The 56,609-nt window shown below is 71.1% G+C and carries 51 protein-coding genes and 1 pseudogene (1 of these 52 running past the window's edge); 31 read left to right on the plus strand and 21 right to left on the minus strand.

Translation table 11 applies throughout. The features are described from left to right. Positions 1–107: 107 nt before the first annotated feature. The 8 genes from ACFYPJ_RS06840 (at position 108) to ACFYPJ_RS06875 (ending at position 7,038) form a co-directional block, all read left to right on the plus strand. Positions 108–752, plus strand: a complete 645-nt coding sequence (locus tag ACFYPJ_RS06840; protein ID WP_389011650.1) for an HAD family hydrolase — start codon at positions 108–110, stop codon at positions 750–752. Between the two features lie 101 nt (positions 753–853). Then, a complete protein-coding gene (locus tag ACFYPJ_RS06845; protein ID WP_389011653.1) occupies positions 854–2,071 on the plus strand; it encodes an MFS transporter in 1,218 nt (405 codons plus the stop codon). Then, the gene (locus tag ACFYPJ_RS06850) at positions 2,022–3,194 is read left to right on the plus strand and encodes an acetoin utilization protein AcuC (RefSeq protein WP_389011656.1); all 1,173 of its coding nucleotides are present in this window, start codon (positions 2,022–2,024) and stop codon (positions 3,192–3,194) included. The genes ACFYPJ_RS06845 and ACFYPJ_RS06850 overlap by 50 nt, the downstream gene beginning before the upstream one ends. A gap of 144 nt (positions 3,195–3,338) precedes the next feature. Next, complete coding sequence (locus ACFYPJ_RS06855) at positions 3,339–4,154, plus strand: phosphatase (RefSeq protein WP_389011659.1); 816 nt, start codon at positions 3,339–3,341, stop codon at positions 4,152–4,154. 129 nt (positions 4,155–4,283) lie between these two features. After that, positions 4,284–4,493 carry a helix-turn-helix domain-containing protein gene (locus ACFYPJ_RS06860; protein ID WP_067299677.1) on the plus strand — a complete coding sequence of 70 codons (210 nt, stop codon included), beginning with the start codon at positions 4,284–4,286 and terminating at the stop codon, positions 4,491–4,493. Positions 4,494–4,625: 132 nt separating this feature from the next. Then, positions 4,626–4,724 carry a 30S ribosomal protein bS22 gene (locus ACFYPJ_RS06865; protein ID WP_003948845.1) on the plus strand — a complete coding sequence of 33 codons (99 nt, stop codon included), beginning with the start codon at positions 4,626–4,628 and terminating at the stop codon, positions 4,722–4,724. A 181-nt stretch (positions 4,725–4,905) separates the two neighbouring features. After that, positions 4,906–5,967 carry an NAD-dependent epimerase/dehydratase family protein gene (locus tag ACFYPJ_RS06870; protein ID WP_389011662.1) on the plus strand — a complete coding sequence of 354 codons (1,062 nt, stop codon included), beginning with the start codon at positions 4,906–4,908 and terminating at the stop codon, positions 5,965–5,967. Between the two features lie 24 nt (positions 5,968–5,991). Continuing rightward, entirely contained in the window at positions 5,992–7,038 is a 1,047-nt protein-coding gene (locus ACFYPJ_RS06875; protein WP_389011665.1) for a lysophospholipid acyltransferase family protein, read from the plus strand. A 128-nt stretch (positions 7,039–7,166) separates the two neighbouring features. Here the strand turns inward: ACFYPJ_RS06875 and ACFYPJ_RS06880 are convergent, their stop codons facing one another. The 3 genes from ACFYPJ_RS06880 to ACFYPJ_RS06890 all read right to left on the minus strand — a co-directional run bounded on the left by ACFYPJ_RS06880 (position 7,167) and on the right by ACFYPJ_RS06890 (position 10,810). Then, positions 7,167–8,384: a DUF5667 domain-containing protein gene (locus ACFYPJ_RS06880; protein WP_389011667.1), complete on the minus strand. Its 1,218-nt coding sequence runs from the start codon at positions 8,382–8,384 to the stop codon at positions 7,167–7,169. Positions 8,385–8,623: 239 nt separating this feature from the next. Continuing rightward, positions 8,624–9,445 (minus strand): ECF subfamily RNA polymerase sigma factor, BldN family, encoded by an 822-nt coding sequence (locus tag ACFYPJ_RS06885; protein ID WP_389011670.1) that lies wholly within the window; start codon positions 9,443–9,445, stop codon positions 8,624–8,626. Positions 9,446–9,853: 408 nt separating this feature from the next. Then, positions 9,854–10,810 (minus strand): HAD family hydrolase, encoded by a 957-nt coding sequence (locus tag ACFYPJ_RS06890; RefSeq protein WP_389011673.1) that lies wholly within the window; start codon positions 10,808–10,810, stop codon positions 9,854–9,856. A 129-nt stretch (positions 10,811–10,939) separates the two neighbouring features. Here ACFYPJ_RS06890 and ACFYPJ_RS06895 point away from each other — a divergent pair, with 129 nt between their 5' ends. From ACFYPJ_RS06895 to bla, 6 genes are all read left to right on the plus strand, one after another. After that, complete coding sequence (locus ACFYPJ_RS06895) at positions 10,940–11,302, plus strand: glutaredoxin family protein (protein ID WP_389011676.1); 363 nt, start codon at positions 10,940–10,942, stop codon at positions 11,300–11,302. 280 nt (positions 11,303–11,582) lie between these two features. Further along, entirely contained in the window at positions 11,583–12,344 is a 762-nt protein-coding gene (locus ACFYPJ_RS06900; protein WP_389011679.1) for a redox-sensing transcriptional repressor Rex, read from the plus strand. Then, positions 12,341–14,089, plus strand: coding sequence for a glutamyl-tRNA reductase (locus tag ACFYPJ_RS06905; RefSeq protein ID WP_389011682.1), 1,749 nt, complete (start codon positions 12,341–12,343; stop codon positions 14,087–14,089). Before ACFYPJ_RS06900 ends, ACFYPJ_RS06905 begins: the two co-directional genes overlap by 4 nt. Next, complete coding sequence (hemC, locus tag ACFYPJ_RS06910) at positions 14,086–15,048, plus strand: hydroxymethylbilane synthase (protein ID WP_389011685.1); 963 nt, start codon at positions 14,086–14,088, stop codon at positions 15,046–15,048. The genes ACFYPJ_RS06905 and hemC overlap by 4 nt, the downstream gene beginning before the upstream one ends. After that, a complete protein-coding gene (locus ACFYPJ_RS06915; protein WP_389011688.1) occupies positions 15,045–16,754 on the plus strand; it encodes a uroporphyrinogen-III synthase in 1,710 nt (569 codons plus the stop codon). Before hemC ends, ACFYPJ_RS06915 begins: the two co-directional genes overlap by 4 nt. A gap of 180 nt (positions 16,755–16,934) precedes the next feature. After that, complete coding sequence (bla, locus tag ACFYPJ_RS06920; RefSeq protein WP_389011691.1) at positions 16,935–17,882, plus strand: class A beta-lactamase; 948 nt, start codon at positions 16,935–16,937, stop codon at positions 17,880–17,882. A 257-nt stretch (positions 17,883–18,139) separates the two neighbouring features. On the opposite strand, the gene ACFYPJ_RS06925 is transcribed toward bla, so the two are convergent. Then, complete coding sequence (locus ACFYPJ_RS06925; protein ID WP_389011693.1) at positions 18,140–18,505, minus strand: hypothetical protein; 366 nt, start codon at positions 18,503–18,505, stop codon at positions 18,140–18,142. Between the two features lies 1 nt (position 18,506). After that, positions 18,507–18,992, minus strand: coding sequence for a TetR/AcrR family transcriptional regulator (locus tag ACFYPJ_RS06930; protein ID WP_389011695.1), 486 nt, complete (start codon positions 18,990–18,992; stop codon positions 18,507–18,509). Positions 18,993–19,176: 184 nt separating this feature from the next. On the opposite strand from ACFYPJ_RS06930, the gene hemB reads away from it, so the two are divergent. Next, positions 19,177–20,169, plus strand: a complete 993-nt coding sequence (gene hemB / locus ACFYPJ_RS06935) for a porphobilinogen synthase (RefSeq protein ID WP_389011698.1) — start codon at positions 19,177–19,179, stop codon at positions 20,167–20,169. 160 nt (positions 20,170–20,329) lie between these two features. On the opposite strand, the gene ACFYPJ_RS06940 is transcribed toward hemB, so the two are convergent. Further along, entirely contained in the window at positions 20,330–21,112 is a 783-nt protein-coding gene (locus ACFYPJ_RS06940) for a DUF4232 domain-containing protein (RefSeq protein ID WP_389011701.1), read from the minus strand. A 219-nt stretch (positions 21,113–21,331) separates the two neighbouring features. On the opposite strand from ACFYPJ_RS06940, the gene ACFYPJ_RS06945 reads away from it, so the two are divergent. Then, a complete protein-coding gene (locus tag ACFYPJ_RS06945; RefSeq protein ID WP_389011703.1) occupies positions 21,332–22,876 on the plus strand; it encodes a helix-turn-helix domain-containing protein in 1,545 nt (514 codons plus the stop codon). A 176-nt stretch (positions 22,877–23,052) separates the two neighbouring features. Here ACFYPJ_RS06945 and ACFYPJ_RS06950 read toward each other — a convergent pair whose 3' ends face one another. Together ACFYPJ_RS06950 and argS are read right to left on the minus strand one after the other, a co-directional pair. Continuing rightward, entirely contained in the window at positions 23,053–23,889 is an 837-nt protein-coding gene (locus ACFYPJ_RS06950) for a DUF4253 domain-containing protein (protein WP_389011706.1), read from the minus strand. A gap of 207 nt (positions 23,890–24,096) precedes the next feature. After that, positions 24,097–25,863 (minus strand): arginine--tRNA ligase, encoded by a 1,767-nt coding sequence (gene argS, locus ACFYPJ_RS06955; RefSeq protein ID WP_389011709.1) that lies wholly within the window; start codon positions 25,861–25,863, stop codon positions 24,097–24,099. A 149-nt stretch (positions 25,864–26,012) separates the two neighbouring features. On the opposite strand from argS, the gene lysS reads away from it, so the two are divergent. Continuing rightward, a complete protein-coding gene (gene lysS / locus ACFYPJ_RS06960) occupies positions 26,013–27,782 on the plus strand; it encodes a lysine--tRNA ligase (RefSeq protein ID WP_389011711.1) in 1,770 nt (589 codons plus the stop codon). A gap of 375 nt (positions 27,783–28,157) precedes the next feature. On the opposite strand, the gene ACFYPJ_RS06965 is transcribed toward lysS, so the two are convergent. From ACFYPJ_RS06965 to ACFYPJ_RS06985, 5 genes are all read right to left on the minus strand, one after another. Beyond that, positions 28,158–29,087 carry a hypothetical protein gene (locus ACFYPJ_RS06965; RefSeq protein ID WP_389011714.1) on the minus strand — a complete coding sequence of 310 codons (930 nt, stop codon included), beginning with the start codon at positions 29,085–29,087 and terminating at the stop codon, positions 28,158–28,160. A 428-nt stretch (positions 29,088–29,515) separates the two neighbouring features. Then, complete coding sequence (locus ACFYPJ_RS06970) at positions 29,516–30,358, minus strand: hypothetical protein (RefSeq protein ID WP_389011717.1); 843 nt, start codon at positions 30,356–30,358, stop codon at positions 29,516–29,518. 535 nt (positions 30,359–30,893) lie between these two features. Continuing rightward, entirely contained in the window at positions 30,894–32,270 is a 1,377-nt protein-coding gene (locus ACFYPJ_RS06975; protein ID WP_389011720.1) for a DUF2637 domain-containing protein, read from the minus strand. Between the two features lie 117 nt (positions 32,271–32,387). Continuing rightward, entirely contained in the window at positions 32,388–33,227 is an 840-nt protein-coding gene (locus ACFYPJ_RS06980) for a DUF3558 family protein (protein WP_389011723.1), read from the minus strand. Positions 33,228–33,343: 116 nt separating this feature from the next. Beyond that, positions 33,344–34,198 (minus strand): DUF3558 domain-containing protein, encoded by an 855-nt coding sequence (locus ACFYPJ_RS06985; protein ID WP_389011726.1) that lies wholly within the window; start codon positions 34,196–34,198, stop codon positions 33,344–33,346. A 212-nt stretch (positions 34,199–34,410) separates the two neighbouring features. Between ACFYPJ_RS06985 and ACFYPJ_RS06990 the strand changes: the two genes are divergently transcribed. Further along, the gene (locus tag ACFYPJ_RS06990) at positions 34,411–35,604 is read left to right on the plus strand and encodes an RtcB family protein (RefSeq protein WP_389011729.1); all 1,194 of its coding nucleotides are present in this window, start codon (positions 34,411–34,413) and stop codon (positions 35,602–35,604) included. A gap of 59 nt (positions 35,605–35,663) precedes the next feature. On the opposite strand, the gene ACFYPJ_RS06995 is transcribed toward ACFYPJ_RS06990, so the two are convergent. Then, a complete protein-coding gene (locus ACFYPJ_RS06995; protein ID WP_389011732.1) occupies positions 35,664–36,143 on the minus strand; it encodes a MarR family winged helix-turn-helix transcriptional regulator in 480 nt (159 codons plus the stop codon). Between the two features lie 164 nt (positions 36,144–36,307). Next, positions 36,308–36,841 carry a hypothetical protein gene (locus ACFYPJ_RS07000; RefSeq protein WP_389011734.1) on the minus strand — a complete coding sequence of 178 codons (534 nt, stop codon included), beginning with the start codon at positions 36,839–36,841 and terminating at the stop codon, positions 36,308–36,310. Between the two features lie 136 nt (positions 36,842–36,977). Between ACFYPJ_RS07000 and ACFYPJ_RS07005 the strand changes: the two genes are divergently transcribed. Together ACFYPJ_RS07005 and ACFYPJ_RS07010 are read left to right on the plus strand one after the other, a co-directional pair. Beyond that, positions 36,978–37,316, plus strand: a complete 339-nt coding sequence (locus tag ACFYPJ_RS07005; RefSeq protein ID WP_389011737.1) for a YnfA family protein — start codon at positions 36,978–36,980, stop codon at positions 37,314–37,316. Between the two features lie 78 nt (positions 37,317–37,394). Further along, on the plus strand, positions 37,395–38,171 hold the full coding sequence (locus ACFYPJ_RS07010) for an SDR family NAD(P)-dependent oxidoreductase (protein WP_389011740.1): 777 nt from the start codon (positions 37,395–37,397) through the stop codon (positions 38,169–38,171). Positions 38,172–38,330: 159 nt separating this feature from the next. On the opposite strand, the gene ACFYPJ_RS07015 is transcribed toward ACFYPJ_RS07010, so the two are convergent. Next, positions 38,331–39,272, minus strand: coding sequence for a DUF6597 domain-containing transcriptional factor (locus ACFYPJ_RS07015; RefSeq protein ID WP_389011743.1), 942 nt, complete (start codon positions 39,270–39,272; stop codon positions 38,331–38,333). A gap of 247 nt (positions 39,273–39,519) precedes the next feature. Here ACFYPJ_RS07015 and ACFYPJ_RS07020 point away from each other — a divergent pair, with 247 nt between their 5' ends. The 5 genes from ACFYPJ_RS07020 to ACFYPJ_RS07040 all read left to right on the plus strand — a co-directional run bounded on the left by ACFYPJ_RS07020 (position 39,520) and on the right by ACFYPJ_RS07040 (position 45,393). Next, on the plus strand, positions 39,520–40,605 hold the full coding sequence (locus ACFYPJ_RS07020) for an LLM class flavin-dependent oxidoreductase (protein WP_389011746.1): 1,086 nt from the start codon (positions 39,520–39,522) through the stop codon (positions 40,603–40,605). Further along, a complete protein-coding gene (locus tag ACFYPJ_RS07025) occupies positions 40,602–41,348 on the plus strand; it encodes a CE1759 family FMN reductase (RefSeq protein ID WP_389011749.1) in 747 nt (248 codons plus the stop codon). The genes ACFYPJ_RS07020 and ACFYPJ_RS07025 overlap by 4 nt, the downstream gene beginning before the upstream one ends. A gap of 176 nt (positions 41,349–41,524) precedes the next feature. After that, complete coding sequence (locus tag ACFYPJ_RS07030; protein WP_389011752.1) at positions 41,525–42,289, plus strand: response regulator transcription factor; 765 nt, start codon at positions 41,525–41,527, stop codon at positions 42,287–42,289. Positions 42,290–42,343: 54 nt separating this feature from the next. Continuing rightward, complete coding sequence (locus ACFYPJ_RS07035) at positions 42,344–43,852, plus strand: ATP-binding protein (RefSeq protein WP_389012926.1); 1,509 nt, start codon at positions 42,344–42,346, stop codon at positions 43,850–43,852. Positions 43,853–44,124: 272 nt separating this feature from the next. Beyond that, entirely contained in the window at positions 44,125–45,393 is a 1,269-nt protein-coding gene (locus tag ACFYPJ_RS07040; protein ID WP_389011754.1) for an ArgE/DapE family deacylase, read from the plus strand. Positions 45,394–45,532: 139 nt separating this feature from the next. Here ACFYPJ_RS07040 and ACFYPJ_RS07045 read toward each other — a convergent pair whose 3' ends face one another. Further along, entirely contained in the window at positions 45,533–47,344 is a 1,812-nt protein-coding gene (locus ACFYPJ_RS07045) for a phosphatidylglycerol lysyltransferase domain-containing protein (protein ID WP_389011757.1), read from the minus strand. A 205-nt stretch (positions 47,345–47,549) separates the two neighbouring features. Next, a complete protein-coding gene (locus ACFYPJ_RS07050; RefSeq protein ID WP_389011759.1) occupies positions 47,550–47,903 on the minus strand; it encodes a hypothetical protein in 354 nt (117 codons plus the stop codon). Between the two features lie 119 nt (positions 47,904–48,022). Here ACFYPJ_RS07050 and ACFYPJ_RS07055 point away from each other — a divergent pair, with 119 nt between their 5' ends. Further along, a complete protein-coding gene (locus ACFYPJ_RS07055; protein ID WP_389011762.1) occupies positions 48,023–48,853 on the plus strand; it encodes a M55 family metallopeptidase in 831 nt (276 codons plus the stop codon). Positions 48,854–48,892: 39 nt separating this feature from the next. Here ACFYPJ_RS07055 and ACFYPJ_RS07060 read toward each other — a convergent pair whose 3' ends face one another. Both ACFYPJ_RS07060 and ACFYPJ_RS07065 read right to left on the minus strand, forming a co-directional pair. Next, positions 48,893–49,954: a cytochrome P450 gene (locus ACFYPJ_RS07060; RefSeq protein ID WP_389011764.1), complete on the minus strand. Its 1,062-nt coding sequence runs from the start codon at positions 49,952–49,954 to the stop codon at positions 48,893–48,895. A gap of 117 nt (positions 49,955–50,071) precedes the next feature. Then, entirely contained in the window at positions 50,072–50,254 is a 183-nt protein-coding gene (locus ACFYPJ_RS07065) for a tryptorubin family RiPP precursor (RefSeq protein ID WP_389011767.1), read from the minus strand. Between the two features lie 269 nt (positions 50,255–50,523). Here ACFYPJ_RS07065 and ACFYPJ_RS07070 point away from each other — a divergent pair. Further along, positions 50,524–50,673 (plus strand): annotated as a pseudogene (locus tag ACFYPJ_RS07070) (YdcF family protein); the annotation flags it as partial. A gap of 792 nt (positions 50,674–51,465) precedes the next feature. On the opposite strand, the gene ACFYPJ_RS07075 reads toward ACFYPJ_RS07070, so the two are convergent. Then, on the minus strand, positions 51,466–52,104 hold the full coding sequence (locus tag ACFYPJ_RS07075) for a hypothetical protein (protein ID WP_389011770.1): 639 nt from the start codon (positions 52,102–52,104) through the stop codon (positions 51,466–51,468). Positions 52,105–52,497: 393 nt separating this feature from the next. On the opposite strand from ACFYPJ_RS07075, the gene hemL reads away from it, so the two are divergent. From hemL to ACFYPJ_RS07095, 4 genes are all read left to right on the plus strand, one after another. Further along, entirely contained in the window at positions 52,498–53,805 is a 1,308-nt protein-coding gene (gene hemL / locus ACFYPJ_RS07080; RefSeq protein ID WP_389011773.1) for a glutamate-1-semialdehyde 2,1-aminomutase, read from the plus strand. Further along, positions 53,802–54,485 (plus strand): histidine phosphatase family protein, encoded by a 684-nt coding sequence (locus ACFYPJ_RS07085; RefSeq protein WP_389011776.1) that lies wholly within the window; start codon positions 53,802–53,804, stop codon positions 54,483–54,485. The genes hemL and ACFYPJ_RS07085 overlap by 4 nt, the downstream gene beginning before the upstream one ends. Positions 54,486–54,899: 414 nt before the next feature. Continuing rightward, positions 54,900–56,192 carry a hypothetical protein gene (locus ACFYPJ_RS07090; RefSeq protein WP_389011779.1) on the plus strand — a complete coding sequence of 431 codons (1,293 nt, stop codon included), beginning with the start codon at positions 54,900–54,902 and terminating at the stop codon, positions 56,190–56,192. A 90-nt stretch (positions 56,193–56,282) separates the two neighbouring features. Further along, positions 56,283–56,609 carry the 5' portion of a TlpA family protein disulfide reductase gene (locus ACFYPJ_RS07095; RefSeq protein WP_389011782.1) on the plus strand. The gene runs 264 nt beyond the window's last position, so 327 of the gene's 591 nt are visible here — the first part of the coding sequence; the start codon lies at positions 56,283–56,285; the stop codon falls past the right edge of the window.

A 56,609-nucleotide genomic window follows, 5' to 3' on the forward strand; every position in this document is an offset into this window, starting at 1 on the left:
TGGTACTGCAGGGGGGACCCTGTGGGAGAGTAGGACGCCGCCGAACTAATTTTGGGGAATCCCCCGTGCTTTTGGGCACGGGGGATTTCTGCGTTTAGGGTCGAAGTATGCGCTACGACCTGGTCATCTTCGACAACGACGGTGTGCTCGTGGACAGCGAGCCCATTTCCAACCGGCTGCTCGCGGACTATCTCACCGAGCTGGGACATCCGACCTCCTACGAGGACTCGCTGCGGGACTACATGGGAGCCGCCATGCATCGCGTGCACGATCTGGTGGCGAAACGGACCGGGCAGCGGCTGCCGGACGACTTCGACGACGTCTTCCACACGCGCGTGTTCGCTGCGTTCGAGCGGGAGTTGAAGCCGATAGGCGGGGCCGTCAGTGTGCTGGAGAAACTGGCCGCGGACGGAGTGCCGTACTGTGTGGCGTCCTCCGGAAGTCATGAGCGGATCCGGGTGGGCCATCGGACGACGGGGCTCGACCGGTGGTTCGACCAGTCGCGGATCTTCAGCGCGCAGGATGTGGGGCGCGGGAAGCCGGCCCCGGACCTGTTCCTGTACGCGGCCGAGCGGATGGGGGTCGCTCCCGGGCGGTGTGTCGTCGTGGAGGACAGCCCGCTGGGCGTGCAGGCGGCCGTCGCGGCCGGGATGGACGTGTACGGGTTCACCGCCATGACGCCACCGGAGCGGCTCGCCGGGGCCGGTCGACTCTTCTCCGACATGGGGGAGTTGCTGGACCTGCTGGTATGACCCCGGGCGCGGTCCCCGTCCCGCTCGCCGGACAAAGGTGACGGAAATTCAGCTTTGGCGGGATCTACCCACCGGTACCGCGGGGCCCTACTCTCGCGGCCATGACAGATGTGCTGCGGCACGGCAGGGCTTCGTTGGCGTTCGGCTTCTTCGCCCAGGGCGTCGCGTTCGCCCTGCTCGTCACGCGCATCCCGGCCATGCAGGACCGTTACGGCATCTCCGACGCGTTATTGCCCGTCTTCCTGGCGGCCGTACCGATCCTCGCCGGAGTCGGCAGTGTCGGCACCGAGCAGCTGGTGAAGCGGATACGGCCCAGCCGGCTGCTGCGCTGGTCGCAGCCCGTGGTGCTGCTTGCGCTGCTCGGGGTCGGGGTAGGCGACCGGCTGGTCGTGCTGGTCGTGGCGCTCGCGGCGTTCGGTCTGGCCGTCGGTGCGCTGGACGCCTCGATGAACATGCTCGGGGTGAGCCTGCAGCGGGCGTACGGGCGCAGCATCATGCTCGGTTTCCATGCCGTGTACAGCCTGGGCGGGATAGTGGGGGCCTCGCTGGCCTGGGTGGGGGCGCACTGGGAGCTGGCGCTGTGGGTTTCGTACCTGCCGGTCGTGGTCGTGCTGTTGCCGGCGGTTCTGGTGGGGAGCCGGTGGTATGTGGACGGTGAGCCTGCGCCGGTGGCGGACGGGCAGGGGGAGGCGGGCGGCGGGAGCGTGGTCTTCAGGCTGCTGCTTCCGCTGTGCCTGGTGATGACCTTCGCGTACATCGGGGACTCGACCGTCTCCAACTGGAGCGCGAAGTACCTGAAGGACGTGCTGGGGAGTTCGGAGCAGCTGTCGACCGTTCCGTACAACGTGTACATGGTGACCACCTTGGCGGGGCGGGCCATCGGGGATCTCGGGGTGCGGCGGTTCGGGGCCGTCGCGGTGGTCCGGGTGGGGGCGCTGGTGGCGGCGGCCGGGTTCGCGGTGGTGGCGGTGGCGTCGGGCGCCTGGGTCGGAATGCTTGGGTTCACGCTGCTGGGGCTGGGCCTGTGCGTGCTGGTGCCGCAGACGTTCGCGGCGGCGGGCCGACTGTTTCCGGGAGCTTCGGACGCGGCCGTCGCCCGGCTCAACATCTTCAACTACGTGGGTTTTCTGATCGGTTCGCCGTTGGTGGGGGCGCTCGGTGACGCCTGGAGCTATCGCGGGGCGATGCTCGTGCCGATGGTGTTGGTTTTGGTGACGCTCGTGTACGCCAGGTCGTTCGAGGCGAGATCGGACCGATACGGTGGCGAGCATGAGCGGCCGCACACAGCTGATGTGGGACGAGGCAGTAACGGGCTATGACTTTGGCCCGGGCCATCCGATGGATCCGGTCCGGCTGGCGCTGACCCGGAAGCTGGTCGGTGCCTTCGGGCTCGATCGTGAGGTGGACGTCGTCGCGGCGGAGCCGGCGGGGGACTCGACGCTGCGGCTGGTCCACCGGGAGGACTACATCGAGGCGGTGAAGGCGGCCTCGGCCGATCCCGCGGCGGCGGACGAATCGTACGGCCTGGGGACCCTGGACGATCCGGCGTTCGCCGGGATGCACGAGATGTCGGCGCTGATCGCCGGCCAGTCGGTGGCGGCCGCGGAGGCGGTGTGGCGCGGGGACGCGCCGCACGCGGTGAACTTCACGGGCGGGCTGCATCACGCGATGCCCGGGGGTGCCTCCGGGTTCTGCATCTACAACGATGCCGCGCTGGCGATCGCGCGGCTGCTGGAGATGGGTGCCGAGCGCGTCGCGTACGTAGATGTGGACGTGCACCACGGGGACGGGGTGCAGACGGCGTTCTGGGACGATCCGCGGGTGCTGACGATCTCGGTGCACGAACATCCCCGGACCTTGTTCCCGCAGACCGGGTGGCCGCAGGAGACCGGGGCGGAGACGGCCGCGGGGTCCGCCGTGAACCTGCCGCTGCCGGCCGGGACCGGGGACGAGGGATGGCTGCGGGCGTTCCACGCGGTGGTGCCGGAACTGATCGCCGACTTCCGGCCCGAGGTCCTGGTGACGCAGCACGGGGCCGATACGCACTTCGAGGATCCGCTGGCGCATCTGGCCGTCTCGGTGGACGCGCAGCGGGCGGTGCAGGTGGCATGCCATGAGCTGGCGCATGCGCACACGGGCGGCAAGTGGGTCGCGCTCGGCGGGGGCGGGTACGACGTGGTGGGTGTCGTGCCGCGTTCGTGGACGCATCTCGTGGGGATCGCGGCGGAGCGGCCGGTAGAACCGGAGGCGTTGATTCCCGAGGAGTGGCGGCAGGAGGTCTACGCCCGTACCCGGCAATTGGGTCCGATGCGCATGACGGACGGGCGCTGGCCCGTGTCCTGGGCGCACTGGGAGCAGGGGTACGATCCGGCCGACCGTCTGGACCAGGCCGTCCTGGCGACGCGGCGGGCGGTGTTCCCGATGCGGGGGATGCTGGCCTGAGGGTTCGCCGGGCGCTGCGCTGCCGGATCCGGACACGGTCCCGCGCCCCTTCGGGGCCGGGGTGACGGCTCGGCGTTGGGCCATGCGTGGGGTCTTGGGGGGAAAGCGTCCCGGCGGGGGGTGTGGTCCGTCAGGATCACATGGGTGTTGAGCCCCGGAGTCCTCCGCGCGCATCTGCTGGCCGCCCGTCTGGCCGGGCCGGTGGCCACTTCACGGGAGTCGAGCCTGCGCAGTTATCGGCTGTTCGCCGCTCGTGATCCCCGCGTGCTGATCGGGATCGATCCTGAACTGGCCTGGGGACAGAGTGATTTGATCGAACTCATGGCCAAAAGATGTGGGGTTTCGGCGGATCCCCAGCACACATCCGGTCATGATGTGATTGACCCGGAACTGACGCTGGCCGCGCTCGACGCCTTCGCGGAGCGCATCGCGGTCGTGGCCCGGCACGGTGCCCCGGTGCTGATCGGCACCGGGCACCCGCACCGCCTGCTCGGCTTCTACGCCGCCCTGGCGGACGCGCTGTCGGCGGCGGGATGTGACGTTCTCACCCCCGCGCAGGGTCACTGTGTCGACATAACGACCCGGTTCGGACTACGCACGTACAACCTTGATTACGTACGGGGAGTCGCGCTGGTCCGTGATCCCGGAGCCGAACACCCCGGTTGTGAGCCCGGCGCGCACACGCACTCCCCCCTGCCGGTTCGGACCGTGCTGGCCGCTGCCGCGGAGGCCGGCGGGCCGCTGCCCGAGCTGGTGATCGGGGACCACGGATGGGTCTGCGGAGCAGGTCAACTGGGGTTCGAGGCCATGGGCCTGGCCGACACCGACGACCCCGCGCTGTTCGTGGGTGAGGCGGAGGGGCGCGTGTCCGTCGTCGTTCCACTTGATGACGCTGTGCGGTCTGCTTACTACCGTCCGCTTACCCGCTACGTACTCAATCGAGCGTGTCTGTCACGGTAGGCCGCCGATGGGTGCACCTCTTCCCCACTCGCATCACCCGCATCTAGTCTGGGGAGTGAGCACGCAGCGACGAAGAGTCACCGGAAGGGGAAGCCGGTGGCCGTCGAGTGCGGAAGGTTCAGGTGTGTCATGGCTGCTGGCGAGAGGCCTCTGAACGAGGTCGTATTCCTTACCGTGGCGGAAGTCGCTGCGGTGATGCGAGTGTCGAAGATGACCGTGTACCGGCTGGTGCACAGTGGTCATCTGCCCGCGATCCGGGTGGGGCGGTCCTTCCGCGTCCCGGAGCAAGCGGTACACGAGTACCTCCGCGAGAGCTACGTGGGGGTTGAAACGGCCTGACAGCGGCCCCGGGTGACCGCCCGGGGCACCTCGATTACGACCTCAGCCCGCGGGCGGGTAGGCTAGCCCCTTGTAGGTCGTATGGGCCCATGGCGCCCAGCACCGAGTGATGAGAAGTGAGCGAGGGTAGTCGTGGGCTCTGTTATCAAGAAGCGGCGTAAGCGGATGGCGAAGAAGAAGCACCGCAAGCTGCTCAAGCGCACGCGTGTTCAGCGTCGTAACAAGAAGTAAGGTTCGGCGCGAGCCGCGAGAGCTGTGAATGTGGCCCCCCATCCGGAGTGATGTGGGGGCCACAGGCATATTCCGACCCGGGGAAATTCGGCCACCTCCTGCACCAGGTGGCCATGGCAGCGCCACGTCCACCCGCTAAGTTGGCTCGAACAGAGGGACATGCGGAAGAAAGGCGCTGATTTTGGGCAAGGTCGTGCTCGTGACCGGCGTGGCCCGGCAGCTGGGCGGTCGTTTCGTGCGGCGGATCCTGCGTGACCCCGAGGTGGACCGGGTGGTCGCCGTGGACGCGGTGCCGCCCGAGCATCACCTCGGCGGGGCCGAGTTCATCCAGGCCGACATCCGGCAGCCCGGCATCGCGCGCGTCCTCGCCGAGACGGCCGCCGACACGGTCGTGCATCTGGACGTGACCGGCATGGCGCTGGGCAGCGGCAGCCGGGCCACGGTCAAGGAGACCAACGTCATCGGCACCATGCAGCTCCTCGGTGCCTGCCAGAAGTCGCCGGCCGTGCGGCGTCTGGTCGTCAAGTCCAGTACGAACGTGTACGGGTCGGCGTCCCGTGATCCCGCCGTGTTCACGGAGACCACCCCGGCCAAGTCGCTGCCCAGCGGAGGCTTCGCCAAGGACACGGTGGAGGTCGAGGGGTACGTACGGGGCTTCGCGCGACGGCGGCCCGACGTGGCCGTGTGCGTGCTGCGGTTCGCGAACATCCTGGGGCCGACCGCCGACACACCGCTGGCCGCGTACTTCTCGCTGCCGGTGCTGCCGACCGTGTTCGGCTACGACCCGCGGCTGCAGTTCGTGCACGAGGACGATGTGATCGAGGTGCTGCGGATCGCCGCGCACGAACCGGCCCGGTCCACGCTCAACAGCGGGACGTTCAACATCGCCGGTGACGGCGTGCTGCTGCTCTCGCAGTGTTCCCGGCGGCTGGGACGGCCCACCGTGCCGCTGCTGCTGCCCGCGGTCACCTGGACCGGCTCCCTGGTGCGTACGCTGGGTATGACGGACTTCTCCCCCGAGCAGATCCGGCTGCTCACCCACGGCCGGGTCGTGTCGACGGTGCAGATGCGGGAGACCCTCGGCTTCCGGCCGAAGTACACGACCGCGGAGACCTTCGCGGACTTCGCCGGCAGCCGCGGACCCGGGCTGCTGTCGCCTCAGGCCCTGGCCGGGGCCGTCGACCGGATCGCCGCGCTGTCCCTGCGGGGCAGCGGCCACCATCCGACGCAGAGCGCCGATTAGCGCCGATCGAGGAGCGCAGCAACCATGGCGGACGCCAAGGTCATTCCGTTCGACGACGACCGCTCCCGCGGCTCTGCCGGGTCGCGGCCCGCGCGGCGCCGGGGCACCGCGGGCCGGCGCTCGGGCGAGCCCGCGGGGGTGGGTGAGGTCCAGGCCCTCCCGGGACGGCCGGCGACCCAGGATGATGTTCCCGTGACCCAGGAGGAACAGCCGCAACAGCAGCCGCCGGACCGGGGCCTGGACCAGCGCGTCGCGAGCGGCCTGGCCTTCCTGCGCCGCCGGCTGACCGGTGACTACGACGTCGACGACTTCGGCTACGACGCGGAACTGACCGACCAGCTGCTGATGTCGCTGCTGCGCCCGGTGTACGAGAAGTACTTCCGGGTCGAGGTGAAGGGCATCGAGAACATCCCGGCCGAGGGCGGCGCGCTGATCGTCGCCAACCACTCCGGGACGCTGCCGCTGGACGGGCTGATGATGCAGGTCGCCGTGCACGACCACCATCCGGCCGGGCGGCATCTGCGGCTGCTCGCGGCCGACCTGGTCTTCGTGCTGCCGCTGGTCAACGAACTCGCCCGCAAGCTCGGCCACACCCTGGCCTGTGCGGAGGACGCCGAGCGGCTGCTCGGGGCCGGTGAGCTGGTCGGGGTGATGCCGGAGGGTTTCAAGGGCATCGGCAAGCCGTTCGGCGAGCGCTACAAGCTCCAGCGGTTCGGGCGGGGCGGCTTCGTCTCCACGGCGCTGCGCACGGGTACGCCGATCGTGCCCTGTTCGGTCGTCGGGGCCGAGGAGATCTATCCGATGATCGGCAACGCGCGGACCCTGGCGCGGCTGCTGGGCATTCCGTACTTCCCGCTGACGCCGACCTTCCCGTGGCTGGGCCCGCTGGGCGCGATTCCGCTGCCGACGAAGTGGACGATCCAGTTCGGCGAGCCGATCCCGACGGACGGCTATCCGCCGGAGGCCGCGGACGATCCGATGCTGATGTTCAACCTGACCGACCAGGTCCGCGAACAGATCCAGCACACGCTGTACAAGCTGCTGGTGCAGCGGCGGTCGGTGTTCTTCTAGCGGCGTGACCGGGCGCTCGTGCACCCGTGCTCCCGTGTCATGGGTCGGGGCCGTAGCAGCCGCGCATCATGATGGTGGGGCCCCTGGAATTCGCCCTGGGAGGGGCCCCACCATCATGTCCGTACCGCCTAGTTCGCGTTGTCGCTGTCGATGCCCAGGCCGGGCAGCAGGCCCGGTAGCAGCGGCGGGAGTGTCACGTCCGGCTCGCTGGTGGGGCTCTTGCTGGTCGGCGGGGAGGTGCTGCCGCTGCTCTTGGGCGGGTCGAACAGGCCGCCCGTGGTGCCCCCGAGCAGACCGTCCTGCGTGCTGCCGGTGGCCTGGTCGCTCGGGCTGCTGCTGGAGCCGCGGCCGGCGGAGGGTCCGCTGCCCGCGGAGGGTGTGGACGAGCGGTGGGTGCCGGCGGAGTGCTCGGACGCGGAGCCGGAGCCCTGACGCGACTCTTCGCCGGTCCTGGCCGGGGACTGCGGGAGCAGCGACTGGAGCGGCCCGACCTCTTCGTCTATGGCGTCGAACACCGAGGAGACCTGGTCGCTGACGTCCCCGAGCTGGACCGGGAGCCTGTCGCGCAGCGCGCCCCACATCTCCCGGTGGGAACGCGAGAAAGTGGACAGGGCCTGGATCGGGCCCAGCGAGTCCGGATCGCGCTCGTACGCCTCGTGCAGCAGCCGGTGGCCCTCGGTGACGTCGTGCTGCATGCCCGACAGGGTGCGGCGGATCTCGCCGATGGATTCGTGGTCGAGTCGGCCGCCCCGGTCCCGTTCGAGCAGCCGCCGGGCCTCGCTCAGGCGGGTCGACGCCTGGTCGAGATAGGTCTGGCCGCGCTCGTCGTTCCCATCGCTGAGGTAGTTCAGCTTGAAGTCCTCGATGCCCCGCTTGAGGCCGTACAGCGAATCGCCGGGCAGTGCGCCGGAGCTGGCGGCGGCGACGCCGCCGAAGGCTCCGGCGGCCACTCCGACGCTGAGTCCACCCGCGGCCAGCCCCTTGGACAACCGGGAACGCGGTCGCAGCTTGCCCAGCGGACTCGCCCGGTGCGCCCCCTTGGCCCGGTGCCCCCTCTGCTGGGGCACCGAAGGATCAGCCGCCCCGGGCACGGTGCCCTCCTGCAGCATGGCCTCCATGGCGGCCACGAGCTGGGCCCGCTGGACGGCCTTGACCTCCGGGTCGAGCTGCGGCCTGGGCAGTGCACCGAGACCCGCGGCGAGGGTCAACAACTCGCCCTGCTCCGGCCGTTCCGCTGCCGGGGCGGGTGCCTCGGGCTGCTCGGCCGCCGTGTCCCGGGCGGACTGCTCCTCCAGGGCCTGGGCGAAGGCGTTCGCCCGCCGGTGTGCCGATACGTTCGCGATCACTGGCGGCACCTCCTCTCGTCATGACGGTCGACTCCCCAGGGGGTCCTGAGGGTTGCACGCCCATGACCACTTCCACACGATCAGGGGCGGCCAGGACGTGACCACAGGGAGCCTGTATCCCGCACAACGAATGGCGCGGCACTTGGGTTACGGACGGCGGATGATCGGCTGGGAAAGTCAACGGGCTGTCACCGACAGTGAGTTGGCCGCCGCGTACCGTGGCGGCGGCCGGTCGGGTGTCAGCGTGCGTCGTCCGGCAGGAGCCGGGCGAGGGTGCGTACGGCCCGGTACTGGAGGGTCTTGATGGCGCCCTCGTTCTTGCCCATCACCCGGGCGGTCTCGGCGACGGAGAGGCCCTGGAGGAAGCGGAGCGTCACGCACTCCTGCTGCTGGGGGTTGAGCCGCCGTACGGCGTCGAGCAGGGCCGCGTTGGAGAGGGACTCCAGGACGGAGTCCTCGGGGGAGCGTTCGACCTCGTTGGCGTCGAGCATCTCGCCGGTGGTGACCTCCAGCCGGAAGCGGCTGGACTTGAAGTGGTCGGCGACCAGGTTGCGCGCGATGGTGACCAGCCAGGCGCCGAAGTCGCGGCCCTGCCAGGTGAAGGTGCCGATGCGGCGCAGGGCGCGCAGGAAGGTCTCGCTGGTGAGGTCCTCGGCGGTCGCCTTGCCGCCTACCCGGTAGTAGATGTAGCGGTACACGGTGTCGCTGTACTGGTCGTACAGGCGGCCGAAGGCGTCGGCCTCGCCGGCCTGGGCGCGCTCGACGAGGTCCATCATCCGGGCGCTGTCGCTGTCCGCGGCCGGCCGGCGGGCGGTGGTCGCGCCGGCCGCGCGTCCCCGTCTGCCCGCCGCCCGGCCGTCACCCGAGCGCCGCCCTTCGACGACGGCGCTGCGCGCCGGGCCCTGCTCGATGCCGTCGGCGAGTGCGTAGCACGGGCCTACGGGGGCGGCGGCGAAGGCGGGTACGGCGTACGCGGTGGGGACGAAGCCGCGCAACAGTTCCTTGACCGTTGCGCGCAGCGTAGCCAGGCCCGAGGCGTCAACCCCGACGTGTGGGTACACGGGACTCCCAGAGGCAGAGCTTCCATCACGTGCAGTGCGGGACCTTTCACCCGTCGTAGCGACGGAGGGGTACCGGTTTGCGTCTGAGGAGAATAACGCTTCGTGCAGGCACTGCTACGCCCAGTTGCTCAAATCATCGATTACGTCGCTTCTGTAACCGATTGACGACCTACCAAGTATCGACGGGTGACCGCTTGTTGATCAGAAAGGTCCGCGTTTCGGCGGAGTGGGGGGCGTGTTGGGCAACGTGGGGCATCATGCGGGCGTCGGGGGCCGACGGTCGTGTCGCAGGGGATGCCGATACCGTCCGTGTCCGCCGGAGCGGCCCGCGCGGGTCGTCGCCGCCGGCCGCCGGTGGATGTCCGCAGCCGCGGTAGCGGTCGCTCGCTGCCGGCGGGTCTCCCGCCGCTAGCGCCGGCGCCGGTGCAGTGCGATGGCCGCGGCCGTGCCGCCCGCGACCGCGCCCACGCCCGCCGCCGCCGGGATGCCGACCTTCGCCGCCTTGCGGCCGGTGCGGTAGTCCCGCAGGCGCCAGTCCTTCTCGCGGGCGTGCTTGCGCAGCTTGCTGTCCGGGTTGATGGCGTAGGGGTGGCCGACCAGGGACAGCATCGGGATGTCGTTGTGCGAGTCGCTGTACGCGGCGCACCGGGCGAGGTCCAGGCCCTCCGCCGCGGCCAGCGCCCGGACCGCCTCCGCCTTGGCCGGGCCGTGCAGCGGCTCGCCGACCAGCTTGCCGGTGTAGATCCCGTCGACGGACTCGGCGACCGTGCCGAGCGCGCCGGTCAGGCCGAGCCTGCGGGCGATGACCGTGGCGATCTCCACCGGTGCCGCCGTGACCAGCCACACCCGCTGGCCCGCGTCCAGGTGGGCCTGGGCCAGTGCCCGGGTGCCCGGCCAGATGCGCTCCGCCATGTACTCGTCGTAGATCTCCTCGCCGATCGACTGCAGCTCGGCGACGCGGTGGCCCTTCACGATCGACAGCGCGGAGTCGCGGGCGTCCTGCATGTGCTCCGGGTCCTCGACGCCGGCCAGCCGGAACCACGCCTGCTGCCAGGCGAACCTGGCGAGGTCGCGGGTCTCGAAGAACTTCCGCTTGTACAGCCCCCGGCCGAAGTGGAACAGCGCGGCGCCCTGCATCACGGTGTTGTCCAGGTCGAAGAAGGCCGCGGCCTTGTCGTCGCCGAGCACGGGGAACTCGGGTTCCGCCGCAGCTCCGTCCTGGGCGGCACGGGCGTCCTGGACGTCCTGGGTACCTGGGACGTCCTGGGAGGACTTGCGCGCTGCCTCCGCCGAAGCCTCGCCTGCCAACACGCTCCGCGCGGTGGCGGAGCGCCTACGGGGAGTGAGCCATCCGAGAGCGGCCATGGCGTGAGCATAGCCAGTTTGTTCGGTGCTTCCGGAGCCGAGAGGACGGGACGGTGTGAACTCTCCGCGACCGAGCCGTTGAACGAACGAGCCGGAAGCCGGTCCTGAGGTGGCCGCGGACGCGCGAGAATGGCCGGTATGAGTCCCCTCTTCCGCAGGAAGCCGCCCGCCCCCGAGACCTCGGCCCCGCCCGGGCGAGGGGGACCCCCGGGCACGCTCCCTGCCGCGCCCGGCCGGGACGGAGCGACGGTGCGGGACCGGCGCGTCACCCTGATCCGCAAGCCCGGGTGCCATCTGTGCGACGACGCGCAGGCCGTGATCGAGCGGGTGTGCGGGGAGCTCGGCGTGCCGTGGGAGTCGCGGGACATCACCGAGGACGCGCGCCTGCACGAGCAGTACTGGGAGCAGATCCCGGTCGTGCTCGTCGACGGGGAACAGCACACCTTCTGGCGGGTGAACGAACAGCGGCTGCGGACGGAACTGACCGGCTAGTCCAAGTGGCTCCGAAAGTCGCCTAGGATCGAGCAGGTTCGGTCTCGGGGGCGGGATTCTTCAAGGAGTGTGTGCGATTTTGCCCCTATCGCGGGAAGAACGTCGATGCAGGTCCGCCGGTTCCATACGGCCGTGCCGGGGGCGCGTGACCCCGGTCACGTTGGCTGGACAAATCGGACACAATCTTTGTGCACGCGTTCACAAAGACATAGCCTGCTATCGACGGGGCGGTCGGGGAACGTATGGCCGCCCGCAGCCCCGCGCTACCCGCAGGAGCACCGTGGCAACTGGCCGAACTCACCGACCGGCGACCCGAAGCCGAGGGATTCCCGAGGCCACCGTCGCCAGGCTTCCGCTGTACCTCCGCGCCCTGACGGCGCTGTCCGAGCGTTCGGTACCCACGGTCTCCTCGGAGGAACTGGCCGCCGCCGCGGGGGTCAACTCCGCCAAGCTGCGCAAGGACTTCTCCTACCTCGGTTCCTACGGGACCCGGGGCGTGGGGTACGACGTCGAATACCTCGTCTACCAGATCTCCCGTGAACTCGGCCTGACCCAGGACTGGCCGGTCGTGATCGTCGGTATCGGTAATCTCGGCGCCGCGCTGGCCAATTACGGCGGGTTCGCCTCGCGCGGTTTCCGGGTCGCCGCGCTCATCGACGCCGACCCGGCGATGGCGGGCAAGCCCGTCGCGGGCATGCCCGTCCAGCACTCCGACGAGCTTGAGAAGATCATCAAGGACAACGGCGTGTCGATCGGTGTGATCGCCACCCCCGCGGGTGCCGCGCAGCAGGTCTGCGAGCGCCTGGTCGCCGCCGGCGTCACCTCCATCCTGAACTTCGCGCCGACCGTGCTGACCGTCCCGGACGGCGTCGACGTACGCAAGGTCGACCTCTCCATCGAGCTGCAGATCCTCGCCTTCCACGAGCAGCGCAAGGCCGGTGAGGAGCCCTCTCCCGACGGTGCCGCCCCGGCCGCCGCCGCCCGCAAGGAGACCACCGACCAGGGGCCCGACGGGGACGTACCCGCCGTGATGCCGGCATGAGCCTCTTGGTCGTCGGACTGAGCCACCGCAGCTCCCCGGTCAGCGTCCTGGAACGGGCCGCGCTCACCGCGGAGGCCCAGGCCAAGCTGCTCCAGGACACGGTCGCCGCGGAGCCGGCCGCCGAGGCCGCGGTGCTCGCCACCTGCAACCGGATCGAGCTGTACGCGGACGTGGACAAGTTCCACGCCGGTGTCGCCGAACTGTCCACGCTGCTCACCCGGCACAGCGGGGTGGGCCTGGACGAGCTGACCCCCTACCTCTACGTGCACTACGAGGACCGGGCCGTCCACCACCTCTTCTCGGTGGCCTGCGGGCTGGACTCGATGGTCGTCGGCGAGGGCCAGATCCTCGGCCAGATCAAGGACTCGCTGGCCAGGGCGCAGGAGCTGCACACCGCGGGCCGGCTGCTGAACGACCTGTTCCAGCAGGCCCTCAGGGTCGGCAAGCGCGCCCACTCCGAGACCGGCATCGACCGCGCCGGGCAGTCCCTGGTCAGCTTCGGGCTGGAGCAACTGGCCGCGGGCACGGCCGTGCCGGACTGGGCCCGCGGGAAGAAGGCGCTGGTCATCGGCGCGGGCTCGATGTCCTCGCTGGCCGCGGCCACGCTCGCGCGGGCCGGTGTCGCCGAGGTCGTCGTCGCCAACCGCACCGTCGAGCGCGCCGAGCGCCTCGCGCAGATCCTCGCCGCGGCCGGTGACACGGACGTGGTGGCCCGCGCGGTAACGATGGACGCGGTGCCGGCCGAGCTGGCCCGGGCCGACGTCGCCGTCTCGTGTACCGGCGCGACCGGACTCGTGCTGACCGCGGAGACCGTCGCCGCCGCCGTCGAGGGCCGCGAGGCCGGCCCGGACGCGCCCCGCACCGAGTCCGCCGCCGACGTCCGTACGGCGGCCACGGCCACCACCGGCACGACCGCTCCGGCCGGACCGCAGGCCGGCGGCGACCGCGACGACGAGAACTGCCCGCTCGACCTGGCCACCATGCCGGGCACCGCCGCCTTCTCCGTACAGGGCGAGGCGGCCGTGGCCGGCATGGCGGCAGCCGAGCTGGAGCAGCACGCGGTCTGGGTCGACCAGGGCGACGCCGCCGAGCGCGCACCGCGGCGGCCGGATAACGCGGCCGACGCGGTCGACGACGCCGGCGCCATCGCCGCGCTGGCCGCCACCGTCGCGGTGACCGGGCGTGTCCCGGAGCGCCGCAAGCCCGAACCGGTGCCCGCGGTCCCGCGTCCGGCACCGGCCCTGTACGTCCTCGACCTCGCCATGCCCCGCGATGTCGACGCCGCCGTGCACCGGCTCGCCGGAGCGCGGCTGGTGGACATCGAGTCGCTGGCCGAGGCGTCCGCGGACGCGCCGATGGCGGCCGACGTCGAAGAGGTCCGGCGGATCGTCTCCGACGAGGTCGCCGCCTTCGGGGCGGCGCAGCGGGCCGCGCACATCACGCCCACCGTGGTCGCCCTGCGCACCATGGCCGCCGACGTCGTCGCGAGCGAGATCGCCCGGCTCGACGGACGCCTGCCCGGCCTGGACGAACGCCAGCGCGGCGAGATCAGGCAGGCCGTGCACCGGGTGGTCGACAAGCTGTTGCACGCGCCGACCGTTCGGGTCAAGCAGCTCGCGGCGGAACCCGGCGGCGCCGGGTACGCGGACGCGCTGCGGACCCTGTTCGACCTCGACCCCGAGACGGTGGCCGCCGTCTCCCGGGCCGACGGCGGCGCAGACGAGAAGAACCGAGGGCCGGTATGAGCAAGACAGCGGCGCTGCGGCTGGGGACCAGGCGGAGCAGACTCGCCATGGCCCAGTCGGGTCAGGTGGCGCAGACCGTGCGCCGGATCACCGGGCGCCCCGTGGAACTGGTCGAGATCACCACGTACGGGGACACCTCGCGCGAGCACCTGGCGCAGATCGGCGGCACGGGAGTGTTCGTGGCCGCCCTTCGCGAGGCGGTGCACCGGGGCGAGGTGGACTTCGCCGTGCACTCGCTGAAGGACCTGCCGACCGCGCAGCCCGCCGGGCTGGTGCTGGCCGCCGTGCCCGTGCGTGAGGACCCGCGCGATGTGATCGTCGCCCGGGACACGCTGAAGTTCACCGACCTGCCCCGCGGGGCACGCATCGGCACCGGCTCGCCGCGCCGCATGGCCCAGCTGAACGGGTATGCGCGCGCCCACGGGCTGGACATCGAGATGGTCCCGATACGGGGGAACGTCGACACCCGCATCGGATACGTGCGCGGCGGCGAGCTGGACGCGGTCGTGCTGGCCGCGGCCGGCCTGAGCCGTCTCGGCCGCATCGACGAAGTGACCGACTTCCTGTCGGTCGACACGGTTCTGCCCGCCCCCGGCCAGGGGGCCCTGGCGATCGAGTGTGCCGCGGACGACGCGGACCTGATCGCCGTGCTCGGCGAACTCGACGACCCGTTCACGCGGGTCGCCGTCACCGCCGAACGTTCTCTGCTCGCCGCCCTGGAGGCCGGTTGCAGCGCCCCGGTGGGCGCACTGGCCGACCTGCTGGCCGACGGGCAGTTTGTCAAGGAAATGCGCCTGCGGGGCGTCGTCGGCACGACCGACGGTTCCCGCATGGTGCAGTTGTCCACCACCGGTCCCGTGCCCGAGACTGACGACCAGGCAATGGCGCTCGGTCGCGAACTCGCCACCGAGATGCTTGCGCAGGGCGCGGCCGGTCTGATGGGGGAGCGAGCACATTGAGCCCCACCAACCTTCCCGCCGCCGGCCCTGAACACGGTCACGTCACCTTCCTGGGTGCCGGACCCGGGGATCCGGGACTGCTGACTCTGCGCGCCGTGGAGGCGCTGGCGAACGCGGACGTACTCGTCGTCGAGCACGATGTGCTGGACGTGGTCCGTACCCACGCCAGACAGGGCGTCGCCGTTCTGCGCGTCGATGCGGACCCTTCCGCTGACACGCGGCCCGGTCCGGGCACGTCTCAACGAGCGGTTGTTGACGGTGTGTCAACAACCGCTGCGGTCCCGCCGACGCGGGATGCCGCTCATCTTGTCATGGAGGCCGCACGGGGCGGCAGGCGGGTCGTGCGTGCGGTGTCCGGGGACCCCGGGCTCGACACGTACGCCGCCGAGGAGATGCTGGCGTGCGCCGCCGCCGGGGTGCCCTTCGAGGTGGTCCCCGGTGTCGCGGCCGCGGTCGGCGTGCCCGCGTACGCGGGGGTTCCGCTGCGGGACGCGCAGGGCGCGGACGTCCGGTTCGTGGACGCCCGGACCGCCTCGGACCGGTGCTGGACCGAGGTGGGCGCCTCGGACGGCACGGTCGTCGTCTCGGCCTCGCTGGACTCGGTCGCCGCGGCCGCCGGTGAGCTGGTGGCCGCGGGCCGCAAGCCGGACACGCCGATGACGGTGACCGTCGCCGGTACGACGACCCGGCAGCGCACTTGGACCGCCACCCTCGGCACCGTCGCGCAGATCCTGAAGCAGTCGAAGGCGCTGCCGTCGCCGGACGGCGGCCGGCCGGTGATAGCCGTGGTCGGTGAGCGTTCCGCCGCCGCCCTGCGCGACCAGTTGTCCTGGTTCGAGTCCAAGCCGCTGTTCGGCTGGAAGGTCCTCGTGCCGCGGACGAAGGAGCAGGCGGCGTCGCTCTCCGACCAACTGCGCTCCTACGGGGCGGTACCGCACGAGGTCCCGACGATCGCCGTCGAGCCGCCGCGGACGCCCCAGCAGATGGAGCGGGCCGTGAAGGGCCTGGTGACCGGGCGGTACGAGTGGATCGCCTTCACCTCCGTCAACGCGGTCAAGGCGGTGCGGGAGAAGTTCGAGGAGTACGGGCTCGACGCGCGTGCCTTCGCGGGGATCAAGGTCGCCGCGGTCGGGGAGCAGACGGCGAAGGCGCTGGTCGCCTTCGGCGTGAAGCCGGACCTGGTGCCGAGCGGCGAGCAGTCGGCCGCGGGTCTGCTGGAGGACTGGCCGCCGTACGACCCCGTCTTCGACCCGATCGACCGGGTCTTCCTGCCCCGGGCCGACATCGCGACGGAGACCCTGGTCGCCGGGCTCATCGAGCTGGGCTGGGAGGTCGACGACGTCACCGCCTACCGGACCGTGCGGGCCTCGCCGCCGCCGGCGGAGACCCGGGAGGCGATCAAGGGGGGTGGCTTCGACGCCGTTCTCTTCACGTCGTCCTCCACGGTGCGCAACCTGGTGGGTATCGCGGGCAAGCCGCACAACGTGACCGTGATCGCGTGCATCGGTCCGGCCACGGCGAAGACCGCCGAGGAGCACGGCCTGCGGGTGGACGTGATGGCTCCGGAGCCGTCCGTGCACCGGCTGGCGGAGGCGCTCGCGGACTTCGGGACGAAGCGGCGGACGGCGGCACTGGAGTCCGGTGATCCGGTGACGCGGCCCAGCGAGCGGCGCCCGGGGGCACGCAGGCGGCGCAACTCCGGCTGACGGCCGCACTGTCCGGGCACGGTTCGCCGTATGGCGTCGGCAACTGGCCGGCGTGATACGGCGAACCGTTTCTTTCTGGGCACCGGCCGGACGACATGACCTCACGGCCGCGGAACTGCATGATCCGCAAAGACGTCTTCTTCTGGGAACGGTGTGACACCAGAAGGAAGGCAGTCAGTCTTGAGTGACGCGAAAACACGTCTGTCCCGTCGCGCGCTGCTGGCGCTCGGAGCCGGCGCGGGACTGGCCGCTGCCGTGCCCGCGAGCGCGCATGCGACCGCGAGTGCGAAGGCGACCGCAGCGGAAAGGGGTACCTCGTCGGGTCAGAAGGAGGTCCTGCGGCAACTGGCGGACCTCGAACGCAACCATGCGGCCCGGCTCGGCGTGTTCGCCCGGAACACCGCCACCGGACGGACGGTGCTCTACCGGGCGGACGAACGCTTCCCGATGTGCTCGACCGCCAAGACCCCGGCCGTCGCCGCGGTCCTGCGGGACCTCGACCGGGACGGCGAGTTCCTCGCCAAGCGCATCCGGTACACCGAGCAGGACACCACGGGCGCGGGCTACGCCCCCGTCACGGGCCTGCCGGAGAACCTCGCGAACGGCATGACCGTCTCCGCGCTGTGCGCCGCGGCCATCGCCTACAGCGACAACGCCGCGATGAACCTCCTGCTGCGCGAGCTGGGCGGACCGGCCGCGGTCACCCGGTTCTGCCGGTCCATCGGGGACCGGACGACCCGGCTCGACCGGGTCGAGCCCGAGCTGAACTCGGCCGAGCCGTGGCGGGTGACGGACACCAGCAGCCCGCACGCCATCGGAGAGACCAACGCCCGGCTCGTGCTCGGCGACGCGCTCACCCCCGCCGACCGTGAGCGGCTGACCGGCTGGATGCTGGCCAACACCACCAGCGGCCAGCGCTTCCGCAAGGGCCTGCCCGCCGACTGGGCACTGGCCGACAAGACCGGCACCGGCGACTACGGCACCACCAACGACGTCGGCATCGCCTGGACGCCGAAGAGGCAACCGGTGGTGCTGGCCGTGCTGTCCACCCAGCCGGCCGCCGACGCGGCCGCCGACGAACCGCTGGTCGCCGAGACCGCCGCGCTGCTCGCCGCCGCGCTCGGCTGACGGAGGCCCGGAGCGGCACACCTCCCGCGCGGACCGGGCGTCCGGGGGCGCGGGAGGCCGCGCACGGCGGTGGGGTGCAGTTAGCCGGTCAGCCGCAGGTCGTCGTGCCAGGTGGGCACCTGCCCTGCGCCACGGCCAGGCACAGCAGTTCCGCATCCGACAGCTCCGGACCGCCCGATCCGGCGACGAGGCGGCACGTGGTTGTCGGTGAACACGTACAGGGCCGCCGGAGGGGCGTCCAAGCCGGAAGTCACGGTTCAGTCGCGGGCGATGGACTGTTCGATGAGTGCCACCGTGGCGCGGGGATCGTCGACCTCCATGACGAGGCGGTCGTAGCTTTCGGCGTCCGCGAGTTCGATGACGACTGCCTTGTCCGGGTTTTTGACGTCCCAGAAGAGGCGTTCACCGTCGCGTCGGAAGCGGCCGGCGGTGATCACACCGGGGAAGTGGGTGCCACCGACGCGGATGCCCTTCGGTTCGCGTGCCATGCCGGGGTCGTGGGTGGCGCCACGCACGTGCATGAGGGGGATTTCCAGGCGGCTCTTGAAAGTCCAGAGCTTGTCGAGGCCCTGGAATTCGGCGGTCAGCAGGGCGCGTTCGCGGTCGATGGAGATCAGGGCCATGTCAGTGCTCCTTGGGGGCGGTCGGCTGGGCGCGCAGGCGCAGGCGGGTACCGAGGACGGTGCAGGCGAGTTGAGGGGCGGCGTCACCGTGGGACGGGCGCAGGGCGTCCTCCAGCGCGGTGATGCCTTCCGCGACCAGCGCGGCAACCTCTGGGTCGTGGGGGGCGCGTTCGGCGGCGGCAAGGAGGAGAAGTCCGGCAGCAGGGCCGTTGTCGTACGAGCCGATGGCTGCTGTCAGTGCCTGCGTGGGGTCGGTGAGGGTGGCGATGGCGGCGCTGGCCGGGTGGATTTCGTGGTCGAGGTGGTTGCGCAGGGCGGTCAGATGCAGGCCCCGTTTGGAGCCGAAGACCTTGTAGAGACTGCCTCGGTGGATGCCTGTGGCGGTGACCAGGTCGTCCACCGAGGTGCCCTCGTAGCCGTGGGTGGCGAAGAGGGCGGCCGCGGTACTGACGGCCTGATCGGTGTCGAAGGCGCGGGGTCGTCCCATGCCCCTGACCCTAGACGATTAAAGAATGATCGGTCAAGAACAAGCGTTCTTTTACGGGAGGCGCAGGGAGGCCGACCGTCCGGGGGTACGGGGTGCCGACTGTGTGTCGGACCGGCCGTCGGGGCGCGGGAGGCCGACTGCGCGTCGGCAAAAGGGGCGCCGGGGCGGGCGTAGCGTAGTTGTCATGACGAAGTACGGATCCTTCCCCGGTACGCGTCCCCGGCGCCTGCGCACCACCCCCGCCATGCGCCGGATGGTCGCCGAGACCCGGCTGCACCCGGCGGACTTCATCCTGCCCGCGTTCGTACGGGAGGGCGTCGCCGAGCCGGTGCCGATCGCGGCCATGCCCGGTGTCGTGCAGCACACCCGGGACAGCCTCAAGAAGGCCGCCGCGGCGGCGGCCGAGGCGGGGATCTCCGGGATCATGCTGTTCGGGGTGCCCGAGGACGCGAAGAAGGACGCCGTCGGGAGCGCGGGGACCGACCCGGACGGGATCCTCCAGGTCGCGATCCGGGACGTGCGGGCCGAGGTCGGCGACGATCTGCTCGTCATGTCCGACCTGTGCCTGGACGAGACCACCGACCACGGGCACTGCGGGGTGCTCGACGCACAGGGCCGCGTCGACAACGACGCCACCCTGGAGCGGTACGCCGAGATGGCTCAGGTGCAGGCCGACGCCGGCGCCCATGTGGTGGGGCCGAGCGGGATGATGGACGGCCAGATCGGTGTCATCCGGGACGCGCTGGACCAGATCGGGCGGGAGGACGTGGCCGTGCTCGCCTACACCGCCAAGTACTCCTCGGCCTTCTACGGGCCGTTCCGGGAGGCCGTCGCCTCTTCGCTGACCGGCGACCGGCAGACGTACCAGCAGGATCCGGCCAACTGGCGCGAGGCGCTGCGGGAGCTGGCGCTCGATCTGGAGGAGGGGGCGGACATGGTGATGGTGAAGCCGGCCGGGCCCTACCTCGACATCCTGGCCCGGGTCGCCGACGCGGTGGACGTGCCCGTCGTCGCCTACCAGATCTCCGGCGAGTACTCGATGGTCGAGGCCGCCGCGGAGAAGGGCTGGGTCGACCGGGACCGGGCGATCACCGAGACGCTGACCGGCATCAAGCGGGCCGGGGCCCGCACCATCCTCACCTACTGGGCCACCGAGGTCGCGCAGCGCCTGCGCTGACGGTCCGTCCAGGGGCCGGCGGCCGGACACCGGACGCGCGCCGGGCCGCACCCGGCGCACCGTGCCCGGCTCCGCACGCCGGACGACGGTCGGCAGGGCGTCCGGGGGGTGTACGGGGGTCGTACGGCGTTGTCGTACGGCGTTTCTGACGGGCGGGCGTTCACCAGTCGATGGCGTCGTGGGAGTTCTGCTGCCAGAAGCTGACCTTCAGCGAGCTGTCGTAGTACACGCCGTCGGCCGGCAGCTTCACGATCGCGGACGCGCCGCCGGTGCTGTTGGGCGTCTTGCCCTGGAAGGCGATGGTGAGCTTGTGGCTGGTCGTGCCGCCGTCGCCCTCGGGGGACTGCAGCATGACGCCCGCGTAACCGGATTCACCCGGTGCGAGGGTCACCACGGCCTGCGGCCGGGTGGCCTCTTCTCCCTGCGGCGCCCACTGCATCTCGTCGAAGCGGAGCACCGGGTAGTACGGCATGTCGCAGTACTTCGAGCCGGTGTTCTTGACCGTGATGAGCATGCGGTTGAGCGGGCGGGCCACCGGTTCGGCCTTGACCTGGGTGTTGGCGCCGTTGCACAGGACGCGGTTCGCCGGGTCCCACGGCTCGGAGGCGCTGCCCGAACCGGACGACGACTTCGAGCCGGCCGACGAGCCCGAGCCGGAGGACGAGTTCGAGCCGGAGGACGAGCCCGTACCCGAACCGGAGTTGCCGCTCTGCTCGGGGTTGCCCTTGCCGGCGGCCGACTTGGTGGAACCGCCGCTCTGCCCCTGCGGCGTCGAGTGGACCGAGGCGCCGGCCTGGGCGGAGGCGGCGAACGACGCTCCCTCGTCCCGCATGCCGGTGCCGTCGTTGCACGCCGTGAGGGCGAGGGCGGCGACCGCGACGCTTGTCGCGGCGCACAGCCGGGTGCGGGAGCGGGCGGAGCGGGCGATACGGAACGTGCGCATGTCTGCATCCTTTGCGGGAGACGGAGACCGGGCGCCGCTCGTTGGGATGTTGGGATGCCGGGAGCGGCTGTGGACACGGCCACACTCTGTGCGATGATCCGTCCCGGCCGCCAGACACCACGGTCAATCAGGGACACTGGAACGGCCGCACCGGCTCTGACCTGAGAAAACGACTCATTCCTGGAACGGCGGAATGGGATACCGGGGAGGGAGGGCACCGTGTCGGACGGTACGTACGGACCCGATTTCGCGGAACTCCTGCGCACACTGAAGGAGCGCTCGCAGCTCAGCTACGGGGTGTTGGCGAGGCGGCTTCACATGAGCACGTCGACGCTGCACCGATACTGCAACGGGGATGCCGTACCGACGGACTACGGCCCGGTCGAGCGTCTGGCCCGGCTGTGCAAGGCCACGCCCGAGGAACTCGTCGAACTGCACCGGCGCTGGGTGATGGCGGATGCGGTACGGGGGAAGAAGCCGGCGGCGCCGGCGGAGACCAGGCCGGACCCGGGGGAGAGCGCCCCGAGCACGGCGGGGGAAGCACAGACCGCCCCGGACGCGGCGGAGGCTGCTTCGGGGGCCGCGGAGACTCCTTCGGGGCAGGCGCGGCCTCGCGCGGTGGAGGCCCGCGCGGTGGAGGGGCAGGCCGTCCCGGCGGACGCGGCAGCCCCGGCTTCGCGCCCGGGCGCGACTGCGCCCGGTCCGGACGCAGTCGACGCCGCAGCGTCCGGTCCAGGCGCCGTGGACGCCGCGGCGCCCGGTCCAGCCGCCGTCCCGTCCGGCGCCGACGCGGTGGAGAACGACGTCCACAACGTCCCCGGGGACCTGTCCATCGCCCGTCGGCCCGCTCCTGCCGACCGGCCCCGCCATTCCCGCCGCACCGCCGTGCTCGCCGGTGTCGCCGTCGCCGCGGTGCTCGGGGCCGTCGCGCTGACCCTGAATCTGGCGTCCGGCGGGAAGCACGGTGACGACGGCCGCAGCCCTGTCGGTGCCGCCGCGCCCGACCACGTCTCCGCGCCGCCGACCAGTGCCTCGCCCTCGCCCTCGGCCTCCGCCTCGAAGAAGCCCAAGCCCGGGGAGAAGACGTCGCCGCCCGTCTCCGTCTCCGCGACCCCCGGCCCGACCGGCGACGCGCCCGCGGGCGCGGGCAAGACGGACGCCGGGCCGCTCCTCACCGTGAACACCAGGCCGTACACCTGGGAAGACCCCTGTTCCCAGCACTACCTGATCGACCGGCCCGCGACGGACGTCGGTCCGCCGCCGGTGGAGCAGGACGCGCCGGCCTGGGTGGCGGCGTACAAGGCGGTGTCGGCCGGGGAGCAGTTGCTGACGGTGACGGTGCAGGGCACCGGCGCGGACACGGTGGTCCTCGACGGGCTCAAGGTCCGGGTGGTCGGCAGGGACGCGCCGTTGGCCTGGAACGACTACGCCGTGGGCGTCGGCTGCGGCGGCAATGTGCCGACCCGTCCCTTCACCGTCGCCCTCGATGCCGCGCGGCCGGTCGTGGTGGCCGGCTCGGGGCAGCGGGACTTCCCGTTCAAGGTCAGCGAGTCGGACCCGGAGGTCTTCCGGATCACCGCGCAGGCGTCCGCGTACGACGTGAGCTGGTACCTGGAGCTGGCCTGGTCCAGTGGCACGCGCAAGGGCACCCTGGTCGTCGACGACAACGGGAAGCCGTTCCGGACGAGCGGCAACAACGGGCGTCCGAGGTACGACTTCCCCATCGGCGCCGAGAAGTGGGAGAAGCCGACCGACGCCTCCTGAGCGCCGCGGGGCTTCGAAGGCCGTCCGGTCCAGCGACCGTCGGTCCGACGATCGCCCGGTCCAGCGACCGGGCGGGGACGGCGACCGGGCAGGACGGCGGCGCCCGTTCCCGCACGGTCGCTCGGCAGCGTCGTGGGCTCAGCGGCGGCGGGGTCTCGCCGGCTGAGCGGGGTCCGTCAGTCCCACCAGAAGGACCAGGCGCGTTCGCCGATCAGTTCCTCGGCGTAGGTACTCAGGCCGGCCGGCCCGCTCTGGGTGATGTTGTCCGGGCAGAACGCGAAGTGCTCGGCCGCCAGCACCTCGGCGTCGGCCAGGTCGGCGGGCGGTGCGGCCACGGAGACGACCAGCGTGTCGAAGCCGAGGGCGACCACGCGTATGCCGAAGCGGTCCTCCCACGAGCGCAGGACCGCACAGAGCCGGGCCACGTCGTCCTCGTGGTTGACCGGTCCCGACCAGCCGATGGCGGCGGGGATGTCGGCGGAACGGCGGGCCGGGACGAGGGCCAGATGCGGATCCTTGAACCCGGCGGGGGCCCGACCGCCCGCGTCGGCACCGCTCAGGAGGTCGGCGACCTGCGCGGCGCAGGAGCCGGGTTCGACGGTGAGCGACCCGGCGGGGGCGAACCCGGGCCAGTCCGCCTCACCGGACGCGCCCCCGGCGTCCCCCCGCCCCGCGTCCTCCTGCCCTTCGTCCCAGTGCTCCGCGAGCACGTCCTCGGCGTCGTGGTCGCCCGGGTACGAGGTGTGCGCCGGGGACAACTGCCAGTGCTCCGGGCCGCCTTGGGAATCGCCCAGATCGAGGAGCACGGGCAGCAGGCCCACGCGACCGGCCGGTGTGCCCAGCGCCGCCCAGCTGCCGGGCGTGGCCGACTTCTCGGCGTGCCACAGGAGGGGCTCCGGCCACGGCCCGTCGTCCGTTTCGTGGATCAGCCTCCCGGGCGGGAGCTGGAGCCCGAGGGAACGCCCGCTCGGGTCGGCCGCCAGCTTGGGCAGCGGGTTGGGAAGAGTCGCCATGCGGGTGACTGTAGAGGCAGGGTCTGACAACACCGCGGGAGCCTCGGGCAGACACGGATGGCGCGGACGGCGGGCAGAAAAATACGAACGACGGTGTCAGCGGCGGCTGTTACGCCGGTGGGCCTGACGGTGACGACGCGGTCCCGCACCCGGCTCAGCTGCCGGGTGCGGGACCGCGGGGTTTCGGACCGACCGCTGGGGTTCGGGTCAGAGTCGCTCGGGCGTCCGGATGCCCAGCAGGCCCATGCCGCGGTGCAGCGTGCGGGCCGTGAGGTCGACGAGGAACAGCCGGTTCTCCGTCTGCTCGGGGGTGTCGGCCTTCAGGACCGGGCACTGGTCGTAGAACGTCGTCAGCAGCGTGGCCAGGTGGTACAGGTACGAGGCCAGCTTGTGCGGCTCGTACCCGGTGGCCACCTCGCGGATCGTCTCGGCGAACTGGTCCAGGTGCAGGCCCAGTGCCCGCTCGGCCGGGGCCAGCGGCAGTTCCGGCCGGGCGGCCGGGGTGGCCGCGCCCGCCTTGCGGAGGATCGACTGGACACGGGCGTACGCGTACTGGAGGTAGACGGACGTGTCGCCGTTCAGCGACACCATCTGGTCCAGGTCGAACTTGTAGTCCCGTACCGCCGACGTCGACAGGTCCGCGTACTTGACGGCGCCGATGCCGACGTACCGGCCGTTCTCGACGATCTCCTGCTCGGACAGGCCCACCTTTGCGGCCTTCTCCCGGACGACGGCCGTCGCCCGCTCGGCCGCCTCGTCGAGCAGGTCCTCCAGCCGGACCGTCTCGCCCGCACGCGTCTTGAACGGCTTGCCGTCCTTGCCGAGGACCGTGCCGAAGGCCAACTGCTGCGCCTTCACGTCCTCGTTCAGCCAGCCCGCCCGGCGGGCCGTCTCGAAGACCATCCGGAAGTGCAGCGACTGGCGGGCGTCGACCACGTACAGCAGCGTGTCCGCCTTCAGGTTGAACACGCGGTCCCTGATCGCCGACAGGTCCGTCGCCGCGTAGCCGTAGCCGCCGTCGGACTTCTGCACGATCAGCGGGACCGGGTTGCCGTCCGGGCCCTTGACGTCGTCGAAGAAGACGCAGAGCGCACCCTCGGAGCGGACCGCCACACCGGACTCCTCCAGGAGGCGGCAGGTCTCGGCCAGCATGTCGTTGTAGCCGGACTCGCCGACGATGTCCGGGTCGCGGACCTCCATGTCCAGCTTCTCGAAGACGGAGAAGAAGTAGATCTTCGACTCGTCCACGAACTTCTGCCACGTGGCCAGCGTCTTCGGCTCGCCCGCCTGGAGGTCGACCACCCGGCGCCGGGCCCGCGTCTTGAACTCCGTGTCGGAGTCGAACAGCTTGCGCGCCGTCTTGTAGAGGCGGTCGAGGTTCGACATCGCCTCCTCACCGGTCACCTGGCCGGCCTTGTGGTCCAGTTCGTGCGGGTGCTCGTCCAGGTACTGGATGAGCATGCCGAACTGGGTGCCCCAGTCGCCGATGTGGTGCCGGCGGACCACGTTCTCGCCGGTGAACTCCAGGATCTGGACCACCGCGTCGCCGATGACGGCGGACCGCAGGTGGCCGACGTGCATCTCCTTCGCCACGTTCGGCTGGGCATAGTCGATCACCGTGGTGCCCGGGTGCTCGGCGTAGGGCACACCGAGCCGCTCGGTGTCCGCGTACCGCGCGGCCAGGTTCCGGGTGATCGCCCCGTCGGCGACCGTGATGTTCAGGAAGCCGGGTCCGGAGACCTCGACGTCCTCGATCACGTCACCGGTGGTGATCCGGGAGACGACCTGCGTCGCCAGCTCCCGGGGGTTCGCCTTGGCCTTCTTGGCGAGCGCCAGGATGCCGTTGGCCTGGTAGTCGGCCCGGTCGCTTCGTCGCAGCAGCGGGTCCGCGCCGGCGGCCTCGGGCAGGGTGGCCGAGAGGGCGGACGCGAGGTGCTGCTGGACGGAGTCGCTGAGGGACGTGACCGAGGCCATAGGAATGGGTGCCGTTCTCCTCGTGGGAATGGATAGACCCACTCAGTATCCCACGGGGGGTAAAGCGGTTTTCCCGGTGCGCGGCGGTCTGGGAGAATGGACCGGTCAGCCGTGTGACCGTACCGGCTGCCCTCCGGAGGAAGAAGGACGTGCCGACCGTGGCTCAGAGCACCGAGAACACCGACTGGGTCTCCCGTTTCGCGGATGAGGTCATCGAGGAGTCGGAGCGTCGGGCCCAGGGCAAAAAGGCGTCGGCCGATACCGCTCCGGTGATCGCCGTGGCCTCCGGGCTCTCCCCTTCCGGACCCATCCACCTGGGCAACCTCCGCGAGGTCATGACCCCGCACCTGGTCGCCGACGAGATCCGGCGGCGCGGCCACCGGGTGCGGCACCTCATCTCCTGGGACGACTACGACCGTTACCGCAAGGTGCCGGCCGGTGTCGCGGGCGTCGACGAGTCCTGGGCCGAGCACATCGGCAAGCCGCTGACCTCCGTACCCGCCCCGAAGGGTTCCGCGCACCCGAACTGGGCCGAGCACTTCAAGGCCGCCATGGTCGAGTCGCTGGCCGAGCTGGGCGTGGAGTTCGACGGGATCAGCCAGACCGCGCAGTACACGTCGGGTGTCTACCGCGAGCAGATCCTGCACGCCATGAAGCACCGCAAGGACATCGACGCGATCCTGGACCAGTACCGGACCAAGCCGAAGCCCGCGAAGAAGCAGCAGCAGAAGGCCGTCGACGAGGCCGAACTGGAGGCCGAGGAGGGCTCGGGCGCGGCGAACGAGGACGACGGCAGCTCCGGCTCCGCCGGGTACTTCCCGTACAAGCCGTACTGCGGCAACTGCGCGAAGGACCTCACCACCGTCACCGGGTACGACGACGACACCACCGAGCTGACCTACACCTGCGACGCCTGCGGCTTCTCCGAGACCGTGCGGCTGAGCGAGTTCAACCGCGGCAAGCTGGTGTGGAAGGTCGACTGGCCGATGCGCTGGGCGTACGAGGACGTCGTCTTCGAGCCCTCCGGCGTCGACCACTCCTCGCCGGGGTCGAGCTTCCAGGTCGGCGGCCAGATCGTCGGGATCTTCGGCGGCAAGCAGCCGATCGGCCCGATGTACGCCTTCGTCGGGATCAGCGGGATGGCGAAGATGTCCTCGTCCCGCGGTGGCGTCCCCACCCCGGCCGACGCGCTGAAGATCATGGAGCCGCAGATCCTGCGCTGGCTGTACGCCCGCCGGCGGCCCAACCAGTCCTTCAAGATCGCCTTCGACCAGGAGATCCAGCGGCTCTACGACGAGTGGGACAAGCTGGCCGCCAAGGTCGCCGGGGGCGACTCCGCGCTCCCCGGGGACGTGGCCGCCTACAGCCGTGCCGTCGGTACGGCCGCCGGTGAGCTGCCGAGGACGCCGCGTCCGCTGCCGTACCGCACGCTGGCGTCCGTGGCCGACGTCACCGCGGGCCACCAGGACCAGGCCCTGCGCATCCTGTCCGAACTCGACCCGGCCGACCCGCCGGCCTCGCTGGACGAGGTCCGTCCGCGGTACGACAAGGCCGAGGCGTGGATCAACGCCTACGTCCCGGCCGACCAGCGCACCATCGTGCGCGAGGAGCCGGACGCCGACCTGCTGAAGTCGCTCGACGAGCGGGACCAGCGGTCGCTGCGGCTGCTGCTCGACGGTCTGGCCGGGCAGTGGTCGCTGGACGGGCTGACGCATCTCGTGTACGGCGTGCCCAAGGTGCAGGCCGGGTTCCCCTCCGACGCCACGCCGAAGGACCTGCCGCCGGAGATCAAGACCGCCCAGCGGACGTTCTTCGCGCTGCTGTACCACCTGCTCGTCGGGCGCGACACCGGCCCGCGGCTGCCCACGCTGCTGCTGGCGGTCGGGCAGGAGCGGGTGCGGGTCCTGCTCGGGGAGTAGGCCCTCCGCCGGGTTGGCGGGGGCTTCGATGGCGGGGGCTGGGGTTGTTGGCCGGGTGCGGGGGCGTTGCGGGTGGTTTGCGCCAGTTCCCCGCGCCCCCATGGAGCTCCCTGCGACGCGGCTGGAGCCGGTGTTGCACGGTGGCCGCGACGGCGTGCTCGCGTGCGAAGCGGCGGGCCGACCGCAGCTCGGCGGCGGCGGACTCACCGCACGTTTCCGTTCGCGGCCGCCTGGGCGGCACACGAACGCGTCGCCCAGGGATACATCCAAGGCAGGATCGTACTCACGGTCGCCTGGGAACGAGCCGCTTCACGGACACGTCCGGCGTTCGGCCTCGGGTGGGACCCGACCACGCCGTCTTCGACCGCGGCGACCTCACTTTCGGCCGCCGCGGCTACCCGCACGGCTGTGTCTCGCTTGCTGGAGGAAGTAGTCCGACGACCGGACACCGCCCGACGCCCTGGGCGCAGGGAGCGTCCTGCTGTCCGGACCGAAGCGGGAAGCGTCGGCGGCGGGCTGTTCGGGCAGGTTGGGGTCGTAATTCGCGTACTGCGCGGCGGGGTGATTCGTCAGGTCCGCACCGACGTGGGAAACGTCGGGGGTGAGCGGTCCGGGCGGGTTGGAGTAGTAATTCGCGTATGGTGCGACGGGGTTAGGCAGTTCCCTCATATTCTCACCGAAGAGGGAAGAGTCGGCAAGGGGGAGGTGGGGTGCGGGAGGAAAAGTCGAAGGGCTGAAGCCAGTGTCTCCGGCTTGGCCCTGCGGGTCGAACACGGAGGCGCTTGCGTGCGGGCCGAACAACGGAGCGGGGGCATCTTTCGGGCCCGGTGCCTTCTGCTTTTTTTTCTCACTCGGCCTATTTTTTCTCAGGCGTTCGGCCAGCTCCGCCTGCTCCTTTTTTGACAACCCAGCGCGGCCGGCCTCGACGGCCTTGCCATGGGCCCACGTGTAGGCAGTCGACATATTGACGCCCTTGTCCAAGCAGAATCGTCTCAGTGACGTGCCGTCTTCAGTTTTCAAGAATTCCCTGAAGAATTGCGTCACACGCACGGCCTCGCTGGGAGATGAAATACCTTCGGCGTCGAGATACGCTATCAGCTCTTTCTTCTCCGTCTCTGACAACCCATCGCGGCCACTCGGACGGACCTCGCCCTTGGCCCAGCGGTGACCAAGCCCGGAAGGCAAGTCCGCGGCTTTGGAAAAAGAACTCAGGGACTTGCGCGTGTCCAGTTTCCATTGTTCCAAAAACCTCTTCAGAAAATCTGTTACGTCTTGGGTTGAGTGTTTCTTGTATTTCTTCGGCATCGTGTGGCCTCCGGCGGTCTGCGGCCGGCAGTCCCGGCCGCCACGGACAATTTCCTGTCACAACGGGACCGAACCGCCGACGGTTCAGCTCCCCTGGGCCTGTGTACCTGCCGATGCGACTCTGCGACCGCTACGAGGGGATGACTCCGTGCGGGGGTTCTCGTGACAGCTACGACGTCCGTCGGCGGCCGCCATCCCCACGGTCACCGCTGTGGGACCGAGGTCCTAGCCGCCGTGCCGGGCGACAAGCTCGTGGAGCCTCGCGATGCCCTCCACGCCTTGGGGCAGCCTCGCGGCGGCCGGGGATCCGGGGATACATCCAAGGCAGGATCGTACTCACGGTCGCCCAGGAACGAGCCGCTGCACGGACACGTCCGGCGTTCGGCCTCGGGTGGGACCCGACCAGGCCGTCTTCGACCGCGTCGACCTCACTTTCGGCCGCGGCCACCCGCCCGGCTGTTTCCCGCCTGGCCCCGTGCGCCCGACTGCTTGGGGAAGTAATCCGACGTCCGGACATTGCCCGCCCTGGGCGCAGGGAGCGTCCTGCTGTCCGGACCGAAGAGGGAAGCGTCGGCGGCGGGCTGTTCGGACGGGTTGGGGTAGTAATCCGCGTACTGTGCGGCGGGGTAAGTCGTCAGGTCCGGATCGAAGTGGGAAGCGTCGGCGGCGGGCTGTTCGGACGGGTAATTCGCGTACTGTGCGACGGGGTTAGGCAGTACCGTCATCTCCTCACCGAAGAAGGAAGAGTCGGCAGGGGGGAGGTGGGGTGCGGGAGGAAAAGTCGAAGGGCTGAAGCCTGTGTCTCCGGCTTGGCCCTGCGGGCCGTACAGGGAGACGCTTGCGTGCGGGCCGAACAACGGAGCGGGCTCAGCTTTCGAGCGCGGTGCTGCCTTCTTCCCTTTTTTCGCACTCGGCAAATTTTCTTTCAGACGTTTGTCCAGCTCCTTCCGCTGCTCATCTGACAACCCAGCGCGGCCGCCCTTGACGGAGTAGCCGTGGGCCCACGAGTAGGTAGTCGAACTATTGACATCCTTGACTTCGGCGAAACGCGCCAGTGACGTGTCCGGTTCAGTTTTCAAGTACTCCTCGAGGAACTCCGTCACATACGCGGCATCGCGGCGAGGTGCATAGCTTTCGGCCTCGAGAATCGCGTCCAACCTGTCTATCTCTGCGTCCGACAAACCCTTGCGGCCTTCCGGAATCACCTCGCCGGTGGCCCAGCGGTGACCAAGTCTGGCAGCCATTTTCTCGGCTTTGGTGAAAGGAGTCATGGCCTGTTCTTGGTTCAAAAACCTCTTCAAAAATGCTGTTACCTCTTCGGGTGTATGTTGGTGTTGTTTCCTCGGCATCGTGTGGCCTCCGGCGGTCTGCGGCCGGCAGTTCCGGCCGCCACGGACAATCTCCTGTCACAACGGGACCGAACCGCCGACGGTTCATCTCGCCTGGGCCCGTGTACCTGCCGATGCGACTCTGCGACCGCTACGAGGGGATGACTCCGTGCGGGGGTTCTCGTGACAGCTACGACGTCCGTCGGCGGCGTGTCTCCCGGGCGGGCTTCGGCCCGTCGGGACCTCGCCCGGTGGTTCGGTTGTCGTGCAGCCTGCGGAAGGCGCGGCACGCGGCCCAATGGATCCAGAGCTCACGCCCCGATCGACGGGCATGCCACCCCGTCAGCGGTCTGGTCACCCGGCCGACCAGCAGGTGCCGCGGGCACGGTCTGACCTCAGAAATCACGTGCTTCAGGCGATGAAAGTGCTCACCCGCCGGCGGCTACGGCACCGAGTCTCCACGACCCGGCAAGTCCCGTCAGGCGATGTGGTCTTCTTCCAGTTCCGCTGTGTGGCGGTTGGTGAAGCGGTTGACCATGCGTTTGGTCTCGTCCACGGGGAGCGTCTGGCCGAACTCGGCCTCGACGTTGTCGCCGAACTCGCGCGGGGTCGGATAGCTGCCGTTGATCGACTTCTTGAACACCTGGTAGTACGAGTCCTCGTCCGGCTCGGCGGCCGGGGTGCCGCCGCCCTCGCCCAGTTCCCGGGTGCGGTTCGGGCCCACCGGGATCGGGAAGCTGCCGGTGTCCTCCGGGGAGGGCACGGGCGGTTCGGGCTCGGCGTTCTGCTGCTCCGCGAACTGCTGGTCCGGGAACTGCTGGTTCGCGAACTGCTCGGCCGGGAACCCCTGGTCGGTGAACTGCTGCTCCGTGAACGCCTGGTCCGCCTGCTGGTTCCTGAACTGCTGGGCCTCGAACCACTGTTGTTCGTACTGTTCGTCGCTGCCGGGGCCTGGGCCGGGGGCATGCCCGCGCGGGTCGAATCCGGGGTTGTAGCCGCCCTGGTAGTCGGCGTGCTGCGGAGGAGTCTGGAACCACGGGTTCTGGTTCGCGTTCTCGGCCGGGGCGGGCTCTGCGGTGCGCTGCCCGGGGATTCCGGGGCGGGCCGGTACCGGTGCCGGGTCGGCGGTCCGCTCGGGGGCGGGGGGCGCGGGCAGTTCCGGCTGCTGTGGCGGCGCGGGGATCAGGGCCGGCTCGATGCCCGCCGCGGCCAGGCCCGAGGGAGCCGTGTCCGCGAGCGGTACTCCGTACTTCGCCAGCCGTAGCGGCATCAGGGATTCCACCGGGGCCTTGCGGCGCCAGGCGCGGCCGAAGCGGGAGCGCAGCCGGGTCTGGTAGACGAGCCGTTCCTGCTCCAGCTTGATGACCTGCTCGTACGAGCGCAGCTCCCACAGCTTCATGCGGCGCCACAGCAGGAACGTCGGAAGGGGGGAGAGCATCCAGCGGGTGAGGCGGACGCCCTCCATGTGCTTGTCGGCCGTGATGTCGGCGATCCGGCCGATGGCGTGCCGGGCGGCCTCGACCGCGACCACGAACAGCACCGGGATCACCGCGTGCATGCCCACGCCCAGTGGGTCGGGCCAGGCCGCCGCGCCGTTGAAGGCGATCGTCGCCGCGGTCAGCAGCCAGGCCGTCTGACGCAGCAGTGGGAACGGGATGCGGATCCAGGTCAGCAGCAGGTCCAGGGCGAGCAGGACGCAGATGCCGGCGTCGATGCCGATCGGGAAGACATAGGCGAAATTCCCGAAGCCCTTCTTGAGGGCCAGCTCACGGACGGCGGCATAGGAGCCGGCGAAGCCGATGCCGGCGATGATCACGGCGCCGGCCACGACCACGCCGATGAGAACGCGGTGCATCCGAGTCAGCTGAATCGGCGCGGCCACCCGAACTCCCTCCCCTTGGGTGTTGTTGCGCGCAACAGGGTGGCACATGTGTGCGGCGCGCGCGTCGCCGGTACGTCGGCAGGCGGCTCGTCAGCCCTTCTTGGCCGCCGACTTGGACGGCGACGGGGACGGCGAGGCGGCGCTGCCCGTGTTCGCCGACGCCACCGCGGACACGGCCTCCTTGACTGCCTTCTGCGCGGACTTCACCAGGTCGTCGGCGTTCGGGGTCTTCTCACCGGCCAGGCCCGCGCCGTTGTAGTCGAGGGTGACGACGACGTTCTCGACGCGTGCCACGATCGTCTGCTGCTTGAAGTCCCCCTCCTTCTTCCGCAGGTCGTAGCGCAGGACCGTCGCCTCGTCGCCCGTCCCGGTGAGGGTCTGCGACTTGAGGTTCTTCGCTCCGGTCACCGCCCGGGTGTCCTGGATCTGCTTGGTGTAGTACGCCTGCGCCTGCTGGTCGGCGGAGCCGCGGCTGGTGTCGGACTCGAAGCGCAGGAGGGAGACGTTGAGCCAGCGGAACTGGGAGCCCTTCACGCCGTTGTCGTCCAGGCTGCTCCAGGAGCAGCTGGCCCGGGACAACACATCGCTGGAGTTGCCCTTTTTGCCGGACTTCGAGCTTTTGGGTACGAGTTGACCCAGTGTCTTCTTCGACAGTACGGCGCATGACTCGGGCAGCTTGTGGTACGCGGCCGCCTGCACGGTCGGCGAGGGGCTCGCGGAGCCGGTGCCGGTGCCGGTGCTGCTGTCGCTCGCAGACTGCTTGGCGTCGCCGCCCTGGGAGCCGGAGTCCGAGGAGCAGCCTGCGACGGCGAGCACGGCCGGCACGGCGGCCGCGCAGACAAGGACACGGCGCAACCGTCCCGCTCGCCGGTCACGCTGATCACGCTGGTCGTCTCGCTGGGCTGCTCGCTGCATGGTTCCTTCACTCATGACGCTCGTGTTCCTGCGGTCGGATCGTCCGAGGGGCCCACGGTACGCGGTGAGTGAGCGGGGCGGTTCCGGTTCGGCGGCCCGGCGGAGGTGCCCGGAAGGGTCCGCGGGGGCCGTCAGCCGGACAGCGAGCCGGCCAGGTGCGCGGCCAGATTCCGTGCCCTGTCCTGCATTTCCTTGCTGTCGGGGGTCGCGCCGACGGTCATCGGCTGCTCCGCGTACTCGATGGTCACGATCACGTTGGACGTGCGAAACACCACAGTCACCGTTCGCTGTTCGGCCGTCGAACCCGAGTTGCCGAGCTGGTCGTCGAGGAACGCCTCGTCGCCCAGGCCGTCGAGTACGCGCGGCCGGAGGTCGGCGGCGGCGGTGCCGTCGGACTCACCGGCCGAGGGGGTCGGGGCCGAGGACGAGGGAGTGCCGGAGGACGAGGGCGAGGGAGTGCCGGAGGGGGAGGCGTCGGCGACCGGCCCGGTGCCCGCCATCGGCGCCAAGGAGGACCCGGACGCGGGGGCGCCGGACTCGGGCAGGTCGGCCGCCGTCTGCACGTCCGCGAACAGTTTCTGCGCCTGGCTGTCGTCGCTGACGGAGTTGTCGTACGACACGACCCGTTCGAAGTCGACGTAGAGGTGGTCGGTGGCGTCGGCGGACTCGACCTTCCAGCGGCAGCCGACCTTGCGGTCGGTGTCGTACGTCTGCGTCGCGGTGCCGTCGTACGCCTTGCTCCGCTGGTCCTGGTCGGGAATCTCCTTGATCCCGGGCAGCAGGGAGTCGAGCGCGCCGCGGCCGACCGCGGCACAGGGTTCGGGGAGTGTGCGGTACTTGCCGGGCTGGGCCGCCTCGGGCACGGTGCCCGCGTTGCCGGGGTTCGCGTCGTCCGCCGCCCCCGTGTCCGCGGAGCCGCCGGTGCAGCCGGTCAGCAGCGCCACGAGGAGGGCTGCGGTCCCGGTCACATACGCCTTCCGCTGCACGGTCAGGCTCCTCTCGACGCTGTCGGCGCGTTGGGTCCTTCGGTGTCCCCGCTGGAATTCGCTTGCCGCCGCGGGGCGTCACCTGGAGACAATGTGTATCGCACGCGCCGCCGCTTATGCCGGTCCGTTGTCGCTTTTCGCCGACCTTGGCGCCGCTTCTGCCTTATTTCGGTTCTAGGGCTTTTTATGACTCATGGGGGACTGGGGAAGACATGTCGTACACAGAAATACCGGGTGCCAAGGTCCCCATCCGGCTGTGGACCGATCCGGCCACGGTCGAGCAGGGCGCGCTCCAGCAACTGCGCAACGTCGCCACGCTGCCCTGGATCAAGGGCCTGGCCGTCATGCCGGACGTCCATTATGGCAAGGGCGCGACGGTCGGTTCGGTCATCGCGATGCAGGGCGCCGTCTGCCCGGCCGCGGTGGGCGTGGACATCGGCTGTGGCATGTCCGCCGTGCGGACGTCGCTGACGGCGAACGACCTGCCCGGGGACCTCTCCCGCCTCCGCTCGAAGATCGAGCAGGCGATTCCGGTGGGCCGCGGGATGCACCGGGACCCCGTCGACCCGGGCCGCTTCCACGGGCTGGCGACTTCGGGGTGGGAGGGCTTCTGGGACCGGTTCGACGGGGTCGCCGAGGCCGTCAGGTTCCGGCGCGAGCGGGCCGCCGTGCAGATGGGCACGCTGGGCTCCGGCAACCACTTCTGCGAGGTGTGCGTCGACACCTCCGGCTCGGTGTGGCTGATGCTGCACTCCGGTTCCCGCAACATCGGCAAGGAACTCGCGGAGCACCACATCGGGGTCGCCCACACGCTCCCGCACAACCAGGGCCTGGTCGACCGCGACCTCGCCGTCTTCGTGGCGGACACCCCGCAGATGGCGGCGTACGAGCACGACCTGTACTGGGCGCAGGAGTACGCGAAGTACAACCGGTCGATCATGATGGCGCTCCTCAAGGATGTCGTCCGCAAGGAGTTCAAGAAGGCGAAGGTGGCCTTCGAGCCCGAGGTGAACTGCCATCACAACTATGTGAGCCGCGAGCGCTACGAGGGCATGGACCTGCTCGTCACCCGCAAGGGCGCGATCCGCGCGGGCTCCGGTGAGTACGGGATCATCCCGGGTTCGATGGGCACGGGTTCGTACATCGTGCGGGGCCTCGGCAACGAGAAGTCCTTCAACTCCGCGTCGCACGGCGCCGGTCGCCGGATGAGCCGCAGCGCCGCGAAGCGCCGCTTCTCCACGCAGGACCTTCAGGAGCAGACGCGCGGTGTGGAATGCCGCAAGGACTCCGGCGTGGTCGACGAGATCCCCGGCGCCTACAAGCCGATCGAGCAGGTCATCGACCAGCAGCGGGACCTGGTGGAGGTCGTCGCGAAGCTGAAGCAGGTCGTCTGCGTGAAGGGCTGACCGGCGGGTTCCGGCCCGCCGGCCACCGCCGCCCGGTCCTGCGTCCTGTGTCCTACGTCCTACGGCCGGGTCTCGCGCAGATGGCCGATCCGGTCGGAGACGGCCGCCACCGTCCGCTTCATGTGGCGGGCGATCGTGCCCAGTTCGGTGTCGTCCAGGTCCTCGAAGAGGGCGGACCAGTCGCCGCCCAGCCGCTCCCACGCCCGCTCGAACTCGGTGATCTTCTCCGGCACGGCGGCCACCAGCACCCGTCGCCGGTCGGTCGCGTCCCGTTCCCGGACGACGTACCCCGCCCGTTCCAGCCGGTCCACCAGCCGGGTCGCCGAACCGGTCGTCAGCCCGGTCAGGTCCGCGATCCGGCCCGTCGTCACCGGCGTCCGCTCCAGCGCGAGCAGGTTCAGGCACTGCAGATCGGTGGGGTGCAGGCCCAGGTGGTCGGCGACGGCCTGGTTGAACAGGGCGTACGACGCCATGCAGCGACGGGAGAGGGTGGCCAGCTCCGACCGCAGCCGCGCCCGCGCGCTTCCGTCCCCGGTCATGTCCTGCTCCGCTCGCTCGGCCTGCGCATTCTGAGTCTGCGCTTCCCTGGTCCTTCCGGGCTCCCTGTTGCTGGTTCCTGACGGTCGTCGTTTCTTCTGGTGCCTGGCGGTCGCCCGCCTCGCTGCCCGCCCGCCCAGTAGTCCGGCCGGGCCCGCCCGCCCGGTCAGAAGGAGTACGGGTCCCCGGTGGCGAGGATCAGCACCTGTTCCCGGTCGTTGGCCCGGTTGCCGTCCACCGCGCCGCCGCTCCACACCGTGTCGAGCTGCAGCGTGACCTCCGCGGGCTGGTCCCGCAGCGTCACGCCGAGCCGGACCTGCTCCCCGAAACTGTCCGCGGCCAGCGGTCCCGTCCCGCAGACCAGCACCCGCTCGCCCGTGCGCACACACCCGGCCGGCAGCTCCAGCCGGTCCGCCAGCGCCACCGACCAGCGCAGCTGCACGCTGGCGCCCGGAACGGCGGACGGCCCGTGGTTGCGCGGGGTGAAGCGGACGTCGATCTGCCGGCCGCTCAGCACCGCCGACCCGTGGTAGGCCAGATCCGCCTCCGGCGTACGAGCCGCACCGGCGGTACCGGCGCCCCTGGCGGCGTCGGCCGCCCCAGCCTTTCCGTCCGTGCCGCTCGCGTCGGCGGGCCCGGCCGCGGCGACCGCCGCCAGCACGGCGGCCCCCCACACGGCGAGCACCCTCGTCCTACGCATGCCACCCCCTCTGTGTCCTACACATGTCACCCACTCCGTCATTCCAGGGACAGGCACGTACGCAGGGATGTATCCCACGCACAGCGGGCGTCAGGCGCCCTCCAACAGGTGACACCGCGCATGCCAGGCTGCACCCATGCTGATCCTCCGCTCCGCCGTCCTGTTCGTCGTGGCCGCCGTCTTCGAGATCGGCGGTGCCTGGCTCATCTGGCAGGGCGTCCGCGAGCACCGTGGCTGGCTGTGGATGGCCGGAGGCGTGCTGGCCCTCGGCGCCTACGGCTTCGTCGCCACCTTCCAGCCCGACGCCCACTTCGGCCGCATCCTCGCCGCGTACGGCGGGATCTTCGTGGGCGGTTCGATCCTGTGGGGGGTGGTCGCCGACGGTTACCGGCCCGACCGCTGGGACCTCGCCGGTGCGCTGATCTGCCTCGCCGGGATGGCGGTGATCATGTGGGCGCCGCGCGGCTCCGGCTGATCGTGCGGGCGGTGCCCGGCGGTGCCGGTCCCCTAACCTGGGTGGCGTAGCCCGTACGCCCGTCCGAGGAGCAAGCCCATGGCCCCCGCCGTACCGCCCGCCGCCTCCCGCATCGCCGTCGTCACCGGTGCGAGCAGCGGAATCGGCGCCGCCACCGCCCGCGGGCTGGCCGCGGCCGGGTACCGGGTGGTCCTCACGGCCCGCCGCAAGGACCGCATCGAGGCGTTGGCCGAGGAGCTGACCGCGGCCGGGCACGAGGTGACGGCGTACCAGCTGGACGTCACCGACCGGGCCGCCGTCGACGAGTTCGCGACCGCCTTCAGGACGGTCGGCGTGCTGGTCAACAACGCGGGCGGAGCGCTCGGCGCGGACCCGGTCGCCACCGGCGACCCGGCCGACTGGCGCACGATGTACGAGACGAACGTCATCGGCACCCTCAACATCACCCAGGCACTGCTGCCCAAGCTTGAGGCCGGCGGCGACGGCGCGGTCGTGGTGGTCTCCTCCACCGCGGGCCTCGGCACCTACGAGGGCGGCGCGGGCTATGCCGCCGCCAAGCACGGCGAACACGTCCTCGCCGAGACCCTGCGCCTGGAGATCGTGGGCCGGCCGGTCCGCGTCATCGAGATCGCCCCCGGCATGGTCAAGACCGACGAGTTCGCGCTGACCCGTTTCGGCGGGGACGCGGCGAAGGCGGCGAAGGTGTACGAGGGGGTGGCCGAGCCGCTCACCGCCGAGGACGTGGCGGACACGATCACCTGGGCGGTGACCCGCCCGAGCCACGTCAACGTGGATCTGCTGGTCCTGCGTCCGCGGGCCCAGGCGTCCAACACGAAGGTGCACCGGGAGCGGTGATCCCCCCGGCCCGGTGCCGGGTCCCGGGGAGGCCGCGGTCGCGGCCGGGCCGGTGCGCGGTGGTGCCGGGGCCGTGGGTGTCGGCGTGGTGGCGTCGGCAGGGAGATCCGGGCGCGGTGTCGCGGCCGGGTCGGTCGCCGGTGGCCGTGCGGAGGGCCGTCACCCTCTCTCGCGCGCGGCTTCGGGGCGCACCGCTGCCGCGTAGGACGTCGGGGGCATCCCCACGGTCGCGGTGAAGTCGCGGACCAGGTGGGCCTGGTCCGCGTAGCCGAGGTCGGCGGCCAGGGCCGCCCAGTCCACCGTGTGCTCGGTCTCGGCGCGCTCCAGGGCCTGGTGGATGCGGTAGCGCAGGATGACCCACTTCGGCCCGACCCCGACGTACCCGGCGAAGAGGCGTTGCAGCAGCCGTACGGACAGGCCCTCGGTGCGGGCGAAGTCGCCGACCCGGCGGACCGTGCGGTCGGTGCGGATGCGGTGCACGAGGGCCGTCGCGAGGTCGGCCTGCGGGTCGGGGCGGGGGCGGCGGGCGAGCAGGAACGCGTCGAGGGCGGCGACACGGGCGTCCTCGTCGTCCGGGTCGAGCACGGCCCGCGGGTCGACGTCCGGCCAGACCTCGGTGAAACGCACGCGGCGGCCCGTCCAGTCGGCCACCGCTCGGTCCGGGGCGAAGGGCCGGAAGCCGCCGGGCCGGAACTGGATCCCGCAGACCCGGCCCCGGCCCGCCAGCTTCTGCGCGAACAGCCCGAGCCCGATTCCCGCGACCTCGGCGAACGGCTCCTCGCCCGTGAACTGCTGGAAGACCACGTTCACCGACGGGTGCGGCACGACGTGGGAGACGTACGGCCGGCTGAGGTCCCAGTCGATCAGCCAGTAGTGCTCCAGGTAGGTGCGCAGGGCCGGATCCGGGTTCCCGGGGCTGCCGGGGCTGAAGGGGCTGCCGGGTCTCCCGGGGTTGCTGGGTGGGCTGCCTGGGCTTTCGGGGCTGCCGGGTCCGTGCGGGGTCGCGGGCCCGGGGAAGGGCTCCCGGCGTCGGAAGTCCACGTGCGCGAAGAGTTCCGCCGGGTCGACGATGCCGCGGGTGTCACGGCGGGGGGCTGCCATGTCCGGATCGTAGGCCGGGGCTCTGACATCGATGCTGATACTCGGGTTCCGGTGGGCCGGGGGCCCGACGGCGGGCCGGGGCACGGGAAGGGCGATCTCGCGGTGGCCGCCAGTACGGGAAGCGTCGGCCGGCGGAACAACGCGGGGGCAGCGGCCGGCGGAAAAGGACGGGGCGGAATACGGAGCCGGGGGAGACCGTTGGGCAGGTATAGTTGAATGGTAAACCAATTGGAGGGTGTGAGTGGCCATGCAGTTCGGGATTTTCAGCGTCGGTGATGTCACGCCGGACCCCACGACGGGCCGTGTGCCGACCGAGCACGAGCGGATCAAGGCCATGGTCGCCGTCGCGGTGAAGGCCGAGGAGGTCGGTCTGGACGTGTTCGCGACGGGTGAGCATCACAATCCGCCGTTCGTGCCGTCGTCGCCGACCACGATGCTGGGGTACGTGGCGGCGCGGACCGAGCGGCTGGTGCTGTCCACGTCGACGACGCTGATCACGACCAACGATCCGGTGAAGATCGCGGAGGACTTCGCGATGCTGCAGCACCTGGCGGACGGCCGGGTGGACGTGATGATGGGCCGTGGGAACACCGGGCCGGTCTATCCGTGGTTCGGGCAGGACATCCGGCAGGGCATCAACCTGGCGGTGGAGAACTACGCGCTGCTGCACCGGCTGTGGCGTGAGGACGTGGTGGACTGGGAGGGGCGTTTCCGCACTCCGCTGCAGGGTTTCACGTCCACGCCGCGTCCGCTGGACGGTGTGCCGCCGTTCGTCTGGCACGGTTCCATCCGTTCGCCGGAGATCGCCGAGCAGGCCGCTTATTACGGTGACGGCTTCTTCCACAACAACATCTTCTGGCCGGCCGAGCACACCAGGCGGATGGTCGAGCTGTACCGGACCCGGTACGCGCATTACGGGCACGGGACGCCGGAGCAGGCGGTCGTCGGTCTGGGCGGCCAGGTGTTCATGCGCAGGAACTCGCAGGACGCGGTGCGCGAGTTCCGTCCGTACTTCGACAACGCGCCGGTGTACGGGCACGGCCCGACGCTGGAGGAGTTCACCGACCAGACCCCGCTGACCGTGGGTTCCCCGCAGCAGGTGATCGAACGGACGCTGTCCTTCCGCGAGTACGCCGGCGACTACCAGCGCCAGCTGTTCCTGATGGACCACGCGGGACTCCCGCTGAAGACGGTCCTGGAACAGCTCGACCTGCTCGGCGAGGAGGTCGTACCGGTACTCCGCAAGGAGTTCGCCGCCGCCCGCCCGGCCGGCGTGCCCGACGCCCCCACCCACGCTTCGCTGCTCCGCGCCAAGGAGGTGTCCGCCGCATGAAACTCGTCGTCGTCTCGGCGGGACTGGGCGTCCCGTCCTCCACCCGGCTGCTCGCCGACCGGCTGGCCGCCGCCACCGCGGCGGACGTCGCCACCGACGTCCGGGTCGTCGAGGTGCGCGAACTCGCCGTGGCGATCGCGCACCACCTCACCAGCGGCTTCCCGGGCCGCGACCTGGCCGCCGCACTGGACGCGGTCGCCCGGGCGGACGGGCTGATCGTCGTCACCCCGGTCTTCACCGCCTCGTACAGCGGCCTGTTCAAGTCCTTCTTCGACCTGCTCGAACCGGACGCACTGGCCGGCAAGCCGGTGCTGATCGCCGCGACCGGCGGTACGGCCCGACACTCCCTGGTCCTGGAGCACGCCCTGCGCCCGCTGTTCGCCTACCTCAAGGCCGTGGTCGTACCCACCGCCGTCTACGCCGCCTCGGAGGACTGGGGCGCGCAGGGTCTCGCGGAACGCATCGACCGGGCGGCGGCGGAGCTGGCCGGGCTGATGACCGGGCCGGCGGAGACCAGTGAGACCAGGGTGGCCAGAGTGGCCGAGGGGGCCATGGGGAACACGGCGGCGACCCCGGGGAACTCCGGGCGCGAGGCCGGCCACGGGAATCCCGGGGAGCCGGGGCCGGACCAGAGCACGAGGGCCGCGGGGCCGGTGGGGCGCGCGGCGGGTGCGTCGGCCGCCGCGGACCTCCTGGACGTGGTGCCCTTCGAGGAGCAGTTGGCGCGGCTCCGCGCCGCCTGAGGACGGGCGGTGCGGCCCCGGGCAACCGGAGATTCGTCACACACGCCGGCCGACGGTGAGAAGACCGTGCGCCCCGGCACCAGGTTGCGTCCGGCACGGTGAGAGGCGGGTAAAAAGGGCGATCGTAAGCCCGCTCGGCCCGCTCGAACGGTCCGGGGACTTGGCAAACTGGGTGCGTGCCCCAGACTGTGCTGCTCGCCGAAGACGACCGCGCCATCCGCCATGCCCTGGAGCGGGCCCTGACGCTGGAGGGCTATGCGGTGACGGCGGTCGCCGACGGAGTGGAAGCGCTGGCGCACGCCCACCGCACGCCACCGGACGTCCTGGTCCTCGACGTGATGATGCCCGGGATCGACGGCCTCCAGGTGTGCCGGGTGCTGCGCGCCGAGGGCGACCGCACCCCGATCCTGATGCTCACCGCGCTGGTCGAGACCGCCGACCGGATCGCGGGTCTCGACGCCGGGGCCGACGACTACGTCGTCAAGCCGTTCGACGTCGAGGAGGTCTTCGCCCGGCTGCGCGCCCTGCTGCGCCGCGCCGCCCCGGTGACCGCGGGCGGCAGCGGAGGTGGCAGCGGCGGCGGCAGTGGAGGCAGCGGAGGCGGTGGTACCGCCCCGGTCCGCGAGTCGCACGCCGACGACCGCCAGGTGGAGGCGGCCGGGCTGCGCATGGACCTCCAGGCACGCCGGGCCTGGCGCGGCAAGCGGGAGCTGGAACTGACCCGCACCGAGTTCGAACTGCTGGAACTCCTGGCCCGCAACGCCGGCATCGTGCTCGACCACTCCACCATCTACGACCGCATCTGGGGCTACGACTTCGGACCCGGCTCCAAGAACCTCGCCGTCTACGTCGGCTACCTGCGCCGCAAACTCGACGAACCCGGCGCACCGCAGCTGATCCACACCGTGCGGGGCGTGGGTTACGTGCTGCGGGAGGACTGAGTGGGCCGCCTGCGCCGGCCGTCGGCCCCGCGCAGGCCGCCCGTGCTGCGCCGGCTGTCGGCACTGAGCCGGCTGACGGTGCTGCGCCGGCCCAAACTCGTCTCGCTGCGCACCACCTTCGCCGTGTCCTTCGCGGCCATCACCGCCACCGTCACGATCCTCGTCGGCATCCTGTCCTACAGCGCCGCCGCCCGGCTGGTCCGCGTCGACCAGCAGTCGGTGTTCACCCAGGTCGTGCAGGACGTACAGACCGAGGTACGGCAGACGGAGATGGTGCCGCAGGACTTCAGCTCCACCCGGCCCGGACACGACGTGGTCCGGCCCAGCCGCACCGACGTCCAGGTGCTCGGCGCGCAGGGCGAGATCGTCGACCACGGCAGCCCGGTGCTGCCGGTCACCGCCAAGGACCGGGCCATCGCCACCGCCCGGGCGGCTGGCCGGACCGTCCAGTACACCGACGTGAAGGTCGCCGACGACCTGTTCCGCGTCGCCACCGTCGCGCTCGGCGACGGGCGGGGCGCGGTGCAGGTCGCGCAGGAGTTCAGCGACACCGAGGACCTGCTGCGGGCGCTCCAGCAGCGCACGCTGGTCCTGATGGCCGCGGTCGTGATCGCCGCGGGACTGGTCGGCTGGTGGCTGGCCCGCCGTATCACCCGGCGCCTGGTCATCCTCACCACCGCCGCCGAGGACGTCGCCCGCACCCGCCGGCTGGGCATCCAGGTGCCCGTCGCCGGCCTCGACGAGGTGGGCCGCCTGGGCCGGGCGTTCGACCGGATGCTGGGGCGGCTGGCCCAGTCGGAGGAGGACCAGCGGCGGCTCGTCCAGGACGCGGGCCACGAACTGCGCACCCCGCTGACCTCCCTGCGTACGAACATCTCCCTGCTGCGCCGCATCGACGAGCTGCCGCCCGACACCCGCGACGATCTCGTCGCCGACCTCACCCAGGAGGCCCGCGAGCTGACCGACCTGGTCAACGAGCTGGTCGACCTCGCCGCCGGGCAGTCCGACACCGAGCCGACCCAGCGGGTCGACATCGCGGACGTCGCCGAGGACGTGGTGGGCCTGGCACGCCGCCGCACCGGGCGGGAGATCGTGCTGTGGACCGGCGGGGACACCGTCACCGACGGGCGGCCCGGCATGCTCCAGCGCGCGCTGTCCAACCTGCTGGAGAACGCCACCAAGTTCGACAGCGACCGCGGCTCGCCCATCGAGGTCCGGGTCACCGGCCCCGCGCTCGCCACGGCACGGCAGTTCCTGCGCCCGTACGAGGGCGGGGCAGGCACCGCCCGGATGCACGCCCGCCCCGCCGGACCGGTGCGCGTCGAGGTCCTGGACCGCGGGCCGGGCATCGCCGACGGCGATCTGATCCGGATCTTCGACCGCTTCTACCGCGCCGCCGACGCCCGCTCCCTGCCCGGCTCCGGGCTGGGCCTGTCCATCGTGCGGGAGGTGGCCATGGCACACGGCGGGGCACCTTTCGCGCTGCGCCGGGACGGCGGCGGCGCGGTGATCGGCTTCACGGTGGGCGGGGGCGTCACCGGGGATCCGGATGACGGGGCATGAGAGACGTCGTGGTGGAGTGACGGAGGTCGTGGTGGAGCGGCGGCGGTCGTGACGGAGGTCGTGGTGGAGCGGCGGCGGTCGTGACGGAGTTCGCGGTGGAGTTTGCCGGCGGTCGGGACGGAGGTCGCGGTGGAGTATTCCGCCGGTCGTGATGGAGTGCGACGGTGGTCGTGACGGGGTGCGACGGGCGGGTCGTCCGGGTCGCGCAGGGCCCGGTTCGAGGGAAGTGGTGGCCCACGGGGACTGGTGAGGGTACGGGGAAGGAATGCCGCATGCTGACCGACGCGGAGGCCGCCGCCCTCGCCCACCTCGACGAGGCGGACATCGGCCGGACCCTGCTTGAGCTGATCGCGATCCCCAGCATGACCGGGAGCGCCGCCGAGTCCGAACTCCAGCATCATCTTGCCGGGTGCCTGGCACGGCTCGGACTGGAGGTCGACCTGTGGTCCATGGACCTGCCGGCCCTGCTCGCCGACCCCGCCTTCCCCGGACTTGAGGCGCCCCGCGAGGAGGCATGGGGCCTGGTCGGGCACACCGCCGGGGACGGCGACGTGCCCGCGCTGATCCTCCAGGGCCATGTGGACGTCGTACCGCCCGGGGACCCGGCGGCCTGGGACGGCGACCCGTTCGTGCCGAGGGTGCACGGGGACGTGGTCCACGGGCGCGGCGCCTGCGACATGAAGGCCGGACTGGTGGCGCACCTCGCCGCGCTGGCCGCGGTCCGGGCGGCCGGGGTGCGGCTGCGCGGCCGGGTCGCGGCGCACTTCACGGTCGGCGAGGAGGACGGCGGGATCGGTGCCTTCGGCACGCTGCGGCGCGGGCACACCGGTGCCGCCTGCGTCATCACCGAGCCGACCGCCGGCACGCTGGTCACCGCCAACGCGGGTGCCCTCACCTTCCGGCTGACCGTCCCCGGCCGGGCGGCGCACGCCGGTTCGCGGGCGGCCGGGGTCAGCGCGGTCGACGCCTATCTGCCGCTGCACCGCGCGCTCGCCGCTCTGGAGGCCGACCGCAACCGCGATCCGTCCCCGCTGATGGCCGAGTACCCGATCCCGTACGCGCTGTCCGTCGGCACCCTCCGGGCCGGCGACTGGGCCGGCACCGTGCCGGACCTGCTGGTCGCCGACGGCCGGCTGGGTGTCCGGCTCGACGAGGAACCGGCCGACGCGCGCGCCGAGTTGGAGCAGCGGGTGGCCGAGGCGTGCGCCGCCGATACGTGGCTCGCGGCGCATCCGGCGACCGTGAGCTGGCCCGGCGGGCAGTTCGCGAGCGGACGGCTGCCCGCCGGGCACCCGCTGCGCGACGAGGTGCGCGACGCCTGCGCCGATGCCAACGGCTGGGCGGCCCGTCCGCGGGAACGCGGTGTGCCCTACGGCAGCGACCTCAGGCTGTATGCCGCGGCGGGCGTGCCGACGCTCCAGTACGGACCGGGCGACGTACGGGTGGCGCACAGCGCGCACGAGTATGTGTCCGTGCGCGAGGTGGTGGAGGCGGCGCGGACCCTGGTGCTCACGGTGCTGCGGGTGGCGGGCACGAAGTGACCTACGGGGCGCGGAGCGGGTTTTGCCGGCGGGTTCGGGGAGCGGTCGGCGAGCCGGCCATGACGTGGCCTGGGCTACGGGCGTGGCACGCGCCTGCGTCGGGTCAGGGACGGCAGCCGGGTCAGCGACGGCAGCCGGGTCAACTACGGCAGCGGGGTCGGCTGAAGAGGCCCGGCCGGCTGAGGAAACCCGGCCGGCTGAGGAAACCCGGCCGTGTGAGGAAGCCCTCCGCCCGGGCGCTCGCCAGCCCGATGCGCGGGATGTCGCTGCTCTTGGCGAACAGCAGGAACCGCGGTTCCCACACGGGCCGGTACTTGGCGTTCGCCCGGTACAGGGACTCGATCTGCCACCAGCGGGAGAAGAACGTCAGCACCGACCGCCACAGCCGCAGCACCGGGCCCGCCCCCAGCCGGGAGCCCCGCTCGAAGACGGACCGGAACATCGCGAAGTTCAGCGACACCCGCCGGACGCCCAACTCCTCTGCACGCAGCAGCAGTTCCACGACCATGTACTCCATCAGCCCGTTCTCGCACGCCCGGTCCCGGCGCATCAGGTCCAGGGACAGGCCGTGCCCGCCCCAGGGGACGAAGCTGAGCAGGGCGCGCGGTTCCCCTGCCGCGTCCCGGCACTCCAGCATCACGCAGCGCCCGTCGGCCGGGTCGCCGAGGCGGCCGAGGGCCATGGAGAAACCGCGCTCGGTGGCGCCGTCCCGCCAGTGGTCGGCGCGGTCGACCAGCAGCGCCATCTCGGCCTCGGGGATGTCCGCGTGGCGGCGGACGCGCACCGTGTACCCGGCCCGCCGGACCCGGTTGTGCGCCTGGCGGACCACGCGCATCGCCCGTCCCTCCAACGTGAAGTCGGCCAGCTCCACGATCGCCTCGTCGCCCAGTTCCAGGGCGTCGAGGCCGTGCCGGGCGTAGACGGTGCCGGCCTCCTCGCTCGCGCCCATCACCGCGGGCGTCCACGCGTGCCGGCGTGCCTCGGCGAGCCACGCGTCGATGGCGCCGGGCCAGGCCTCCGGGTCGCCGATCGGGTCGCCGGAGGCCAGGCTGACACCGCTGACCACGCGGTAGGTGACGGCGGCCTTGCCGCTCGGGGAGAACCGGGCCGCCTTGTCCCGGCGCAGCGCGAAGTGGCCGAGCGAGTCGCGCTCGCCGTGCAGCTCCAGCAGGGCCCGCAGCCGCTCCTCGTCCTCGGCGGCGAGCAGCGCCCGGCCGCGCGGGGCGCGGAAACAGGCGTACAGCACGAGGAGGACGGTGGCGGCCATCAGGACGTTGACGATGATGTCGACCCAGTGGGGCGCGCTCACCGCGTCGACCCGGTCGGCGAGCGGGCCCACGCTGACACCGCGCAGCAAGGTGTACGCGATCCGGTCCTGGAGGCTCGCTCCGGACTGCCGGTTCGTCGCGCTCACCAGCAGCGTGCCGAGGGTGCCTGCGACCAGCAGACCGCCCGCTCCGGCGGCCAGCGCGAGCCGCGGGTTGGAGCGGTCGCCGATGGCGTCGAACTCACGGCGGCCGATCAGCAGCGCGGCCACGAACAGGCCGGTGAGGGCGGTGGAGAGCCAGTTGAAGAGGTGCGCGCCGTAGCTGCCGGTGGCGAGCGCGAGCACGTAGAGGCAGCACAGGGGGCCGGCGAGGAGCAGGTTGAAGACCCAGGCGGCGCGTTTGCGGCGGCGCATCACCACGGCCAGGAACAGTGCGAACGCCGCCGAGCCCAGACCCGCGGTGGCCAGGTACGGCGTGAAGAACTCGCCCGCGTTGTGCTCCTGCACCTCCTCCCGGAACGGCAGCGACACGACCGCGGCGATGTTGAGCACGGCGAGCAGCCGCAGGTACCAGACGGTCGCGGCGGCCGCCCGCGCCCGCAGCCGGGCGGACACGGCGGGGCGCCGGCGCTCGTGCCGTACGGAGACCTGTTCGGAAGTCGGCGTCGACTGCTGTACGGGCATGGTGACCGGCACCTTGGGAGCGGAGGGGGACGGAGACGAAGCTGCCCAACCCTACAACTTGTAGGGTATTGGTCAGGTAAGAAGATGGAGGGAGACGGGCAAGGAGAAGCGGAGAAACGGAGAAGCGGCAAGAGGAGCAGCTCCGCACCTGGACACCGCCCGTCCGGCTTCCGTCATCGCGCTCAGGCCGGCTCGCCGGTCCGTGTCACTGTTCCGTGGTCCGGCCCGCCGGTCTCTGGTCCGGCCCGCCGCTCGCACCGGCGCCCTCCGTGCCGCTCCGGGCCGACGCCAGATGCCACGCCAGGTTCCCCGCCGCCGCCCCGGCCGCCACCACGGCGACGATCACGCCTCCGGTGGCCAGCCCGTCGCTGAACAGATGCGGCCGTCGGGCGAGGCTGTGCAGCCCGAATCCGCACAGCTCGTACACCCCCACGGCGGCGATGGCGAGGCTTACGACGAGTACGGCGATGGTGGGTGCGAGGCCGCCGACCCCCGCTCGCGCGCCCGACTGCGGGAGCCGCGCCCGCTGTGCGTCGGTCCCCGCGTTCGTGCCCTGCATGGTGCCCCCGTGGAAGGAGTCGTACGGCCCTGGACAGCTGGGAACCTACATCACGTAGGGTCGGACCGGCCTAAGCTCGGGCGCCGTGCGGATCCGGCGGATCGATAGGCTCGGGCCCCGTGCGTATCTATCTGAGCGTGGACATGGAAGGCATCACCGGGCTCGTCGACGCCGAGGACGTCCAGCCGGGCGGCCGGGACTACGAGCGGGGCCGGTCGATGATGGCCGAGGACGTCAACGCGGCCGTACGGGGCGCCCTCGCGGCCGGTGCCACCGACATCCTCGTCAACGACGCCCACGGCCCGATGCGCAACCTGTACCCCGAGGCCCTGCACCCGGCGGCCCGTCTGATCCGGGGCAGGCCGAAGCAGATGGTCATGCTGGACGGGCTCGCCGCCGACCACGACGCGGTCGTCTGCGTCGGCTACCACTCCCGGGCCGGCGCTCTCGGCGTACTGAGCCACAGCTTCATGGGCCACGAGATCGAGGACATCTGGCTGGACGGCCGCCCGGTCGGCGAGATCGGCCTGGCCCAGGCCACCGCGGCGGCCCTCGGCGTCCCGGTGGCCGTACTCACCGGCGACGACGCGGCCTGCGCGGAGGCCACGGCGTGGGACGACGGGATCGCCACGGTGCCCGTGAAGTACGCCCGTGACCGCTTCGCGGCGGAACTGCGCCCCGAGGCGGAGGCCCGGCAGGCGATCGAGGACACGGTCGCCGCCGCCCTGTCGCCCGCCCCGAAGCGGCCGGCCGCCGTTCCGGACGACGTCACCCTCGCGGTCCGCTGGCAGTCGTCCTCGGTCGCCGCCACCCTGACGGGCCTTCCCGGAGTCACCGCCACCGACAGCCGTACGGTCCGGGCCGGTGGCCGACTGCCCGCGCTGTACCGCCAGTTCGGGGTCTGGATGCGGGTGGCGGCGTCCCTGACCCACCAGCCGCCGTACTGCTGATCCCCGCCGTCCGCCCCCATGCCGTTCACCGAGGGCCGTTCACCGCACCCGGGCCGCCTTCCTCAGACGTACCTCCTCGACACCCAGCAGACCGAGGAGCGGCACCTTGCCGACGCGCTGGTCCGGGTCGAGAACCAGCCCGGAGCCGCGGATCAGGTCCAGGAGGAGTTCCGCCAGCGGCATGACCATGTGCCGTCCCCAGCACCGCTCGGACGAGTGGCCGAACGGCAGATAGCCGGGCGCGGTGTCGGGATCGAGCGTGTCCCAGCGCTCCGGACGGAAGGCGTCCGGGCCGTCCCACAGGGCCGGATCACGGTGGGAGAGCAGCGGCAGCAGCAGGACGTCGTCCTTCTCGCCGATCCGGCCGTCGACGGCCGGGTACTCGGGGGACGCGTTGCGCAGGATGTTCCAGGAGGGCGGCAGCAGCCGCAGCGACTCGTGGATCAGGTTCCGGTTCGGCGTGGCCTCGTCGAAGGGCGCACCGAGCCAGAGCGCGTTGGCCACGAGCGTGGAGACGGTGAAGCAGACCGGTGCGGCTGCCCTGCGGTAGACGCCCATGGCGTACCGGCGTTCCTGATAACCCGTTGCCCGCGCCGCCCGGTTCGCGAGTCCGGTGCGGCCGTCGCTCGGCCGGGGCCAGCCGGGAAGCGCGGCGCCGAGCGCGATGACCGACCAGGTCAGCTTGGGGGTGAGTTCGAGATTGCGGCTCATCAGCATGCGCAACCGGTACGGGTCCCGGCCGAGGATGAGATCGCGCAGGAACAGATGCCCGGTCAGCGGCCAGGGTCCGGACAGGTCGACGTCCTTCGGCAGCGGCAGCGCCCCCTTGAGCGCGTCGCGCACGTCGTTGCCGATGGTCCGGGTCACCGTCGACGCCTCGGTGCGTGAGATCGAGCGCCCGTGCAGCGGCTTGAACGTGGGCCGTTCGGCCTCCGTGGCGCGGCGCGCGGCGAGAATCCGGTCGGCGACCTCGTGCCCCGCGATTCCGATGGTGTCGGGTTCCAGGCGGAAGACGTCCTGGCCCACGTGGTCGTCGATGAGGGCGGCCAGCCGCGGAGAGAACACGGTGGTGCGTACACGCGGCGGCGTTGACGTGGTCATGGATGCTCCGGGAGGGGTCGCGGGCGGCACGCCGTCGTCCGGCCGCACCGCGGAACAGCGGGTGCGGTGCGGCCGGACAACGATGTCAACTCGGCCGTGTGGCCGAGGAGTCGGGCATCAGTACCAGAGGTACCAGGCGTTCGCCTTGAGGCTCTTGCTTGCCGCGACCTTGTTGCGGATGGCGAAGAGAAGCTTCATCACTGCACCTCCTGTCGGAGTGGGCGAGTGGCGCGTGACGTCCCGGACGGGCCGGTGAAGATCACGCGCCGGTGGCCCGGTGAGACTGCCCAGGCACGGCATATGGCTAATCCAGGGGCATTTAAAAGGTTGGTATGCGATAACTTTCAGACAGTACGAGGGTCGAGATTGCTTGCTCTGATGCAGTTGGTTTTTTTGGTTTGTCGTAGTTCGGATCGCCTTGCGTGATCCGCAGGTTGGCCGAAAGGCACCCAGCAACGACCGTCCACGCTCGACCAGGCGACACCGGCGACACCGACACCGGCGACATGGACATCCGCACGAGGCGGCGGCGGCACGGGCGCCCCCGGAGTGTGGGCCCGTCCTCGACCGTCATCGACACGCTGGTCGGCGACCTCCAGCGGGTGATCGAGTACCCGAAACTCGGCTTCGCGATCGAGCAGGACGTGCCGGGGGAGGTGCACGACGCCTACGAGCGGCTCGTGCGCGCCGGGTTCGACGGCCACCTGGTCGGCGACTGACGGAGCATCGGCGTCCCGGCCCGTCCGGCGGCGGGAGTCCTTTCCACGACGGCGACCGGTCCTACGGGGGCGGGCCTTTCCGAAGCCCGGCAGCGAGGCGCGGGTGAGGCGGTCCCGGTGTCCGCCGACGGCCGCCACGGCCCGCCCTCCCCGGGAGTCGGCACAGGCCGACCGGAGGCCGGGTGACGCTCCGGCCGGCGGACCGGCGGCCACACCGTCGCGAACCCTGGTGCCACGGCGGGCGTTTCGGACTCCCCGCCCGCCGCACGAGGACGATGGATCAGATCGGTGGCGTAGGCCTGCGCATGGCTGTGGGTGTGGCTGGGGCTCTTGGTGGCGGGTCCGTTGAACGCCTCCCGGCGCCCGGCGACCGGCGCCCGGCGACCGGCACCCGGCGACCGGCACCCGGCGACCGGCACCCGGACCCGGACCGGCAGCCGCCCCGGCGGCGGCCGCTGGGCCCGCACCAGCATCCACCGCATCACCAGGCCGGCCAGGAGCAGCGCGACCCCGGCCCACCACAGCGGCCCGAGTCCCTGCCCGTCGACCACGACCAGGACCACCCCGACCGCGAAGACGACCCCGTGGCCCGGCGCCGGGACGGGAACACATCGGCACACCTCACCGGCGTCGGAACCGAATCCGTCACCTTGTGTCGTCGAGACGGCGCACGGGGCGGCGGGGCCCCGCGCAACCGGCGTCAGGGCCGGACCGAGCAGTGAGCCAGGGCCGGAACGAGCAGCGAATCGGGGCCGGAACGAGGAGGGAACCAGGGCCGCGCCGAGCGGCGCGTCAGGGCCACACCAAGCAGTAAGGCTGGTGTCCAGCCTCATGCAACCGGTGCGAGAAATCCTGCCATTCGTGGAGCAATTGGTACACGTTGAACGCGTCCCGCGGGCCGCCGCGGTCCGGGACCGTGGACCAGATGAACGCCGCCGCGCCCACCGCTTCCTCGCCGATGCCGCGCAGTGGGTCGACGACCGTCATGGGCAGCTTGACGACCGCGTAGTCGGGGTGCAGGACCACGAGTTCGAGCGGCGGCACCTTGTGCAGGGGCACGCCCTCGATGCCGGTCAGTACCATCGCGGACATCGTCTCCGGCTTGATCTTGGTGAACATGCCGTTCATGCCCAGCTCGTCGCCGCCGAGTTCCTCGGGTCGCATCGAGATCGGGACACGGGCCGCGGTCGCGCCGTCCGGTGCGCCGAAATATTTGTACGTCACCCCCACCCGACCACCATTTCTGCTCGCCGCCCGAAGGCGGTCCACCCGGGGGTCGGCCCGCCGGTCGCTCCGCTCGGGCTCTCCCGGTACACCCTGTGGCGGACGTGCTTCGGCCGTTTCCTCCGCGTCGCGCCGGTGCCTTCCCCGCCGGGCGCGTCGAGGACCCAGGTCGTCGGTCCCCTCGCCCAGTCCGCCACCGCGATGCATATCTCCACCCGACTGCTTTTCTAGGACGCGTGGCGCCCGCCGCGCAACCCGATCATCGTGTCAGTGACCTCCCCCACGGCCGCCCGCCGAAACGTGCGGTGAAACACCAGTCCGCAAGATCTCCATGGCCACCGGTCACCGTGTGCCGTACGAGCTGTGTCGAGCTGTGTGTCTCTGCGTGAATCAGGCCCGTCCGAGCCCCAGTCTCGCAGATCGCGGATGATCGACAACGTGTTTGCCGGAGTGATGACGGCCTCGGCCTACCCTGAGGAGGGCACCACGCACATCGGAGTCCGAAAAACTCCGAGTAGCTCCAAGAAACGCTGAGAAATTCGGAGAAGGTCCGAGAGGTCGGAGAAGTCGCAGGTCATGAGTGAATCGTCCCCTTCAGGTATGCCCTACCCACGGGAAGCGCCCGTCTCGCAGGCACTGTTCGACCGGGCGTCCGCCGTCACGCCCGGCGGTGTGAACTCGCCGGTGCGTGCCTTCCGCGCCGTGGGCGGCACGCCCCGGTTCATGGTGTCGGGTTCCGGTCCGTATCTGACCGACGCCGACGGGCGGGAGTACGTCGACCTCGTGTGTTCCTGGGGGCCGATGATCCTCGGGCACGCGCACCCCGAGGTGATCGCCGCCGCCCACGAGGCCGTAGCGCGCGGTACGTCCTTCGGCACACCGGGTGAGGGCGAGGTGGTCCTCGCCGAGGAGATCGTCGCCCGGGTCGAGCCCGTCGATCAGGTGCGGCTGGTGTCCAGCGGGACCGAGGCGACCATGTCCGCCATCCGGCTGGCGCGCGGGTTCACCCAGCGGTCCAAGGTGATCAAGTTCGCCGGCTGCTACCACGGGCACGTCGACTCGCTGCTGGCCGCCGCCGGGTCCGGGGTCGCCACCTTCGCGCTGCCCGACACCCCGGGCGTCACCGGTGCCCAGGCCGGCGACACCATCGTCCTGCCGTACAACGACCTGGAGGCCGTGCAGGAGGCGTTCCACCGGTATCCCGGCGAGATCGCCTGCGTGATCACGGAGGCGTCGCCCGGCAACATGGGGGTCGTGCCGCCCGAGCCCGGGTTCAACCAGGGGCTGAAGGACGCCTGCGCCAAGAACGGCGCGCTGTTCGTCTCCGACGAGGTGATGACCGGTTTCCGTACCAGCAGGAGCGGCTGGTACGGGATCGACGGCGTCAGGCCGGACCTGATGACCTTCGGCAAGGTGATGGGCGGCGGGTTCCCGGCGGCCGCGTTCGGAGGCCGTGCGGACGTCATGGCCCACCTCGCCCCGGCCGGTCCGGTCTACCAGGCGGGCACGCTCTCCGGTAACCCGGTCGCCACCGCCGCGGGCGTCGCCCAGCTGCGGCTGCTGGACGACGCCGCCTACGAGACGGTCGACGGCGTCTCCACGGAGGTCCGGTCCCTCGTCACCGAGGCCCTGACCAAGGAGGGCGTCGCACACCGGGTGCAGACCGCCTCCAACATGTTCTCCGTGTTCTTCACCGACCGGCGGGTACGCGACTACGAGGACGCCAAGCGGCAGGACACCTTCCGCTTCACCGCCTTCTTCCACTCGATGCTGGCGAACGGCGTCTATCTGCCGCCGTCGGCCTTCGAGTCCTGGTTCGTGTCCACGGCCCACGACGAACGGGCCCTCCAGAAGATCGCCGACGCCCTTCCGGCGGCGGCCCGAGCCGCCGCGGAGGCCACCGCATGAGCACCGACCAGGACATCACCGTCGTCCATCTCATGCGGCACGGCGAGGTCGCCAACCCGGACGGGGTCCTCTACGGGCGGCTGCCCGGTTACCACCTGTCCGAACTCGGACGGCAGATGGCCGACCGGGTCGCCGAGCACCTCGCCCCGCGCGACGTGACGTACGCCGTGGCCTCCCCGCTGGAGCGGGCGCAGGAGACGGCGACCCCGATCGCCAAGACGCACGGGCTGGGCCTCGACACCGACGAGCGGCTGATCGAGGCGGAGAACCTCTTCGAGGGCAAGGCGTTCGGGGTGGGCGACGGCGCGCTGCGCAAGCCCGGCAACTGGAAGTACCTCGTGAACCCGTTCAAGCCGTCCTGGGGTGAGCCGTACGTCGCCCAGGTGGTCCGGATGAAGAGTGCGCTGGACGCGGCCCGGGACCGGGCGCGCGGGCACGAGGCGGTGGTGGTCAGCCACCAGCTGCCGATCTGGATCGTGCGCTCGTACGTGGAGGGGCGGCGGCTGTGGCACGACCCGCGCAAGCGGCAGTGCACGCTCGCGTCGCTGACCACCTTCACCTACCAGGGCGACCGGATCGTCTCGGTCGGCTACACCGAGCCGGCCCGTGACCTGGTCCCACCCCATCTCCTGGCCGGCGCCAAGCCGGTGAAGGGCAAGAGCAAGGCGTTCGGGGCCTGAGCGGCAGAGGGGGCGGGGACCGGGACGGAGACGGGCCGGGGCGTGGGCGGGCTGGTACGGGTTGGTTCCCCGGGTTTCCGGGGTTCCCCGGGGCCTGAGTGTCCTCCGGCGGTCCTCCGGGTCCCCAGACCCTCCGGTTCCTCCGGGCCCGCGCCGCCCATACGCGGTGGGCCCGCCGTCGCCCACACCGGTCGAGGGGCCCTCAACCAGCCGCCCCCCGGCGCCCGTACCGTGATGTTCGGCACGTTCGCGGGCTACGCCCGAGGCGGCCCGCCAGGTGAGCCCGGTCCGCACGGGGCCTTGCGGTGTTTTCGCAGCCTTGCTTAGAAAAGTATGAGAATATGCGGAACCTCCCTGTTCCTTACGCCATCTGACTGGGTGACCACCAGCAGGACGTGATGAATCGGGGATTTCATGAGCACCTTCACCCGCAGGGGAATGCTCGGCCTCGGCGCGGGTGCCGCTGCCGCCGCCGGGCTCGTGGGCTGCGGCACTCTCAACGGCTCACACGATGGTGGGGGCGGTTCCGGTTCCGGTTCCGCCGGGAACGCGGTCGGGAGCGGCAAGGGCCACGGCGCCACCAAGGCGCCCGCCCGGCCCATCGGCGACGGCTCCACGTCCTTCACCGGCAAGCAGCCGCACCAGCCCGCCGCGCCCGAGCCGCTGGAGCCGGGCCAGGAGCCGCCGCAGTTCGTGATCTTCTCCTGGGACGGGGCGGGCGAGGTCGGCAACGGCCTCTTCCCGCGCTTCCTTGACCTGGCCAAGGAACACGGCGCCGCGATGACCTTCTTCCTCTCCGGGCTCTATCTGCTGCCCGAGTCGAAGAAGCGGCTCTATGACCCGCCGAACAACCCGCGCGGCGCTTCCGACATCGGCTACCTCACCGACGAGCACATCAAGGCGACCCTGGCCAACGTGCACCGCGCCTGGCTGGAGGGCCACGAGATCGGCACCCACTTCAACGGGCACTTCTGCTCCGGCCACGGCACCGTCGGCGACTGGACCCCGCAGCAGTGGCGGAGCGAGATCGAGCAGGCCAAGTCGTTCGTGAAGGAGTGGCGGACCAACAGCGGCTGGACGGATCTGCCCGCGCTGCCCTTCGACTACGACAAGGAACTCGTCGGCAGCCGTACGCCCTGTCTGCTCGGCCAGGACAACCTGCTGCCGACCGCCCGCGAACTGGGCTGGCGCTACGACGCCTCCTCGCCCGGCGGCCGGCAGTTGTGGCCGCACAAGCGGATGGGCGTGTGGGACCTGCCGTTGCAGCAGATACCGTTCCCCGGGCACTCCTTCGAAGTCCTGTCGATGGACTACAACATGCTCGCCAACCAGTCGGTCAACTCGACGAAGGCCCCCGCCTACAACTATCCGGGCTGGCGCCGGCAGGCGAAGGAAGCCTATATATCCGGATTCAAGCGGGCATACGAGACAAATCGCGCACCCTTCTTCGTGGGCAACCACTTCGAGCAGTGGAACGGCGGCATCTACATGGACGCCGTGGCGGAGTCGTTCCAGTACATCGCGCGGGAGCGGGACAAGGGCGCCGACGTCCGGCTCGTCTCCTTCCGGCAGTTCGTCGACTGGATGGATGTGCAGCGCCCCGAGGTACTGGACAAACTGCGCACGCTGGAGGTCGGGCAGGCTCCGGCCGGCGGCTGGAAAACCTTCCTCGCCGAGCCGTCCCCGACCCCCACGAACTCCGCCTGAAAAATCCCCTGAAACACCGCCTGAAATGCGGGTTTCCGTCCGTGAGGGGGGTGCGCAAGATCCCCGGATCGGACATGCGAAACTTTTCACATGAGTACCCGCAGCCGCGCCGTCCTGTTCAGCGCCGTGGCCGCCGCGGCGGCCCTGTCCCTGTCCGCGTGCGGCTCCGGCGGTACGTCCGGCGGCGGTGGCCACACCAACTTCGTCACCGGTAACAACGGCATCGACACGGTCGCCACGGGCTCGCGGGATGCGGCACCCGACCTGTCCGGCCAGACGATCGACGGCCAGACGCTCGACGTCGCCGACTACAAGGGCAAAGTCGTCGTCATCAATGTCTGGGGCTCGTGGTGCGGTCCGTGCCGTGCCGAGGGGAAGTACTTCGCCAAGGTCTCCAAGGAGTACGCCGGCAAGGGC

Origin of the sequence: Streptomyces sp. NPDC006012 (assembly GCF_042871185.1) — a bacterium.
In the GTDB taxonomy this organism is placed as follows: Bacteria; Actinomycetota; Actinomycetes; order Streptomycetales; family Streptomycetaceae; genus Streptomyces.

Excerpts from the sequence above, each read along its gene's own strand:
- ACFYPJ_RS06840 (WP_389011650.1), top strand. The coding sequence starts at position 108 with ATGCGCTACGACCTGGTCATCTTCGACAACGACGGTGTGCTCGTGGAC.
- ACFYPJ_RS06845 (WP_389011653.1), top strand. The coding sequence starts at position 854 with ATGACAGATGTGCTGCGGCACGGCAGGGCTTCGTTGGCGTTCGGCTTC.
- ACFYPJ_RS06850 (WP_389011656.1), top strand. The coding sequence starts at position 2,022 with ATGAGCGGCCGCACACAGCTGATGTGGGACGAGGCAGTAACGGGCTAT.
- ACFYPJ_RS06860 (WP_067299677.1), top strand. The coding sequence starts at position 4,284 with ATGGCTGCTGGCGAGAGGCCTCTGAACGAGGTCGTATTCCTTACCGTG.
- ACFYPJ_RS06875 (WP_389011665.1), top strand. The coding sequence starts at position 5,992 with ATGGCGGACGCCAAGGTCATTCCGTTCGACGACGACCGCTCCCGCGGC.
- ACFYPJ_RS06890 (WP_389011673.1), bottom strand. The coding sequence starts at position 10,810 with ATGGCCGCTCTCGGATGGCTCACTCCCCGTAGGCGCTCCGCCACCGCG.
- ACFYPJ_RS06895 (WP_389011676.1), top strand. The coding sequence starts at position 10,940 with ATGGCCGGTATGAGTCCCCTCTTCCGCAGGAAGCCGCCCGCCCCCGAG.
- ACFYPJ_RS06905 (WP_389011682.1), top strand. The coding sequence starts at position 12,341 with ATGAGCCTCTTGGTCGTCGGACTGAGCCACCGCAGCTCCCCGGTCAGC.
- hemC (WP_389011685.1), top strand. The coding sequence starts at position 14,086 with ATGAGCAAGACAGCGGCGCTGCGGCTGGGGACCAGGCGGAGCAGACTC.
- ACFYPJ_RS06925 (WP_389011693.1), bottom strand. The coding sequence starts at position 18,505 with ATGGCCCTGATCTCCATCGACCGCGAACGCGCCCTGCTGACCGCCGAA.
- ACFYPJ_RS06930 (WP_389011695.1), bottom strand. The coding sequence starts at position 18,992 with ATGGGACGACCCCGCGCCTTCGACACCGATCAGGCCGTCAGTACCGCG.
- hemB (WP_389011698.1), top strand. The coding sequence starts at position 19,177 with ATGACGAAGTACGGATCCTTCCCCGGTACGCGTCCCCGGCGCCTGCGC.
- ACFYPJ_RS06940 (WP_389011701.1), bottom strand. The coding sequence starts at position 21,112 with ATGCGCACGTTCCGTATCGCCCGCTCCGCCCGCTCCCGCACCCGGCTG.
- ACFYPJ_RS06950 (WP_389011706.1), bottom strand. The coding sequence starts at position 23,889 with ATGGCGACTCTTCCCAACCCGCTGCCCAAGCTGGCGGCCGACCCGAGC.
- argS (WP_389011709.1), bottom strand. The coding sequence starts at position 25,863 with ATGGCCTCGGTCACGTCCCTCAGCGACTCCGTCCAGCAGCACCTCGCG.
- ACFYPJ_RS06965 (WP_389011714.1), bottom strand. The coding sequence starts at position 29,087 with ATGCCGAAGAAATACAAGAAACACTCAACCCAAGACGTAACAGATTTT.
- ACFYPJ_RS06970 (WP_389011717.1), bottom strand. The coding sequence starts at position 30,358 with ATGACTCCTTTCACCAAAGCCGAGAAAATGGCTGCCAGACTTGGTCAC.
- ACFYPJ_RS06975 (WP_389011720.1), bottom strand. The coding sequence starts at position 32,270 with ATGCACCGCGTTCTCATCGGCGTGGTCGTGGCCGGCGCCGTGATCATC.
- ACFYPJ_RS06980 (WP_389011723.1), bottom strand. The coding sequence starts at position 33,227 with ATGAGTGAAGGAACCATGCAGCGAGCAGCCCAGCGAGACGACCAGCGT.
- ACFYPJ_RS06990 (WP_389011729.1), top strand. The coding sequence starts at position 34,411 with ATGTCGTACACAGAAATACCGGGTGCCAAGGTCCCCATCCGGCTGTGG.
- ACFYPJ_RS06995 (WP_389011732.1), bottom strand. The coding sequence starts at position 36,143 with ATGACCGGGGACGGAAGCGCGCGGGCGCGGCTGCGGTCGGAGCTGGCC.
- ACFYPJ_RS07000 (WP_389011734.1), bottom strand. The coding sequence starts at position 36,841 with ATGCGTAGGACGAGGGTGCTCGCCGTGTGGGGGGCCGCCGTGCTGGCG.
- ACFYPJ_RS07005 (WP_389011737.1), top strand. The coding sequence starts at position 36,978 with ATGCTGATCCTCCGCTCCGCCGTCCTGTTCGTCGTGGCCGCCGTCTTC.
- ACFYPJ_RS07010 (WP_389011740.1), top strand. The coding sequence starts at position 37,395 with ATGGCCCCCGCCGTACCGCCCGCCGCCTCCCGCATCGCCGTCGTCACC.
- ACFYPJ_RS07015 (WP_389011743.1), bottom strand. The coding sequence starts at position 39,272 with ATGGCAGCCCCCCGCCGTGACACCCGCGGCATCGTCGACCCGGCGGAA.
- ACFYPJ_RS07020 (WP_389011746.1), top strand. The coding sequence starts at position 39,520 with ATGCAGTTCGGGATTTTCAGCGTCGGTGATGTCACGCCGGACCCCACG.
- ACFYPJ_RS07025 (WP_389011749.1), top strand. The coding sequence starts at position 40,602 with ATGAAACTCGTCGTCGTCTCGGCGGGACTGGGCGTCCCGTCCTCCACC.
- ACFYPJ_RS07040 (WP_389011754.1), top strand. The coding sequence starts at position 44,125 with ATGCTGACCGACGCGGAGGCCGCCGCCCTCGCCCACCTCGACGAGGCG.
- ACFYPJ_RS07045 (WP_389011757.1), bottom strand. The coding sequence starts at position 47,344 with ATGCCCGTACAGCAGTCGACGCCGACTTCCGAACAGGTCTCCGTACGG.
- ACFYPJ_RS07050 (WP_389011759.1), bottom strand. The coding sequence starts at position 47,903 with ATGCAGGGCACGAACGCGGGGACCGACGCACAGCGGGCGCGGCTCCCG.
- ACFYPJ_RS07060 (WP_389011764.1), bottom strand. The coding sequence starts at position 49,954 with ATGACCACGTCAACGCCGCCGCGTGTACGCACCACCGTGTTCTCTCCG.
- ACFYPJ_RS07065 (WP_389011767.1), bottom strand. The coding sequence starts at position 50,254 with ATGCCGTGCCTGGGCAGTCTCACCGGGCCACCGGCGCGTGATCTTCAC.
- ACFYPJ_RS07075 (WP_389011770.1), bottom strand. The coding sequence starts at position 52,104 with ATGCATCGCGGTGGCGGACTGGGCGAGGGGACCGACGACCTGGGTCCT.
- hemL (WP_389011773.1), top strand. The coding sequence starts at position 52,498 with ATGCCCTACCCACGGGAAGCGCCCGTCTCGCAGGCACTGTTCGACCGG.
- ACFYPJ_RS07085 (WP_389011776.1), top strand. The coding sequence starts at position 53,802 with ATGAGCACCGACCAGGACATCACCGTCGTCCATCTCATGCGGCACGGC.
- ACFYPJ_RS07090 (WP_389011779.1), top strand. The coding sequence starts at position 54,900 with ATGAGCACCTTCACCCGCAGGGGAATGCTCGGCCTCGGCGCGGGTGCC.